Source organism: Streptomyces rishiriensis (assembly GCF_003112535.1).
GTDB classification, from domain to species: Bacteria; Actinomycetota; Actinomycetes; order Streptomycetales; family Streptomycetaceae; genus Streptomyces; species Streptomyces rishiriensis.
In genome coordinates this window covers 57,284-114,494 of record NZ_BEWA01000021.1, presented here as the reverse complement: position 1 = coordinate 114,494, position 57,211 = coordinate 57,284, and the positions used below count along the sequence as shown (strand labels likewise).

Genomic DNA, 57,211 nt, shown 5'->3' with positions numbered 1-57,211 from the left:
GAGCAGCCGGCCCCGCTCCAGGGGCAGTCCCAGCGACTTCACGAGCGGGCCCGGCCGTACGCCCACGCACCACACCAGCGTGCGGCTGTCGACGAACTCGCCGTCGGTCAGCAGCACGCCCTCGCGCGTGGACTCCTTCACGGAGGTCCCCAGGCGCACGTCGACGCCGCGTTCGGCGAGCGCCCGTTCTGCGGTGCGGGAGAGGCGTTCGTCCAGGTCGGGAAGGACGCGCTCGGCGGCGTCGAGCAGCAGCCAGCGCGGCCGCATGCCCCTGCGGGCGGGACGGCCGCGCACCAGCGCGTCGGTGAAGGCCTGTCCCTGCGCGGCGACTTCGGCGCCGGCGTAGCCCGCGCCGGCCACGACGAAGGTACAACGCGCCGCACGTTCGGCCGCGCTGTCGCCGGCCGCGGCCGCTTCCACCTGACGGATGAGGTGATCGCGCAGAACGAGCGCTTCGGGCAGACCGCGGAGCCCGTACGCGTGCTCGGCGATCCCGGGGACGGGCAGCAGCTCGTCGGCGCCGCCCGCGGCCAGCACGAGCCGGTCGTAGGCGAGGACGCCCGCGTCGCCCTCGGGGCCGGTGTAGCCAACGGTGCGCGCGTCGAGGTCCACGCGGCCGGCCTCGCCGAGCACCAGCCGCACGCCGCGCAGGGTGCGCGAGAGCGACCCGGCGATCCGGCGCGGGTCCAGGTCGCCGGCCGCCACCCGGGGCAGCAGGGGCAGGTACAGGAAGTGGTCGGCGGGGTTGAGCAGGGTGATGTCGGCCCGGCCGCGGGCCGTGCGCGCGAGGGTGCGAGCCGCCCGGAGTCCGGCGAAGCCCGCTCCGACGATCACGATGCGGGGTCGACTCAAGGCTGGCCTCCGGCGGGGTTCGGACCGTTGTCGTACGAGGGTTTCCGCGTCCCCCTGGCAGGGGCGGCCAAACGTGCGCCGGTTGCCCGCCCGGGCGTCGGGTACCCGGTGCGGGACCAGAGTCACCCAGTCGGAGGTACCCCCCATGCCCGAGTACGGCTACTTCCTGTCCTGCGAGGAGTTCGGCCCCGCGGACCTGATCGAACAGGCGCGCATGGCCGAGCAGGCGGGCTTCCAGGCGCTGTGGATCTCCGACCACTACCACCCCTGGAACGACGCGCAGGGCCAGAGCCCGTTCGTCTGGTCGGTGATCGGCGCGCTGTCGGAGGCGGTGTCGCTGCCCATCGAGACGGCCGTGACATGCCCGACCGTACGGATGCACCCCGCCGTGGTGGCCCAGGCCGCCGCCACGGCCGCCGTGATGACGAACGGCCGCTTCCGGCTCGGCGTCGGCTCGGGCGAGGCGCTGAACGAGCACATCCTCGGCGATGTGTGGCCGCCCGCGGACGTCCGGCTGGAGATGCTGGAGGAGGCCGTCCAGGTCATGCGCCGGCTGTTCACCGGCGAGGAGGTGAGCCACTACGGCACGCACTACAAGGTGGAGAACGCCCGTCTGTACACCGTGCCCGAGGAGCCGGTCCCGATCGACGTCTCCGGGTTCGGGCCCAAGGCGACGGCGCTGGCGTCGCGGGTGGGCGACGGCTACATCACGATGATGCCGGACGAACCGATGGTGGAGCAGTTCCGCAAGGGCGGCGGCGGCGCGAAGCCGGTCAGCGGCGGCACCAAGGTCTGTTACGGCGCCGACCGCGCCGAGGCCGTCCGTACGGTCCACCGGCTGTGGTCGAACCAGCTGCTGCCCGGCGAGATGGGCCAGATCCTGCCCACGCCGAGCCACTTCGAGCAGCTGGAGCCGTTGATCACCGAGGAGATGGTCGGTGAGAACACGGTCTGCGGCGACGACGTGGACGAGCACGTCGCCGCTCTCACCGCCTTCGCCGACGCGGGCTTCGACCGGGTCTACGTGAACCAGATCGGCCCGGACCAGCGCGGCTTCTTCGACTTCTACCGGACCAAGGTGCTGCCCCGCCTGCCGTGAGACCGGTCCTCCGCAGCGGGACCGGTCTTCCAGGGCAGTGAGACCGGTCTTCCCGGGCGCGGGCCCCACACGGGCGGGCCGGCCCCGCCGCATGCCGGGGCCCCGCGGCGATGTGCCGCGGGGCCCCGGTCGCTCGGACGCCGATGGCCTCGCCGGGCCCGGTTCGCTTCCCTCCGGGACCGGCGCCGTCGGAGGTCAGCCCCGCGGATGCGGGTCCCCGGGGTCGACGCCCCGCGCGCGAGGCGCCCCGCCCTGCTCCGGGAGACGGACGTCCGGCGCGACCGGCGGCATCGGCGGGTACTGCGGTCCGGGGGACCCGGCCGGCGCGGACGACGGCGCGCTCCCGGCGAGCCGCCCGTGCACCTCGCCCCGCGGGGCGGTGCGGGGCTTCGCCGCGTTGCGCGTCAGATACGCGGCCACGCCGAGGACCGCGGCGGTGATCAGCGCGGCGGCCCAGTGCGGAAGCCCGAGGCCGAGGGCCAGGCAGAGCGCGACCGCGACGGCGGCGCCGGCGTAGAGGGCGAGCGCGCCGGAGGCGGCGTACAGCATCGCCGTGCGACGCTGCTTGCGGGTCTGCTCGCGCAGTTCCTCCCGGATCGTCTCGCGCGCCACCTGCGCCAGTTCGTCGACGAGATGCCTGTCCAGATGCTCCATGCGGTCGATGCGCTCCATGGCCGTCGGGTACCCGCGGTCAGGAGGCCTCACGCCCGGCGCGGGGCGGGCCGGGTTCGCCGGCAGGTGGACGAAGGGAGGGATCGGGTGAAGGACCGTCCGGTCGCCGCCGCCCCAACTAGGCTCGTGCGCATGGACATTCTGGGAGCCACACTGCGTGTCTGCGTCGACGATCTGGATGCCTCGGTCGCCTTCTACGAGCGGCTGGCCGGCGTCTCCGCGCTGCGCTTCGAGCGGGGCGGGGTGCGGGTGGCCGCGGTCGGCTGCTTCCTTCTGATGAGCGGGCCGCCGGCCGAGCTGGAGGTGCTGCGCAAGGTGGCCGCGACGATCGCCGTCCGGGACGTCGACGAGGCCCTCAAGACGCTCACCGAACTGGGCGCGGACGTCATCGCGGGCCCGGTGCCGACGCCGGTCGGCCGCAATCTCATCGTCCGTCACCCGGACGGAGCGGTGTACGAGTACGCGGACCGCGGCGGGCGGTGAGCCGTCCGGCGCACGGCGAAAATCCCGGGCGCGCGCCGGCCGTCCGCACGTACAGTCGCTCCTTCGACGGCCGACGCGAAGGAGCGACAGTGAGTGAGCAGCACACCTACCGGGTGATCGTCCGCGGCACGTGGGACGGTCTCACCGAGGAGGCCCGTGCCCGGCTGCTCGCCGAGGCCGCCGAGCACGGCCTGACGAGCATGCGGTTCACCGAGGAGGGCACGCTGTCGTACCAGCCGTCGCCGCTGAAGCACTTCTCGATGCGCTTCGTGGTGGTCTCGGACGCGGCCGACGGCGAGGAGATGGCGGGCGCGCTCGCCGAGGAACGCGCCGAGACGACGCTGCGCGCGCTGGACTACGGCTTCACCGGGCTGAAGTCGACGGTCACGGACCTCGACACCATGAAGGTCAACCGGAAGCCCGCATCTCGGCGGTGATCGCCCAGCGCTCGTGGTCCCGCCACTCCCCGTCGATGTGGATCATCTTCGGGGAGAAACCCTCGCGCCGGAAGCCGCAGGCGCGGGCCAGGGCGATCGAGGCGGTGTTGCCGGGCTGTGCGTTGATCTCCAGCCGGTGCAGCCGCAGCGGCCCGAAGGCGTGGCCCACCGCCAGTCCGAGGGCCTCGCGCATCAGCCCGCGTCCGGCCGCGTGCGCGAAGACGCCGTAGCCGAGCGCACCGGACTGGAACGCGCCCTGGACGATGTTGTTGATGTTGACGAACCCGGCGAGCGCCCCGTCCTCCCGGGTGCACACGAGGAAGCCGACCTTCGACGGGTCCTCGATGAGACGGCTCGCGTAGGCCGTGTACGCGTCGGCGGAGGCCGGCGGGTACAGCCACGGACGGTGGAGGTCCTTGCTCTCGCGGACCCGGGCGGTGAACTCGGGCCCGTCCGCGTAGGTGAAGTGGCGCAGCCCGACGCGGGGCCCCTCGGCCAGGTAAGCAGATCCGGTGTGCGGCATCCGGACAGCGTACGACGAGGCTATCTCCGCCGGGTCCTGGTGTAGGCGAAGTACGCCCCGCACAGCGCGCCGATCAGGCCCGTGGCCAGCAGGGCCGTCCACAGGGGCATCGTCACCACGGGGACCAGCAGCCGGATCTTCGTGGCGCGGGTGTTGCCGAAGACGAAGACCAGGGCGAGGGCGGCCAGCACCAGGACGGCGATCCGGCCGGGCGTCGCCGCCGCGCCCAGGCCGCCGCTCTTCCCGCCGCTCTCGGCTGTCTTCGAAGTTTTGGGGCTCTTCGGGGTCCTGGGGGTCATACGACCAGCGTGGGCCGGGCGCCTCGCACCCGCTCGGTGGGACTGCCCTGCGGGTGACGCGGCCGCGAGGTCAGCGCAGCGCCGGGGCGTCGAGGGTGAGCGTGCCCTCGTCTGCGTCGAGTACCGCGCCCACGCCGAAGGGCACGGTCAGCGCCCCCTCGCAGTGGCCGAAGCCGAGCTCCTCGACCACGGGGACGCCGAGGCCGCCGAGCCGGTCGGCCAGGACCGGACGCAGTTCCTCGTAGGGGCCGCACCGATGCCAGGAGCCGAGCGCCACGCCCGCGACGCCGTCCAGCCAGCCGGTGCGCAGGAGCTGGGTCAGGGCCCGGTCGACGCTGTACGGCGGCTCGCCCACGTCCTCGAGGAGCAGCAGGCCGCCACGGGCGCCGGCCCGGGAGTGCGGGGTGCCGTAGCCGGTGGCGAGCAGCGTCAGACAGCCGCCCAGGGTGACGCCCCTCGCCCGTCCCGGCGCCAGGGGGACGCCGCCGGAGCGGAGCGTGCGGACGGTCTCGGGGGCGAACAGAGTGGCGCGGAGGTGTTCCTGTGCGCGGGCGTTCTTGACGAAGTCGATGCCCGCGGCCACCGGTCCGTAGAGCGTGGCCAGGCCCAGCCGCACGGCGAACGCCTCGTGCAGGGCGGTGCTGTCGCTGAACCCGATGAAGACCTTCGGCCCGGCCGCCCGCATGGCGTCCCAGTCGAGCAGGTCGACGAGGCGCTGGGCGCCGTAGCCGCCGCGTGCGCACAGCACGACGTCGACGGTCGGGTCGCACCAGGCGCTCTGCAGATCGGCCGCCCGGTCGGCGTCGGCGCCCGCGAGGTGGGGCAGGCTGCGGTGGCGGTCCAGCACATGGGGGGCGACGACCGGGTCGAGGTCCCAGCCGCGCAGCAGGTCGAGACCGGCCTGCAGCCGCTCCTCCACCACCGGTCCGCTGGGCGCGACGACCGCGACCCGGGCGCCGGGGGCCGGCCGCACCGGCCGTACGAGTTCCTTCACCGCACAAGCTCCAGGCTCGCCTCACCGGGCGGATTCAGCCCGAAGACCTGAGCGTACAGCGACAGCTAGGCCTCCAGGGCCCGGACCGTCGTCGAGGCCCGCCGGAAGCCGTGCCCCTCCCCCTCGAACGCGAGATACGCGTGCGGAACCGGCCGCCCGGCGAGCCGGGTCAGCCGGTCGAGGAACCGTTCGCACTGGCCGGGCGGGCAGATCACGTCGTCCAGGCCCTGAAGAAGCAGGAACGGCACGGTGATCCGCTCGGCGTGCTCGACGGGCGAGCGCTCCGCGTACCGGGCGGGCACCTCGGCGAGGGGTCCGACGAGACTGTCCGGGTAGCGCGACTCGAAGTCGTGGGTCTCCCCCGTCGCCCAGCCCGCCAGATCCAGCACGGGGTAGCGGATCGTGCCGCAGGCGTAGACGTCGGCGCCGGTCAGCGAGACGGCGGCGGTCCAGCCGCCCGCGCTGCCGCCGCGGATCGCCAGCCGCTCGCGGTCGGCGGCGCCCTCGTCGGCGAGGGCCAGGGCGACGGCCGCGCAGTCCTCGACGTCGACGACGCCCCACTGCTCGCGCAGCCGCTCCCGGTACTGCCTGCCGTAGCCGGTCGACCCGCCGTAGTCCACCTCGGCCACCCCGATGCCCCGCGAGGTGAAGTAGGCGATCTCCAGGTCCAGGACCAGCGGGGCGCGGTCGGTGGGGCCGCCGTGCGCCCACACGACGTAGGGCGGCAGCTCGTGGCCGGGGGCGACGACGGCGGGGTGGTGGGGCGGGTAGACGTGGGCGTGGACGTCGCGGCCGTCGGGCCCGGTGAAGGTGCGGATCCGGGGCTCGGGATAGTAGGCCGGGTCCACCGCGTCGTCGTGCGCGGCGCCGATGACCCGGGCCCGGCCGGTGCGGGCGTCCAGCTCCACCACCTCGTAGGCGCTGCGCGGGCTGGCCGCGACCGCGACGACGGCATCGCCGCGCGCCGCCAGGGTGGGCGCGAACTCGGTCCAGGGTCCGGCCGCGTCGACGAGTTCGCCGGTCTGCGGATCGAGGATGCCGAGCGCGGTGGCGCCCCGGCCGTGGACGACGGCGACCAGCCCGTTCTCCAGCGGGGCGAACCAGCGCCGGCCGAGCGTCCACAGGGCTCCGCCGAACTCCTCCGCGCGCGGGCACAGCGGGGTGTGGTCGCGGTACAGGTTCCACCAGCCGCTGCGGTCGCTCGTGTAGAGCAGGCCCTCGCCCGCCGCCCCGCCCGCCGGCCACCCCTCGCCGCCCGCCGGCCGGGTCCAGTCGACCTGTGCGATCGACTCCCCCGGCCCGCCGGCCACGACGCGTGCGTCGCCGAGGCGGCCGTCGGCGGTGACGTCGGCGACGACGACGTCCGTGCCCTCCCAGGGCATCAGCGGATGGTCCCAGGCCAGCCAGGCCGCCCGCCGGCCGTCAGGCGAGAGGCGGGCGCCGGTGACGAAACGGCGGCTGTCGTCGGTGAGTTCGCGTACCGCGGTGCGGTCGTGGGCGGCCGAGCCGTCCAGCGGCACGGCGGCCAGGACACGGCGCAGGTCGGTGGGTCCGTCGCCGGTGAACTCCTCCAGCACGCACCAGACTTCGCCCCGGCCGAGGAGCAACTGCGGCTCGGCCCAGCGCAGTCCGCCGCCCACCGGGGAGAGGGGGGTGAGCGGGCGCGGATCGCCGCCGCGGTCCGGCTCGTAGGCGTACAGCCGCTGGTCGGCGAAGTGCGCGAACACCACGAGGAGTCCGTCTGCCGCGTCCCCGCCGGCCCAGGGGTGGCCGCCGTACTCGACGACGCGGCTGCGGACGTTCCAGGGAGCGGGCAGGACCGACTCCTGCGTGCCGTCCGCGCGCCGCCGCACCAGGGTGCGACGCCCGTTCTCGGCGGGCCGGGGCGCGGTCCACCACACCTCGTCGCCGACGAAGCCGACGTGGTCGGGGCGCCCGTCGTGGGCGGCGGCCAGGGACGCCTCGATCGGCGACGGCCAGGAGCCGTAGGGCAGGACCCGCACGTCGTCCCCCGTCCGCCTAGGCCGTCCGCAGGAACCGGTCGAGGACGCGGACGCCGAAGTGCAGCGCCTCGACCGGGACCCGTTCGTCCACGCCGTGGAAGAGCGCCTGGTAGTCGAGGCCCTCGGGGAGCTTCAGCGGCGCGAAGCCGTAGCCGGTGATTCCGAGCCGCGAGAACTGCTTGGCGTCCGTGCCGCCCGACATGCAGTACGGCACCACATGCCCCTCGGGCGCGAACTCCTCGACGGCGGCGCGCATCCGGGCGTACAGCGGCGCGTCCACCGGTGCCTGGAGGGCGACTTCGCGGTGGTGGAACTCCCAGTCGACGTCGGGGCCGGTGAGTTCGTCGAGGGTGGCGCAGAACTCGTCCTCGGCGCCCACGAGATACCGGCCGTCCACGAAGGCGGCTGCCTCTCCCGGGATCACGTTGACCTTGTAACCGGCGTCCAGCATGGTCGGGTTGGCACTGTTGCGCACGGTCGCCTCGACCAGGGCTGCGGCCGGGCCCAGCTTGCCCAGCAGGGCGTCCACGTCGTCGAGGTCGGCGTCGACGCCGTACAGCGCGGCCAGTTCGGTGAGCGCGGCGGCGACGGTCGGCGTGAGCCGGGGCGGCCAGACGTGCTCGCCGATGCGGGCGACGGCCGCGGCCAGCCGCGTCACCGCGTTCTCGCGGTTGACCTTGGAGCCGTGCCCGGCGCGCCCTCGCGCGGTGAGCTTCAGCCAGCCGGTGCCGCGCTCGCCCGCCGCGATGGGGTAGATCTCGCGTCCGGCGCCGTCGTGGAAGGAGAACCCGCCCGATTCGCCGACGGCCTCGGTGCAGCCGTCGAACAGGTGCGGGTGACGGTCGGCGAGGAAGCCGGAACCGTCCTCGGCGCTGGCCTCCTCGTCGGCGGTGAAGGCGATGACGAGATCGCGCCGGGGCCGCACGCCCTCCCGGGCCCAGGCCCGCAGCACGGCCAGGATCATCGCGTCCATGTTCTTCATGTCGACCGCGCCGCGCCCCCACACGACCCCGTCGCGCACCTCCCCGGAGAAGGGGTGCACGCTCCAGTCGGCGGCCTCGGCGGGGACGACGTCCAGATGGCCGTGGAGCAGCAGCGCGTCTGCGGACGGGTCGGCGCCCTCGACGCGGGCGACGACGTTGGTGCGCCCCGGGGTGCGCTCCAGCAGGGTGGGCTCGATGCCCGCCTCGGCCAGCAGCGCCGCGGCGTACTCGGCGGCGGGCCGCTCACGGCAGTCCCCGCCGCCCCGGTTGGTGGTGTCGATGCGGATGAGGTCCGAGGTGAACCGGACGACCTCGTCCCGCGCCTGCGCGTCAGCCATGCCGCTCCTGCTCGTCTTCCCGCCGTCTTCCTGCTGCGCTCGCCGTTCCCGGCCGCTCAGCCATACTGCTCCTCGATCGCGGCCGAGGCGATCGTGGTGACCGCCTTGAACGTGCGGATCGCCTCGTACATGGTCGCGCCGGTGTACGCGGCCTTGCGTTCGCCGATGCGGGCGACGCCGGGCACCACGGTGGCCGCTGCCGCGAGGTGCTCGGCGTCGAACTCCACGGCCACGGTGAACGGCCCTGCCGAGACCGGTTCCTGACGGATCGCCAGCCCCGTCGCCGCCTTCGCCGCGGCCCGGATGTCGGCGGCGGTGCGGGCCGGTGTGCGGCACACGGCGGCGTAGCGCGAGACATGGTCCTTCACGGCGACCTTCAGCGCCTCGGGCGCGTAGCCGAGCGCGTCCTCGCAGGCGACGTCGTCGCCGGTGACCAGGACGACCGGCACGCCGTACTCGGCCACGAGATGGGCGTTGAGCAGCCCCTCGCTGGCGCGCACGTCGTTCAGCCAGACGCCGGTGATCGAGTTGGCGAGGTAGGTGTGGGCGAGCACGCCCTCGGCTCCGGCGCCCGCGTGGTAGCCGACGAACGCGATGCCGTCGACGTCGCCGTGCTGGACGCCCTCGACCATGGAGAGGGCCTTGTGCCGGCCGGTGAGCATCTCGACCCGTTCGTCGAGCTGTTCGAGGAGCAGGTTGCGCATGGTCCAGTGGGCCTCGTTGACCAGGACCTCGTCCGCCCCGCCGTCGAAGAAACCCACCGCGGCGGCGTTCACGTCCGAGGTGAACATCGACCGGCAGCGCTCCCACTGCGGGGTCCCGGGCAGCACGTCGGCGGGCCAGGTGACACCGGTGGCGCCCTCCATGTCGGCGCTGATGAGGATCTTCACGTCCGCCCCCTGCCGTCTCCGGGCCGCCGCCGGAGCGCCCGCTCCGGGTGGCCCGAGCCTAGCGGGCCGCCCCGCACGGGAAGACGTTGGCGCGGCCGACCGGGAGCGTGCTGTGATCTTCGCGCGCACCTCGGCACAGCGGCGACGCGGACGGGGACCCGGCTCGCTCGGCGAGGCGGAGGATGACGCCGTGCGGGAGACCTGGCTCCGGGCGGCGCGCGCGGACGTCGCGGCAGGGGACGACATCAGCGGCCGGCTGACCGCATCAGGGGCACGAACAGCCGGGCCGGCAGACGGGCCGGGCCGGCGGCGCGGAAGTGCGACAGGCGCCGCCGGCACGGTTTTCGCGTGAGGGCCGGTCACACCTCCCGGGCGGTCACGAACCATGTCGACGGCAGCTCGATCCGGGTGCCGTCCGGCGCCGACTCGGTCGTGACGAGGGGCAGGTCGCCGGACGCCAGGACCGTGAGCCCGGCGGTCCGCAGATAGCCGGGCACCGCGTCGTCGGCGACCTCGCCGGGGGCGATGCCGTGCCGGAAGATCGGCGCCAGCTTCGGCGGCGGACCGGCCGGGCTCTGTGCCAGAGCGCCGAGGACAGGCCGGGCGGCCTCCGACAGTTCCACGAGGAAGGCCCGGCCGCGCCGGCCCACCAGCGCGGCGATCCCGTCCATGAGCGGCTGCCGGTCGGCGGGCTCGCACTGGTGCAGGACGCCCCGCATGTAGACGTTGGCGTCCCCCACCTCGGCGTGCAGGGCCTCGGCCTCGCCCTTCGCCGCCGCGTCCAGCAGCCGGTAGGCGGCTCCGGGGGCGGGATCGGCGCGGCGGGCGTGGTCGAGGGCCGCGGCGGACAGGTCGGCGCCGACCACCTGTGCGAAGCGTTCCGCGAAGTACCGGGTCTGCGTGCCGTTCCCGCAGCCGAGGTCCACCAACGGCAGTTCGGCGTCGGTCAGATGGGGCTCGAAGAGGGCGAGGTGCAGGGCGGCCGTCACCTTCGGGTCCGCGTCCCAGAACACCCCGCCGGGCTCCTGGGGGGCCTCCCGCCAGAAGCCCTCCCACGCCGCCCGGTACCGACTCGCCACGCTCATGCCCAACTCCCCAGGACGCAAGGCCGATCCGCCGTAAGCGACGGGCGAGTACGGTCTACCGCTCCCCGGCCGTCGCGACAAGCGCGGGGCGCGTTCCTTCACGCGGCGTCCGGGATCCGCACGCGGGCGCACACCGGCCGGGCGGCCCGGCCACCGCGTTCAGCGGCGCGGCAGCGTCAGCTCGAACCACACCGACTTGCCCTCCGCCGTGCGGCTGGCACCCCACTCCCGGGCCAGCGCGCTCACCACGCGCAGCCCCCGCCCGGCCTCGTCGCCGGGTCCGGCGCTCAGCAGGTTCGGCAGTTCGTGATCGTCGTCCTCGACCTCGCACAGCAGGGTGTCGCCGCGGACGAGACGCAGCCCCACGGAGCGCCGGCGGGAGTGCCGTACGGCGTTGGTGACCAGCTCGCTCACCATGAGCTCGGCGGGCTCGGCGAGCGAGCCCAGCCCCCAGCCGTGGAGCTGCTCGCGGACCACGGCGCGGGCCCGGGCGACCTCGGCCGGGTCGAGGGCGAGGCGCCACTCGGCGACGTCGCCGGGTTCGATGCCGGCGAGCCTGGCCATGAGCAGGGCGACGTCGTCCTTGCGGTCGGCGTGGCCGGCCCGGGAGAAGGTCGCGGCGAGGGCGCGGACGATGGTGTCGCAGGCGTCGTCCATGGAGGCGGCCGGATGGGCCGCGGACTCGCACAGGGCCGCCAGGCCCACGCCGATGTCCTCGCCGCGCATCTCCACCAGCCCGTCGGTGCACATCACCAGCCGGTCCCCCGGTTCCACGCGGACGCGGACCGCCTCGAAGGGCACCCCGCCCACGCCGATGGGCGCGCCGGTGGGCAGGTCGAGCAGCTCGCTGCGGCCGTCGGCGGCGCGCACCAGCACCGGGGGGATGTGGCCCGCGTTGGCGAGCTGCAGCTCGCCCGCGATCGGGTCGTAGACGGCGTACAGACAGGTCGCGAGATAGGTGTCGCCCAGCCGTTGCGCCAGATCGTCGAGGTTGCGCAGGAGTTGGGCGGGCGGCAGATCGAGGGCGGCCATCGTCTGCACGGCCGTGCGCAACTGGCCCATCATGGCGGCGGAGTGGAGACCGTGTCCCATGACGTCGCCGACGACGAGCGCGGTGCGCGCGCCGGGCAGCTTCACCGAGTCGAACCAGTCCCCGCCGACCCGCCCGAGCAGCGTGCCCGGCAGATAGCGGGTGGCGAGGTCGCAGGCCGCCATGCGCGGCGGGATGTGCGGCAGCATGCTGTCCTGGAGGGTCTCCGCGACGCTCTCCTGGTGGGTGTACATGCGCGCGTTGTCGAGCACCAGGCCCGCGCGGGCGGCGAGTTCCGCGCCCGTGACCCGGTCCATGTCGTTGAAGAGGGAACGCTCGGGGTGGCGCAGCAGGATCATGAAGCCGAGGACGACGTCACGGGCCTTGAGCGGGACGACGAGCATGGAGCGGCCGGTGATCAGGGGCCGGATGTCCCGCTTCTCGAACTGCGAGGCGATGGCGTGGCCCATCTGCTCGCTGATCCGCGGCACCAGGACGGGCTCGCCGGTGGTCATGCACTGGAAGAACGGGGTGTGCGCGGGAAACGGCATGGCCTCGCCCACGGGCACGACGTCGTCCCAGCGGCCGGGCTCGTCGGTGTGCTCCAGGGCCACGCGGTGCCACAGGGTGGTGGTGTCCGGCACGCCGTCCGGGAACCCCTCGCCGGCGACGACCTGTTCCCGCAGATACGTGCCGGCGACGTCGGTGAAGCGCGGGACCACGGCCCGGCTGACCTCGACGATGGTGCGGGACAGGTCGAGGGAGGTACCGATCCTCCCGCTGACCTCGTTGAGGAACTCCAGCCGCTCGCGGACGGCGACGTACTCGAGGTCCTCGCCCTCGTCGGCCGGATCCTGCGCTACGGGCAGCCCTTCGGCGGCGGCGCGGGCGGCGCGCTCCCGGCGCGCCCGGCGTTCGACCCGCCGGGCAACGCCCCAGTCGGGGGTCACGGGCACCCGGTCGTTCTGGCTGAACTCCATGACGGGGTAGCCGAGTTCGAGGACCTGCGCGACGATGCGGGCGCTTTCGCCGACGCTCATGCTGGGCAGGATCTCGGGCAGCCGGCGGGCGAGCTCCTCGGCGCCGGGGAAGTCCGTGTGCAGGGCGAAGCCGGGGGCGATGCGTTCGACGGCCGACGGGGTCGCCGGTTCCTCCGGACGCAGGGCCGTCGCGTCGGCGGCCAGCACCAGCAGCCGTTCCGTCCCCGGTCCGACCAGCGGGTAGGCCCACCACAGCACGTCGACGCGCTCATGGCCGCCGTCCGGCGCGGGCACCGTCAGCCGGGCCCGTCCGGCGGCCGGGTACCCGAGCCCGCGGTCGAGGGAGGAGTCCAGGCCGGGGCCGAGGCCGTCGTAGGCGGCGTACTCGCCGTAGGCGTCTGCGGCGAAGTCGTCGTCGGGGTCGGGGAGCGCGCCGGAGACGGGGAGGAGGTCGATGGCCGGCTGCCCGATCGCCTCGTCCTTGGCGACGCCGAAGAGCCGGCGTGCGCCGGCGCTCCAGTGGGAGACGAGGCCCTCGCGGTCCACCACGACCACGGCCAGGGGGACGCGCCCGGCGTCGGCGGGCTCCTCGCCCTCAGGACGCGGCGACCCCCGTTCCGCCTCGCTCGTCGCCTCGGTCGTCGTCTCCCTCGCGGTTCCGCGGCGGGGAGGTGCGTCCCTCTCGGTGCCACGGTCCATGGTGCAGGCCCTCTCTCCCCAGAGCTGTGCAAGATCTGTCCCGCAGTGCCCACCGTACGGCGCACGCCGGTCGGTGCGGGCCGCAATCCTGGAATTGGTTTCACGTCGGTGCGCCGGGGTACGCCGTACGTTTGGGCTGTGCCCGCGCGGGGTCAGTCCTCGTGGCCGAGCTGCAGGTCGTGTTCCGTTCGCCCGCCTCCGGTCACCCGCAGGACGGAGGCGGCCGGCGGGTAGCCGGCGGCGATGACGGTGTACTCGCCGCACGACAGATCGATCGCCTGCACCCCGGTCAGCAGTCCGCCCGCGCCGACGCCCTGGACGGCGCGGAAGGCGATCAGCTGGTCCATGGTGCGGGCGCGCCCGGCGAGCGCGGAGACGACGATCGCGAACTGGAAGACGCCCTTGCGGCCGAGGAGGTTGCCGGGTTTGCCGTACACCGGGAGGGTGACGGTGGCGGTGAGCAGGCAGGCGGTGATCGCCCAGGACATCCGGTCCGGGCCGTGCAGTTCGCCGACGATCCTCGGCAGGGCGGTGGCGACGATCATCTGCTCCAGCGCCGCGAGGAGCAGCGCGAGCATGAGGGCGAAGAACACCAGCCGCACGCGGCGCCGGGCCGGTCCCGCCGCGTCGGCGGGCGACGGCGGCGGGGCCTTCGCGGGAGTCGCCGTGACCGGCTCGTCCTGCACCAGAGTGGTTGCGCCCATCAGCCGTTCCCCTCGTCGCACCCGCCACACAGTTGTCGCGTAAAGCGACAACTGTGAGCAAGTACGACGAGTTACGGGGCCGTCCCGATCACAAGGGAGAACCACTCGATCCGGTGACGGCGATCAACGCACCCGGGAACGCAGGGGCGTTGGCCTACTTCTCGACCTCGGCGGCGAGGTTGGCGAGGACGCCGTCGTAGATCCGGCCGAGGCCCTTGGGGGCGAAGGTCTTCTCGAAGAAGCCGCCGATGCCGCCGGCGCCGTTCCACGTGGTGGTGACGACGACGCGGGACCTGCCCTCGCCGGCCGGGGTGACGCGCCAGACGGTGACCATCGAGGAGTTGCGGTCCTTCTCCACGAGCTCGCCGTCGGTCGGTTCGGCGACCTCCAGGAGACAGTCGCGGACGCGCTTGCTGGTGGCCTGGAGCTTCCAGTGGACGAGGGTGCCCTCGCCGTCGCCGCCCTCGCGCACCTCGTACTCGCTGAAGTGCTCGGTCAGCAGATTCCCGCGCGTGCCGCTGTAGTCGGCGATCGTGTCGAACACCTTTTCCGGGTCCGCCGCGACGACCCGCTCGGTGGTGGCCTCGACCTGCGCCATGGGGTTCCTCCAGGTCCGTGTTGCTCAGGGTTGCTCAGGGGTGCCTCAGGTTCGGGGCAAGCCAACCACCCCGGTCCACGGCCGCCCAAATCGGGGTCGCCGAAGCGATCGTCCGCCGATCGGAAACCGGTCCCGAAAGAGTCCTCGCACGATCATGGGAACAGATGTTCTATTGTGTGGGCAGTGCTACCGAGGAGACGTCATGCGCTGGGAGAACCTCACCGTGGAGACCCGCCACGACCGGCCGGCGGACGCCGCGCTGTTCGGGGCGGCCGCGGTCACGACCAGGACGTTCGACACGCCCGAGTTCGCCGGCATCACCTTCCACGAGATCCGCGCCCGCTCGATCCTCAACCGGGTGCCGGGCGCCTCCCGGATGCCGTTCGAGTGGACGGTGAACCCCTACCGCGGCTGCACGCACGCGTGCGTCTACTGTTTCGCCCGCCGCACGCACAGCTATCTCGACCTCGACACCGGGATCGGCTTCGACACCCAGATCGTCGTCAAGGTGAACGCGCCGGAGCTGCTGCGCCGCCAGCTCGCCTCGCCCCGCTGGCAGGGCGAGCACGTCGCGATGGGCACCAACGTCGACTGCTACCAGCGCGCCGAGGGCCGCTACCGGCTGATGCCGGGCATCCTGTCCGCCCTGCGCGACCGGGCGAACCCCTTCTCCATCCTGACCAAGGGCACTCTGATCCTGCGCGACCTCGACCTGCTGCGGCAGTCCGCCGAGGTGACCGACGTCGGGGTCTCGGTCTCCGTGGGCTTCACCGACACCGAGCTGTGGCGCACCGTCGAGCCGGGCACCCCGGCCCCGCAGCGCCGCCTGGACGTGGTGCGGACCCTCACCGACCACGGCATCGGCTGCGGGGTGCTGATGGCGCCGGTGATCCCGTTCCTGGGCGACGATCCGGCTCAACTGCGCGCCACCGTCCGGGCGGTCGCGGCCGCCGGGGCCACCTCCGTCACCCCGCTCGCACTGCATCTGCGCCCCGGCGCCCGCGAGTGGTTCATGGCCTGGCTCGGGCAGCACCACCCCCACCTGGTGCGCCGCTACGAACGGCTCTACGCGGACGGCGCCTACGCCCCGAAGTGGTACCAGCGCCGGATCACCCGTCAGGTGCACGAACTCGCCGAGGAGTACGGCATCGGCCCCACGCGCGCGGGAACGCCCCGCCGGATCCGGCCGCCCGCCGCGGCCGAGGAGCCCGCCGCGGCCGGACCCACCCAGCTCACGCTGCTCTGAGCGCGTTAGAGCGCATCCGACTACACGAACGGGTCAATAAGCCTCAGAACAGGTATTTTCTGACGATCTTTCCGGGACGATCGGCAAGGGCCGTGACCTGCGCGGTCCGCCGTCGCCGGCCCCTTTCGTCCCGGGAGCAGTCCATGAACAAACGCGCAGCCGTGCTGTGCGCCGCCGCCGCAGTCGTGGCCGGGACGGTCACGGCCGTGCCCGCCGGCGCGAGCCCGTCGCACCCCGCGGCCCCCGCCTCCGCGGCGAAGCTCGCCTGGAAGAGCTGCGGCGTCGCCGACCGGCCGACGCTGCAGTGCGCGTCGCTGAAGGTGCCGCTCGACCACGCCCGGCCGGGCGGGAAGCAGATCACGCTGGCGCTGTCACGCGTCCAGCACACCGCGAAGACGTACCAGGGCCCCCTGCTGGTCAACCCCGGCGGGCCCGGCGGCCAGGGGCTGAGCCTCGCCGGGTTCGTCGCCTCGGCGCTGCCCAAGGCCGTCTCGGCGCAGTACGACGTGATCGGCTTCGACCCGCGGGGGGTGGGCAGGAGCACCCCCGCCCTGGACTGCAGGCCCGGCCACTTCGCCCCCGTCCGCCCCGACTCCGTGCCCCTCACCGAGGCGATCGAGCGGGCCGGCCTCGAACGCGCCCGGTCCTTCGCCGAGGCCTGCGGCAAGAAGTACGCCGACGTCCTGCCGTACATCGACACGGTCGACGCCGTACGGGACATGGACGCGATCCGCGCCGCGGTCGGCGCCGAGCGGCTGAACTACTTCGGCTACTCGTACGGCACCTACCTCGGCGCGGTGTACGCCAAGCTCTACCCGCAGCGGGTGCGGCGCCTGGTCCTGGACTCGATCGTCGACCCGACCGGCGTCTGGTACGAGGACAACCTCACCCAGGACCTCGCCTTCAACGACCGTCACCGCGCCCTGATGGCCTGGATCGCCCGGCACGACAAGACCTACAGGCTGGGCGCCGACCCGGAGCAGGTCGAGACGGAGTGGTACGCGATGCGGGCGGCCCTGGCGAAGAAGCCGGCCGGCGGCAAGGTGGGCGCCTCCGAACTGGAGGACACCTTCATGCCGGGCGGTTACTACAACGGTTACTGGCCCCACCTCGCCGAGGCGTTCGCGGCCTACGTGAACGCCTCGGACGTCGGCCCGCTGGTCGAGGCGTACGAGAACTTCGCCGCGGTCGACGCGGCGGGGGACAACGGCTACAGCGTCTACACCTCGGTGCAGTGCCGGGACTCCTCCTGGCCCCGCGACTGGGACCAGTGGCGCGCGGACAACTGGTCGGTGTACGCCAAGGCGCCCTTCATGACCTGGAACAACGCCTGGTACAACGCGCCGTGCGCCTTCTGGCCGACCCGGTCCCTGGCTCCACTGAACCTCGTCAACGGCGACCTGCCGCCGGTCCTGCTGTTCCAGGCGACGAACGACGCGGCCACCCCGTTCGAGGGCGGCGCGACGGTCCACGCCCTGCTGCGCGGCTCCAGCCTGGTGGTCGAGGAGGGCGGCCAGAACCACGGCATCACGCTGAGCGGGAACGCCTGCCTGGACAAGCACCTGGCGGCGTACCTGGCCGACGGCGTCGTGCCGCGCGGGAGCGGCGAGGCCGACGCGGTGTGCCCGGCGCAGCCCGACCCCGAGCCGCCGGCGTCGAAGGTCGCGCAGCCCTCGGCCCACGGCTCGACGCTGCACGGGCTGCTGGGCTTCCGCGGCTGAGCGGCGCGGCCGCCGTGCCGGGGGCGCGGAGGCCGCCGGGCACGTCGTCGGAGAGGCGGTCCACCATGGACGCATGAGCGAACCAGGACGACCGCCCCCGACGGCGTCGCCCCCGCGACCCAGTACGCGCATGTGGTGACGGCCACGGGCCGATTCGTGGCCGTGGCCGGCCAGTTGGCGATGGACGAGCACGGCGCGGTGGTCGGCGAGGGGGACCCGCGGGCGCAGGCCCGGCAGGTCTTCGAGAATCTGCGGCGCTGTCTGGCCGCCGTGGGCGCCACCTTCGACGACGTCGTCAAACTCACCTACTTCGTCACGGACATGGCCCATATGCCTGCCATCCGCGAGGCCCGGGCCGCGCACATGGCCGACGACCGCCTCCCCGCCGCCTCGGCGGTGCAGGTCGCGGCGCTGGTCCGCCCGGAGTTACTGATGGAGATCGAGGCGTTCGCGGTGGTGGGCGGGTGACTCGGCGGCGGCCCCGCCGGTACGGGAGATGGTGCTCGCGGACGTCGAGCGCGTCTCGGAGATCCGCGTGCGCGGCCGGCAGTGGGCCTATCGCGGGCTGATGCCGCAGGCGTACCCGGACGCGCTGAGCGTCGCCGAGGACGCCGAGCGCCGCAGGGCCGGTTTCGGGCAGGGCGGGCCCGGCGTGGTGAACCTGGTCGCGGAGCGGGCCGGGACGGTGGTGGGCCGGCCCGCCCACGGCCCTGACCGGGACGGCGAAGTCCCCACTGGCGAGGCCGAGTTGTGCGCGCTCTATGTGTCCGTCGAGCACATCGGCACCGGCCTCGGACGCGCGCTCCTGGAGGAGGCGGCACGGCGGGCCGAGGCCCTGGGGCACCCCGGCATGCGGCTCTGGGTGCTCAGGGACAACGCCCCGGCCCGCCGCTTCTACGCCCGTGCCGGGTTCCACGCGGACGGCGCCGAGGAGCCCTTCGAGGCGGCGGGAGTCGCCGTGCCCGAGGTGCGCCGTCGGGGACGCCTGCCCCTGACAGGCTCCTTCCGCGCGGCTCCTTGAGGGTGCGTCACCGCTGCCGGGGGATCCGCGCGAGGGCGTGCACGGCAGCCTGTGCGAGCACCGGGTGGGCCATGGCGTCGTTCAGCACCGGCCGGGCCCGGCCGTCGCCCAGCGCGCCCAGCCCCTCGACGCAGGCGAGGGCCACCCGCCGGTAGGGGTCGTGCGGCCGCAGCCGCCGCTGCAGCGTCGTGATCAGCGCGGGCACCGACTCGGGCGCGCGCAGTTCCACCAGCAGCCGGACGGGATGCAGGGCGTAGGCGACGCGCAGTTCGTTGGTGGCCAGGGCGGCCGCGGCGCGGGCGGTGCGGGGGTCGCCGAGGCGGGCGAGCGCGTGGGCGGCGGAGGCGCAGCGCGGGGGGTCCCGGTGGTTGAGCAGCAGGACGAGCGTCTCGAAGGCCCGTCGGTCGCCTGCGAGTCCGAGCCGGAACGCGGCCAGTTCCCTGGCCCACAGGGGCTGCCCCGGCTCGGTGAGCACGTCCGCCAGTTCGTCGGGGTCCGCGGCGCCCGCCAGCCGCTCGTACGCGGGCGTCGCGCCGGACTCGCGCCGTAAGCGCTCCGTGAGGGATCGCAACTCTTCGTCCATGTGCCGAGCCTAGGACAGGCTCCGGGGCCGTACGGCGCGCAGCGGCGCACGGGGGCACAACCGGGCGCATGACCCGTGCCTCGGTCGATGCCGGGAAGACCGCGCAAACGCACGCTTCGTCCCGCTCGGGACCGCTTGCGACCGGGCCGGGCCCACCGCGCCTCCGGCCGGTGACGTGCGGCGATGACGGGCGTCCGGGACGGCGGAGCCGGGCCCGGAGGGCACCTTCGATCAGCGGCGGTCAGGTTCGGCCGACCGGAGATCAAGTTTGTTCGCTATAGCGAATCCAACGGGCGGAAAGGGGTGGCTACGAGCATCAGTACTATCCCCGTTCAACAGTGCGGCGGGAACGTTGCTACTGATAAGTAACGCGTCGTCAGGTGGTGTCCGGGGCGCCCAGGAAAGGGTCCTGGGACACCCCCCTGATGATGTGACCCATCGATGCGAGCCGATGAGCTCCTGCACCGAGGCGCCGGCGGCGCCATCGTTTTGTCCGAAGGGCCCTGAACAAAATGAGTCCTACTTTGACACTCGACCCGTCCCACCACACGGAACTGATACGCAGCCTGTTCCACAAGGTGCAGTTCGACACGTTCGAGGCCTACGACGACCCTCGCTGCAACGTCACGGCCCTCACGCAGGAGGCGTTCGCCAGGACGCTGCCCCTGCTGCCCGCCGGGACCGGCGTGCAGGAGGCGTACGAGCGGCTGATGGACGTGAGCATGCAGCTCGCGGCCGACGACCTGAGGGTGCGTCAGAACTGCTGCGGCCCGTGCGAGATCCACCTCGTCCCGCTGGTCTCGCTCTACGGCTTCCGGTTCGGCGAGGTGGACGACGGGTTCCAGCCGTGGCTGGCCGCGGTCGACGCCCTCCCGCAGCCGGACCGGGCGGTCTACCGGCTCATCGCCTTCCACGGGTGGACCAACGCCAGGACCGCCGAGGTGCTGGGCCGCTCCCAGGGCTGGAGCAGCAAGGTCATGAGCCGGGCCAGGGCCCGTCTGACATCCGCCGGCGTCTGTGTGGAGGAGCTCCAGAGGGGCTTCTTCGACGTGGAGATCCACAGAAGGAAGGAGAAGCCATGACCCATCCGACGGCGTACCGCCGCAAGGCGCGTCTGATCGACCATGCCGCTCCGCCCACTCCCCAGGAGTGGCTGGAGCACGATGCCCGGTACCTGGAGGACATCACGGCCGAGATCGGCCGCAGGGCAGCCGGAGGCGATCCCGCCGCCGCTCCCTGGGCGTCGCCGCTCTACTTCGACGCGACCGCGCGCGCGCAGTCCGTCACGGGACGCGCCCTGCTCGCCCTGCGGCACCTGTCGGACGAGTCGATCGCCCGCCTGGTCCTGCTCGGCCGGGTGCTCCACGGGGAGCGCACCCGGCCCGCGGCCGCCCCGGCGGCGGACCGGCGGCCGGAGAGCGACAGAAGCGGCCAGGAGGGGCGCGTCCGACGCAAGGAGGGCGGCGTCGGCACGCCCGCCCGCGGCGGCCGGCCCATCGTCGCGCAGCTGGACGGCGCGGAGGCGCTGGCCGGCTGACGTGCTGAACAGCCGCCGCTCCCCCGGCTCCGGCCCGGGGTGCGGCGGCACCCGGCGCGCCGCCCCCCCACGCGCGCGCCCGCGGCCCGCGCTCCGGCGCACCCCCCGCTCGGCGAACCCCCCACCGCATCACCCCGCCCCCGCCCGAGAACGGACACAGCACGACGATGGCGACTCACGGCACCCCCGCGGAGAAGAACACCGCGCACGAGACACCCGACGGCCGGACGGAACGCCGTCGGCTCCTCGCCCTGCGGACGGTCATCCACGTCCTCGTCGCCTGCTGCCTCGCCGCGGTCGGCGTGGCCGTCTGGCAACTGCCCGCCCGTCCCGTCCTCGCGGGCGTGTACGTCGGGATGGCCTCGGTGTGCGTGGCGGGGCTCGGCGTCTGCGTGACGCTGTATCTGCACCTGCGCCCGCGCCGCGACGGCGCCCAGGGCGGCAACCGGGGCGGGGCCGCCCCGGCGCCCGACGCGTGGCCCGACGCGTGACCCGTGTGCGTGAACCGGTGCGGAACACGTCACAGAAACGGGGGCTGGCGCGCTCGTTACCCACCGGTTAAGCTCATACGAGCGAGTCACCCACTCGCAGCACCTCCTCGTGGCGGCCTGGTGACGCAGTCGCCGCGAGATGTCGGTTCGGTACCACGTGTACCGCTGTACGACCCGGCCACGGGACAGGGCCGGTCGGATCCGCCGTTCGTCTCCGGGCGTGTGCACGCCCACGGCGACGGCACCGGGCGTGTGCGCTCGCAGCCCGGCAACACCCGCACCCCTTTCCGTGCACCCGGTGCGCCCGGGCCTCGCAGAGGCCTCTCCGGCGCACCCGGGCGCGTTCCCAGTCGTCACCTCATTCCTGGAGTCCCGCGATGGCCGCTCCCCTGTCCGACACCCCTCTGTCCCCGCTCCGGACGATCGCCGTCATCGGCCTCGGCACCATGGGCACCGGCATCGCCGAGGTCCTCGCCAAGGCCGGCCGCACGGTGATCGGCGTCGACGTCAGCGAGGCCCAGGCCGCGCGGTCCCTCGCCGCGCTGGAGGCCTCCACCGCCCGCGCCGTGCAGCGCGGCCGGCTCACCGAGCAGGAGCGCACGGCCGTCCTGGCCCGCGTCCGCGTCTCCACCGACCTGGGCACGGCCGCCGACGCCGACCTGGTCATCGAGGTGGCCCCCGAGTCGTACGAGATCAAGCAGCAGATCTTCCGTGAGCTGGACTCGGTCGTGCGGCCCGAGACGATCCTGGCCACCGGCACCAACGCGCTCTCCGTCACCCGCCTCGCCGCCGAATCGGCCCGCCCGGAGCGGGTGTTGGGGCTGCACTTCTTCAACCCGGCGCCGGCCATGAAGCTGGTCGAGGTGGTCTCCTCGGTGCTGACCGCGCCCGCCGCCGTCGCCGCCGTCACCGAGCTGGCCCTCGACCTCGGCAAGGAGCCCGTCGCGGTGGGCGACCGGCCCGGCTTCGTCGCGGACGGCCTGCTGTTCGGCTATCTCAACCAGGCGGCCGCGATGTACGAGGCCCGCTATGCCTCCCGCGAGGACATCGACGCCGCGATGCGGCTGGGCTGCGGGCTGCCGATGGGCCCGCTCGCGCTGCTGGACCTGATCGGCGTGGACACCGCCCGCACGGTCCTGGAGGCCATGTACGCCGAGTCCCGCGACCGGCTGCACGCACCCGCCCCCATCCTCAAGCAGCTCAGCGAGGCCGGTCTGACGGGCCGTAAGTCGGGCCGCGGCTTCTACACCTACGACGCCCCCGGCAGCGCGACGGTCGTCCCGGACGCGCTGACGCCCCGGTCCGGCGGAGCCGGGACCGCGGGCCGCCCGGTCGCCTCGGTCGGGGTCGCGGGCTCGGGCACCATGGCCTCCGGCATCGCCGAGGTCTTCGCCAAGGCCGGCTACGACGTCGTCCTCGCCGCCCGCAGCGAGGAGAAGGCGCAGACCGCCAAGGCCCGGATCGGCACGTCGCTCGCCCGCTCGGTCGACAAGGGCAGGCTGACCGCGGAGGCCGCCGCCCAGATCCTGGACCGGATCACCCCGGCCGGCTCCTACGACGCGTTCGCCGACGTCGACCTCGCCCTGGAGGCGGTCGCCGAGGACCTGGAGGTCAAGCAGCAGCTGTTCGCCGCCCTGGACAAGGTCTGCAAGCCCGGCGCGGTCCTCGCCACGACGACCTCCTCGCTGCCGGTCGTCGCCTGCGCCCGCGCCACCTCGCGCCCGCAGGACGTGATCGGGATGCACTTCTTCAACCCCGCTCCGGCGATGAAGCTGGTCGAGGTGGTCCGCACGGTGCTGACGGCCGACGACGTCCACGCCACGGTCCGCGAGGTGTGCGCCCGGATCAAGAAGCACGCCGTCGACTGCGGGGACCGCGCCGGCTTCATCGTGAACGCGCTGCTCTTCCCGTACCTCAACAACGCGATCAAGATGGTGCAGGAGCACTACGCGACCCTCGACGACATCGACGCGGCGATGAAGCTGGGCGGCGGCTACCCGATGGGCCCCTTCGAGCTGCTGGACGTCGTCGGGCTCGACGTCTCGCTCGCCATCGAGAAGGTCCTGCACCGCGAGTTCCGCGACCCGGGACTGGCTCCGGCCCCGCTCCTGGAGCACCTGGTGGCCGCGGGCTGCCTCGGCCGCAAGACCGGCCGCGGCTTCCGCGAATATGCCCGCCGCTGACGGGCCCGGCGACCGGCGCCCGGCGCGCGGGGACTGGGGCGGGCTGCTCGGGCCCGCCGGCGGGCCCCCGCGCGCCGGGGGCCGGGCAGGACCCGGACCTGCGCACCGAGCTGCGCACATGCAGTACGTTCAGGTCATGTCCCAGCCCGCCAGGTCCTCACGCACACCCGTCACGTCCGACGCGCCCGAGAGCGCCGCGGGCAGCCGCGCGGCCGCCCAACGGCTCAAGATGCGCCGAGAACTGGCGGCCGCGGCCATGGAGCTGTTCTCGACCAAGGGATACGAGGCGACCACGGTCGACGAGATCGCGGCCGCGGCCGGGGTCGCCCGCCGCACCTTCTTCCGGCACTTCCGCTCCAAGGAAGAGGCGATCTTCCCCGACCACGACGACACCCTGATCCGGGCGGAGGCCGTCCTGAACGCGGCCCCCGCGCACGAGCATCCGCTCGACACGGTGTGCCGTGGCATCAAAGAGGTCATGAAGATGTACGCGGCCCGGCCGGAGATCTCGGTCGCCCGCTACAAGCTGACGCGCGAGGTGCCCACGCTGCGCGAGGCGGAGATCGCGTCGGTGGCCCGCTACGAGCGCCTCTTCACCCGCTACCTGCTCGGCCACTTCGACGAGCACGCGCACGACGACGACGCCAACGACGATCCGCTGCTGGCCGAGGTCGCCGCGTCCGCCGTGGTCACCGCCCACAACCACGTGCTGCGGCGCTGGCTCAGGGCGGGCGGGCAGGGTGACGTCGAGGCCCAGCTCGACCACGCCTTCGCGATCGTCCGCCGCACCTTCGGCACCGGCATCGGGGCCGGGCGCAGCGGCGCGGGCGCCTCGCGGCCGGCCCCGGCGGCGGTCTCCGCGCAGGGCGAGGTGCTGGTGACGGTCGCCCGGACCGACGCCTCGCTGGACGAGGTCATGCGCACCATCGAGCAGGCGCTCAAGGAGCGCTGAGACCCTCGGGTCCCGATCGGGTCCGCCTCCCGCTGTGATGACGGCCACCCCACGGGGTGGCCGTTTTGGCGTGTCGGAGCACCTTTTGGCGCAGATTTCAGAGGGCGTTCGATCGATCATCGCTCATGTGTTACGTAAAGATTTCATCTGAGTGGAAGTTCTGGCACTCAGTGCCTTGCGGGGTGACACGCGGTGTCATACGTTGAAGGTGTCCGGGCGGCCGGCGTGCAGCGACCACACGTACGCCGGCTGTCCCCGCAACCTCATGGATTGCGCGCCCGGACGCCTGCGTCACAGGCAACCTCCCGCGCCACAAAGCGCTGCCGAACAGCACACCGCCGAACCGACGGCACCTTCCACCACACCCTCAGCAGCACCGTCGTAACCCTCAGCGCCCCTCCCTCAGGGCGTTCACCGCCGGAGGCAACACCGTGACCATGCAGAAGATCCTGGACGCGATCCAGTCGCCGGAGTCCACCCCGGCCGACTTCGCCGCTCTGCCGCTCCCCGAGTCCTATCGTGCGATCACCGTGCACAAGGACGAGACGGAGATGTTCGCGGGCCTGGAGACCCGGGACAAGGACCCGCGCAAGTCGATCCACCTGGACGAGGTGGCCCTGCCCGAGCTCGGGCCGGGCGAGGCCCTGGTGGCCGTCATGGCCTCCTCGGTCAACTACAACTCCGTGTGGACCTCCATCTTCGAGCCGGTGTCGACGTTCTCCTTCCTGGAGCGCTACGGCAGGCTCAGCGAGCTCACCAAGCGGCACGACCTGCCGTACCACATCATCGGCTCCGACCTCGCGGGCGTGGTCCTGCGCACCGGTCCGGGCGTCAACGCCTGGCACCCCGGCGACGAGGTCGTCGCGCACTGTCTCTCCGTCGAGCTGGAGTCCTCGGACGGCCACAACGACACGATGCTCGACCCCGAGCAGCGCATCTGGGGCTTCGAGACCAACTTCGGCGGGCTCGCGGAGATCGCGCTGGTCAAGTCCAACCAGCTGATGCCCAAGCCGGACCACCTGAGCTGGGAGGAGGCGGCGGCCCCGGGCCTGGTCAACTCCACCGCCTACCGGCAGCTGGTCTCCCGCAACGGCGCCGGCATGAAGCAGGGCGACAACGTCCTGATCTGGGGCGCGAGCGGCGGCCTCGGCAGCTACGCCACGCAGTTCGCGCTGGCCGGCGGCGCCAACCCGATCTGCGTCGTCTCCTCGCCGCAGAAGGCGGACATCTGCCGGGCCATGGGCGCCGAGGCGATCATCGACCGCACCGCCGAGGACTACCGGTTCTGGAAGGACGAGCATCACCAGGACCCCAAGGAGTGGAAGCGCTTCGGCAAGCGCATCCGCGAGCTCACCGGCGGCGAGGACGTCGACATCGTCTTCGAGCACCCCGGCCGTGAGACCTTCGGTGCGTCCGTCTACGTCACGCGCAAGGGCGGCACCATCGTCACCTGCGCCTCGACCTCGGGCTACAACCACGAGTACGACAACCGCTACCTGTGGATGTCCCTGAAGCGGATCATCGGCTCGCACTTCGCCAACTACCGTGAGGCCTGGGAGGCCAACCGGCTGGTCGCGAAGGGCAAGATCCACCCGACGCTGTCGAAGGTCTACTCCCTGGAGGAGACCGGCCAGGCCGCCTACGACGTGCACCGCAACCTCCATCAGGGCAAGGTCGGCGTCCTCGCGCTGGCCCCCCAGGAGGGCCTGGGCGTGCGCGACGAGGACAAGCGCGCCCAGCACATCGACGCCATCAACCGCTTCCGCAACATCTGAGACACCCGAGGTCATAGATGACTGAGCGTCAGTTCGCCGAAGGAAAGCGGGAGAAGGACCGGCCGTGGCTCATGCGCACGTACGCCGGCCACTCCACGGCCGAGGCGTCCAACGAGCTGTACCGGCGCAACCTCACCAAGGGCCAGACGGGTCTGTCGGTCGCGTTCGACCTGCCCACCCAGACCGGCTACGACTCCGACCACGTCCTCGCCCGCGGCGAGGTCGGCCGGGTCGGCGTCCCGGTGGCCCATCTCGGCGACATGCGCAGGCTGTTCCAGGACATCCCCCTGGAGCAGATGAACACCTCGATGACGATCAACGCCACCGCCATGTGGCTGCTGGCGCTCTACCAGGTCGTCGCCGAGGAGCAGGGTGCGGACGTCACCCTGCTCCAGGGCACGACCCAGAACGACATCGTCAAGGAGTACCTGTCCCGGGGGACGCACGTCTTCCCCCCGGGGCCGAGCCTGCGTCTCACGACGGACATGATCGCCTACACGGTGTCCCACATGCCGAAGTGGAACCCGATCAACATCTGCAGCTACCACCTGCAGGAGGCCGGGGCCACGCCGGTGCAGGAGATCGCGTACGCGATGTCCACGGCGATCGCCGTGCTCGACGCCGTCCGTGACTCCGGCCAGGTGCCGGCCGACAAGTTCGGCGACGTCGTCGCCCGCATCTCCTTCTTCGTGAACGCGGGCGTGCGCTTCGTCGAGGAGATGTGCAAGATGCGCGCCTTCGGCCGCATCTGGGACCAGATCACCCGCGAGCGCTACGGCATCGAGAACCCCAAGCAGCGCCGCTTCCGCTACGGCGTCCAGGTCAACTCGCTGGGGCTCACCGAGGCGCAGCCGGAGAACAACGTCCAGCGGATCGTGCTGGAGATGCTCGCGGTGACGCTGTCGAAGGACGCCCGCGCGCGTGCCGTGCAGCTGCCGGCCTGGAACGAGGCGCTCGGACTGCCCCGGCCCTGGGACCAGCAGTGGTCGCTGCGCATCCAGCAGGTCCTCGCCCACGAGAGCGACCTGCTGGAGTACGAGGACATCTTCGAGGGCTCGCACGTCGTCGAGGCCAAGGTCGCCGAGCTGGTCGGGGCGTCCCTCGCGGAGATCGGGCGGATCCAGGAGATGGGCGGCGCGATGGCCGCCGTCGAGTCCGGCTATCTCAAGTCGCAGCTCGTCTCCTCGCACGCCGAGCGCAGGGCCCGGATCGAGTCCGGGCAGGAGAAGATCATCGGCGTCAACATCTTCGAGACGACCGAGCCCAACCCGCTGACCGCCGATCTCGACACCGCGATCCAGACGGTCGACCCGGCGGTCGAGGCCCGCGTCGTCGCCTCCCTGCAGCACTGGCGCGACACGCGGTACCAGCCGCCCTTCAACCACCCGCGCCCGTGCAAGGCGCTGGAGAAGCTGAAGGAAGCCGCGAAGGGCACCGCCAACCTCATGGAGGCGACCCTGGAGTGCGCCCGCGCCGGGGTCACGACCGGCGAGTGGGCCGGGGCGCTGCGCGAGGTGTTCGGCGAGTTCCGCGCACCGACGGGCGTGTCGTCGGCGCCGGTGGCGGTCCCGGCGGAGGAGGGCTCGGCCATGGCCGACGTCCGCCGCAGGGTCGACCTGACCGCGAAGGACATGGGCGTGGGCAAGCTGCGCTTCCTGGTCGGCAAGCCGGGCCTGGACGGGCACTCCAACGGCGCAGAGCAGATAGCCGTGCGCGCGCGTGACGCCGGGTTCGAGGTGGTCTACCAGGGCATCCGGCTGACGCCCGAGCAGATCGTGGACGCCGCGCTGGAGGAGGACGTCCACGCGGTGGGCCTGTCCATCCTCTCCGGCTCGCACGCCCAACTGGTGCCGGACGTCCTCGAACGGCTCCGTGTGGCCGGTGCCACAGACATCCCGGTGATCGCCGGTGGCATCATCCCGAATGGAGACGCCGAGCAGCTCAGGGCTGCGGGCGTGGCCGCGGTCTTCACCCCGAAGGACTTCGACATCACCGGAATCATCGGCCGCATCGTCGACGAGATCCGCAAAGCGAACAAGCTCGACCCCCTGGAGGTCCCCGCATGACTGTCAACCGTCTTCGTCCGCGGCGCTCCTGTCTCGCGGTCCCGGGCAGCAATCCCCGCTTCCTGGAGAAGGCGCAGGGTCTGCCGGCGGACCAGGTCTTCCTGGACCTCGAGGACGCGTGCGCGCCGCTGGCCAAGCCCGAGGCACGCCACACCATCGTCAAGTTCCTCAACGAGGGCGACTGGACGGGCAAGACGAGGGTCGTGCGCGTCAACGACTGGACGACCGAGTGGACGTACCGCGACGTCGTGACGGTGGTCGAGGGCGCCGGCCCCAACCTCGACTGCATCATGCTGCCGAAGGTGCAGAACGCCCAGCAGATCGTCGCCCTGGACCTGCTGCTGACGCAGATCGAGAAGACCATGGGCTTCGAGGTCGGCAAGATCGGCATCGAGGCGCAGATCGAGAACGCGCAGGGCCTGAACAACGTCAACGAGATCGCGCAGGCCTCGCCGCGCATCGAGACGATCATCTTCGGACCGGCCGACTTCATGGCGTCGATCAACATGAAGTCGCTGGTCGTGGGCGAGCAGCCGCCCGGCTACCCGGCGGACGCCTACCACTACATCCTGATGAAGATCCTGATGGCCGCCCGCGCCAACGACCTCCAGGCGATCGACGGCCCCTACCTGCAGATCCGCAACGTCGACGGCTATCGCGAGGTCGCCGGACGCGCCGCCGCCCTCGGCTTCGACGGCAAGTGGGTGCTGCACCCGGGCCAGGTCGAGGCGTCCAACGAGATCTTCTCGCCGTCGCAGGAGGACTACGACCACGCCGAGCTCATCCTGGACGCGTACGACTACTACACGTCCGAGGCGGGCGGCAAGAAGGGCTCGGCGATGCTCGGCGACGAGATGATCGACGAGGCCAGCCGCAAGATGGCGCTGGTCATCTCCGGCAAGGGACGGGCGGCCGGCATGCGGCGCACGTCGAAGTTCGAGACCCCCGACAACTAAGGAGCGCTGAGCGCGATGCAGTTCGGACGCACCTACGAGGAGTTCGAGGTCGGGGCGACGTACAAGCACTGGCCGGGCAAGACGGTCACCGAGTACGACGACCACCTGTTCTGTCTCCTCACCATGAACCACCACCCCCTCCACATGGACGCGAACTATGCGGAGCGGACGACCGACTTCGGCAAGAACGTCGTCGTGGGCAACTACGTCTACTCGCTCCTGCTCGGCATGTCCGTGCCGGACGTCTCCGGCAAGGCGATCGCCAACCTGGAGATCGAGTCGCTCAAGCACGTCGCGCCCACCTTCCACGGGGACACGATCTACGGGCAGACGACCGTGCTCGACAAGTGGCCCTCGAAGTCGAAGAACGACCGCGGGATCGTCTACGTCGAGACCAAGGGCTACAAGCAGGACGGCACGCTGGTGTGCGTGTTCCGCCGCAAGGTGATGGTGCCGACCGAGACGTACATCAAGGAGCGCGGCGGCGAGCAGCCCGGCCGCCCGGAACTTCAGGAAGGCTGACCGATGGCCCGCCTCGCCCAGACCGCCGGTCTGACCGACGTCCAGCAGGAGATCCTCTCCACCGTCCGCGACTTCGTGGACAAGGAGATCATCCCGGTCGCGACCGAGCTGGAGCACCGCGACGAGTACCCCCAGCAGATCGTCGACGGCCTGAAGGAGTTGGGCCTGTTCGGTCTGATGATCCCCGAGGAGTACGGCGGCCTGGGCGAGTCGCTCCTCACCTACGCCCTGTGCGTGGAGGAGATCGCCCGCGGCTGGATGTCCGTCTCGGGCATCATCAACACCCACTTCATCGTGGCGTACATGCTCAAGCAGCACGGCACGCAGGAGCAGAAGGACCACTATCTGCCGAGGATGGCGGCCGGCGACGTCCGCGGCGCGTTCTCCATGTCGGAGCCGGCCCTCGGCTCGGACGTGTCCGCGATCACGTCGAAGGCGGTGAAGGACGGCGACGAGTACGTCCTCAACGGCCAGAAGATGTGGCTGACGAACGGCGGGACCTCGTCCCTGGTGGCCGTTCTGGTGCGAAGTGACGAAGGACACCCCGAGGGGACGGCCCCCCACAAGTCGATGACGACCTTCCTGATCGAGAAGGAGCCCGGCTTCGGAGAGGTCCGCCCCGGCCTGACCATCCCGGGCAAGATCGACAAGATGGGCTACAAGGGCGTCGACACCACCGAGCTGATCATGGACGGCCTGCGCCTTTCCGCCGATCGGGTGCTCGGCGGGGTCACCGGCCGAGGTTTTTACCAAATGATGGACGGCGTCGAGGTTGGGCGCGTGAACGTCGCGGCGCGTGGCTGCGGCGTCGCTCAGCGTGCCTTCGAGCTCGGCGTGCGCTACGCCCAGCAGCGCCACACGTTCGGCAAGCCGATCTCCCAGCACCAGGCGATTCAGTTCAAGCTGGCCGAGATGGCTACCAAGGTCGAGGCCGCCCATGCCATGATGGTGAACGCCGCACGCAAAAAGGACTCGGGAGAACGAAACGACCTTGAGGCAGGGATGGCGAAGTACCTCGCCTCCGAGTACTGCAAGGAGGTCGTGGAGGACTCCTTCCGGATCCACGGCGGGTACGGCTTCTCCAAGGAGTACGAGATCGAGCGCCTCTACCGTGAGGCCCCGATGTTGCTGATCGGTGAAGGCACCGCCGAAATCCAGAAAATGATCATCGGGCGCAGATTGCTCGAGGAGTACCGGTTCCAGGGCTGATTGTCCGAGTTGGGGGTGTTTTCTTCGAGAAGAAGATCACACCCTGTCAACTTCCCCCAGCCGTCGACTCCGCTTCCTGGCTTACCCAGTTGTGGCCACGAACCGCTACGATCGCGGAAAGCCGCCGTCCCCCCGTCGAAGCGCGGCATCATCCGCTACGAAGGTCATCCATGCCCCACAGCCAAACCTCTGCACACCGCGACAGCCTGGTAGGCGCACGCCTCGCGCGCGGAGCATCGCCGTGGCTCCTGCCGACCGTCGCCACCGCGGCCGTCAGCCTGCTGCGCGCCCGCCGCTCGGGCGCCGCCAAGGCCGTCGCCGTGCCCGCCACCGCTCTCGCGGCGGGCATGCTGTGGTTCTTCCGCGACCCCGAGCGCGAGATCGCCCCGGGCCGGGTCATCTCCCCCGCCGACGGTGTGGTGCAGAGCATCATGCCGTGGAAGGACGGACGCACCCGGGTCGCGATCTTCATGAGCCCGCTGAACGTCCACGTCAACCGCGCGCCGCTGGCCGGCACCGTGACGTCGGTCGAGCACATCCCCGGCGGATTCGTGCCGGCGTTCAACAAGGAGAGCGAGAACAACGAGCGCGTCGTCTGGCACTTCGACACCGAACTCGGTGACATCGAGATGATCCAGATCGCCGGAGCCGTCGCGCGCCGCATCGTCCCCTACGTCCCCGAGGGCACGAAGGTCGAGCAGGGCGAGCGGATCGGCCTGATCCGTTTCGGCTCGCGCGTCGACGTCTACCTGCCCGAGGGCGTGGAGGTCGCGGTCGAGGTGGGGCAGAAGACCGTGGCAGGGGTGACTCGCATTGACCGTGATTGACCCGGAGACCCAGGCGGGCTGGGTGCCCGAGGCGGACGACGTGGACGACGAGGAGGAGATGCCCCTCTCTCTGCGGCTGTCGATAGCGGACACCCTCACCCTCGGCAACGCCACGTGCGGCTTCATGGCGGTGTACTTCACCACCACGGGGATCCTGATCCCGCACCTCACCGGCAGCCAGGAGTCCGGCATGGCCCGGCACAGCGCCGCCACCGCCGTCATCCTGATGCTCTGCGCGGCCGTCTTCGACCTCTTCGACGGCCTGGTCGCGCGCAAGCTCCGCTCCTCGCCGATGGGCGCCGAGCTGGACAACCTGTCGGACCTGATCAGCTTCGGCCTGGCCCCGGCGTACTTCGTCCTGGTCTACGGCATGGTCGCCGACGACGCGCACCAGCGGGTCGCGGCGGTCGGCGCGATCGTGGTGCTGCTCGCGGTGGTCCTGAGGCTCGCGAGATTCTCGTGCGTGACCGTCAAGGACGGCACCTTCCAGGGCATGCCGTCTCCGTTCGGCGCGCTCACGGTCGTCTCGATCGTGCTTCTGGAGCTGCCCTTCGCGGCGACGCTGATGGCCATCCTGGGCACCGCCTGGCTGATGGTGAGCCGGGTCGAGTACCCCAAGCCGCGGGGCCGCCTCGCCGGCGCGATGCTCGCCTGGATCGTCCTGTCGATGGGCCTCCTGGCGGCCTGGGCGTTCGACGCCCCGAGCGGGCAGCTGCTGCTGCAGACGGGCTGCGCGCTGCAGCTGGTCATGGGCGCGGTCATCCCGCTGTTCGCCACGGCCCGCCGGGTGAACAACTTCCGCGACAACCGGCGCGAGGCCCGTGCGGCGCAGCTGCCCTGATCCTCGTCCCAGCGTGAAACGGGTGTGGCCCGGGCCTTCACAGGCTCGGGCCACACCCGTTTGACGGGTCAACTACCTCTCCCCCACACCCATTTGCAGGGCACGACAAAGAAGAGGACCGTGGAACCAGGGGGATTCACAGGGATTCACTGGGATATGTCCCCCAGAGGTATGTCCCGTGTGATGGATCTCCGTCCCGCGCGATGGATCGGAGGACGGCCATGCCTGCACACACCCCCACGGACCACTTCGTCCCGCACGTCTCGACGATCCCGGCGAACGCGGGCCAGAGCGTGAAGCTGTTCGTCCGGGAATACGACGGCACCAAGCCGGGCCACACCGCCCAGCCCGTCCTGATGCTCCACGGCAGAAGCGTGCCGGCGACCGCCGGGTTCGACCTCGTGCTCCCCCCGGGGTCCGGCGGCGCGCCGACCCGGTACAGCTGGGCGCAGGACCTGGCCGCCGACGGCTACGACGTGTTCCTCATGGACCTGCAGGGCAGCGGACGCTCACCCCGCCCCCAGATGGACAACCCGTGCAACGCCAACCCCGCCCAGCAGCAGGACGTCCTGGTGCCCAACCCCCTGGCCGCGCCCTGCGCCCCCGCCTACCCCCACCAACTGGGCAACTCCGAGAGCGAGTGGGCGGAGCTGAAGACCGTCGTCGAGTTCATCCGGGCACTGCCCGGCAAAGACCATCCGATCGACTTCGTCGGCTGGTCCGCGGGCGCGTTCGTCATGGGCCCCTACACGCTCCAGCACCCCGGTGACGTCAAGAGCCTGCTCCTGCTCGCGCCGATCTTCCCGCCGCAGGGCCGCTGGTCCACGCACCCCGCAGACCCCTTCGGGCGCCCGCCGGATGCGACGACCCTGCCCCTGTCCCTGCCGGCCTTCACGTTCGGCTACCCGATGAACGTCGGCAGCAAGACCGGCTTCAAGAGCGGCTGGGACAAGGAGCAGATCGGCCCGACGCAGCGCGAACCCGACGTCGCGGACAAGGTGTGGGCCGCCTTCATGGAGAACGATCCCGTCGGCAGCCAGTGGGGTCCCGAACTGTCGCCGGGCGTGTTCGAGGGCGTCCTGCGGTACCGGAACTCCTACTGGTGGGGGTGGAACGAGCAGACCGTCCCGCACAAGGACCCCACAGGCGCCTTCGTCCTCGGCGACCGGGTGCCCGTGCTCATCCTCTACGGCGAGCAGGACACGCAGGCCAACACCTCGGCGGCCCTCCCCCCGGTCCTGCACTTCTCCGTCCCGGACCTCTACCGGGCCGTCCCCGGACCGGACAAGCTGATGTTCAAGCTGGCCGTCGCGGGGCATTCCGTGGTCTGGGAACGCAACGCCAAGGTCGTGCAGCGCTTCGCCCGGCAGTGGCTGGACAAGGGCAAGGTCGAGGGCCTCACCGGCGGCAGCTACTACCGGGACGAGTACGGCGAGCTGTTCCCCGTCGTCTAGCGGGCGCCGCCCTCAGGTGAGGAAGTCCCGCCCGATCCGCTCGGCGACCCGTTCCAGGAGGGGCCCCGCGTCCGCGACGCACGTGGCGATGTCCGGCTCGACGTCGGTCAGCGGGTACGCCCGCCGGATGCCGGCCCGCCCCAGCGCCTCGGGCGGGAGCCTCAGCCGCCCGCACACCGCGACGACGTCCTTGCCGGCCGCGCGGGCGGCCGCGGCGACGCCCGCGGGGGCCTTGCCGTGCAGGGTCTGCTCGTCGAGCGAGCCCTCCCCCGTGATCACCAGCTCGGCCGGTTCCAGCGCCGCCGCGAAGCCCAGCACGTCGAGCATGACCTCGATGCCGGCGCGGAAGCGCGCGCCGACCAGCAGCGCCCCGTAGCCGATGCCGCCCGCCGCCCCCGCGCCGGGCGCCGCGGCGTGCGCGGCCGCCCTGGGCCCCACCTCGGTCTCCAGGACCTTCGCGTAGTGGGCGAGCGCCGCGTCCAGCGTCTCGACGTCGTCCGGCGAGGCGCCCTTCTGCGGTCCGTAGACCGCCGGCGCGCCCTTCGGACCGGTCAGCGGGTTGTCGACGTCGCTCGCCAGGACCAGTTCCACGGCCGACAAGCGGGGGTCCAGCTCCGAGAGGTCCGCCCGCGCCAGACGAGCGAGGCCGCCGCCGCCCGGCGCCACCGGCTCGCCGTCCGCGTCGAGGAACCGCGCGCCGAGGGCGGTCAGCATGCCCACGCCGCCGTCGGTGGTCGCGCTGCCGCCGACGCCGAACACGATCGTGCGCACGCCCTCGTCCAGCGCGGCGCGCAGCAGTTCTCCCGAGCCGTACGTCGACGCCGTGAGCGGGGCGAGAACGCCGGCGGGGAGCCGTTGCAGCCCGCTCGCCTCGGCCATCTCCACGACCGCCGTGTCGCCGCGCACCGCGAACGCCGCCGCGACCTCCTGGCCGAGGGGCCCGGCGACGCGAACCTCCCGCCGCTCGAAGCCGGCCGCGACCGCCGCGGCCACGGTGCCGTCGCCGCCGTCGGCCACCGGCAGAGCCGTCACCTCGACGTCCGGCACGGCCCGGCGCAGCCCCGCCGTCACCCGCTCGGCGACCTCCACGGCCGTCAGCGAGCCCTTGAACTTGTCCGCGGCCACGAGCACCCGTCGGGTGCCCTGCGCTGCAGCGTCCGCCACCTTGCCATCCCCTTGCTCTCCGGGCCCCGAGCATGTCAGGGCCAGTCGCGCCGCTGCGACCTTAACCTCAGGACGCCCCCGCCGTCATGCGGCGCCCGCACCGCGGACCGGGTGCGGGCCGGGTGCGGACCGGGTGCGGGCCGAGGGAAGCCGGGCGTGACCCGCCGGAATCGGGTAGACCGGAGGAATGACTGCTGTGGGCGACGGACCGGAGCTCGCCGACCGCGTCCTCGGCGGCTGGCTGGGCCGGATCGCGGGCAACATGCTCGGCAAACCGGTCGAGCGGGGCGACGTGTGGACGCGCGAACGCATCGACCGCTACCTGCGGCGGGCCGACGCCCTGCCGCTCACCGACTACCTCCCCGAGCCGGCCGACGACGAGGACGCCCGGCTGCTGCGCCCGGAGTGGCGCAGATGTGTGCGCGGCCGCGTCCACGGCAGCTGCCGCGACGACGACGTGGACTACGCGATCCTCGGACTCGACCTGCTGGAGACGCACGGCTTCGGCTTCAGCACCGAGCAGGTCGGCGACCTGTGGCTGCTGCGGCTGCCCTATCTGCAGACGTTCACCGCGGAGCGGGCCGCCTACCGCAACCTCACCGCCGGTCTGAAGCCGCCGCTGACGGCGACGTACGACAACCCGTACCAGGAGTGGATCGGCGCCTTGATCCGCGCCGACGTGCACGGCTGGACCTGCCCGGGCCTGCCCCGCCGCGCCGCCTCCCTGGCCCGCCGGGACGCGGTGCTCTCGCACACCGGCAACGGCGTGTACGGCGCGATGTTCGCGGCGGCGCTGATCTCCGCGGCGTTCACCGCGCCGACCCTGCGCCACGCGCTGGACGAGGCGCTCGCCGTCGTCCCCGCCGGCAGCCGCCTGGCCCGTACCGTGCGCCGGGTCATCTCCCTCCACGCCACCCGCATGAGCTGGGAGGACACCCTCGCGACGATGACGCAGGAGACGGCCGGCCCGGGCTGGATCCACACCGTCCCGAACGTCGCCGTCCTCACCGCGGGGCTGCTGTACGGCGACGGCGACTTCACCCGGACGATCGCCCTCACCGTGCGCGGCGGTCTGGACACCGACTCCAACGGGGCGACGGCCGGTTCGGTGGCCGGCGTCCTCACCGGGGCTGCGGCGATCCCGCCTCAGTGGACGGAGCCGCTCCAGGACACCGTGCGCAGCGCGGTGTTCGGCTTCGACGGCGCCCGCATCAGCGATCTGGCGCGGCGGACCGTGCGGCTGGCCGGGGCGCACGGCCTTCGCGGGGAGGACGGCCCGGACGCGGGACCGGCCGGCGCACCGCCGTCTACCCTTCCCGGATGAGCACTTCCAGCAGCGACTTCGCCGCCTACGTCGCCTCCCTGCCCCGTGTCCTGGCCGGAGCGGCCGCGATCTTCCGTGACGCCGAAGGACGGGTCCTGCTCGTCGAGCCCAACTACCGGGCGGGCTGGGCCCTACCGGGCGGCACGATCGAGTCCGACGACGGCGAGAGCCCGCGCCGGGGAGCACGGCGCGAGACGCTGGAGGAGATCGGGCTGGACCGCGAGCTCGGACGGCTGCTCGCCGTGGACTGGGTGCTCGGTCCGGACCGTCCGCCGCTGGTGGCGTACGTGTACGACGGCGGCGTCCTGGACGAGGACGACCTCGGGGCGATCCGGCTGCAGGAGGCGGAACTGCTGTCCTGGCGGCTCGTTCCGCGCGAGGAGCTCACCGACTACCTGCTGGGCTCACTGGGCCGCCGGGTGCTGGCCGCGCTGGACGCCCTGGCCGACGGCTCCACCACCGCCGAGCTGGAGAACGGCCGCCCGGCGAGCTGAACGCCCGGCGCCCGGACGCGGGACGGACCGGGGGGCCGGAGGGGGCCGGGGGGCCGGGGGCGGAGCCCCGATATCCGCTCGCTCCCGGCAGGCGGGCGTCCTACCCTCGGCCCATGAACAGGCCCCTCGTCGCCCTCCTCAGCGGAGCCGGGATCTCCACCGACTCCGGCATCCCCGACTACCGCGGCCCCGACGGGTTGTGGCGGCGCGACCCCGAGGCCGAGAAGCTCGTCACGTACGCGTCCTACATGGGCGATCCCGAGATCCGCCGGCGGTCCTGGCAGATGCGCCGCCGTGTCGGGGCCCTGGCGGCCGAGCCCAACGCGGCGCACCGGGCGGTCGTCGAGCTGGAGCGCTCCGGGACGCCGGTGCGGGTGATCACGCAGAACGTGGACGGGCTGCACCAGCTGGCCGGGATGCCGGCCCGCAAGGTGTTCGAACTCCACGGAACGGCACGGGAGTTCGTGTGCACCCGATGCCCGGCGCGAGGACCGATGCAGGACGCCCTGGCCCGGCTCGACGCCGGCGAGGACGACCCGCCGTGCCTCGAGTGCGGCGCGATCCTGAAACCGGCGACCGTGATGTTCGGCGAGCACCTCGACCCGGTGGTGCTGGGCCGGGCCGCCGCCGTCGCCAAGGCGTGCCAGATCTTCCTCGCCGTCGGCAGCAGCCTGCAGGTGCATCCCGCCGCCGGGCTGGTCGGTGTCGCCGCCGACCACGGGGCCCGGCTGATCGTCGTCAACGCCGAGCCGACCCCGTACGACGGGATCGCCGACGAGGTCGTCCGGGAGCCGATCGGGACCTCGCTGCCCGGGCTGCTGCGCGGGCTCGCCGCTTCCGGCACGGTCTGAGGACCCGAGCGCCTGCGCCCGCCCAGAGGGCCTAGAACAGCGTCCCGCCGGGTGCGGCGCCCCTCTCGAAGTCCAGCAGGCGCTGCTTGCGGTCCAGGCCGCCGCCGTAGCCGGTGAGGCCGCCGCCCGCGCCGATCACGCGGTGGCAGGGCACGATGATGCCGATGGGGTTCCTGCCGTTGGCCAGGCCCACCGCGCGGGAGGCGGCGGGGCTGCCGAGGGCCTCGGCGAGTTCGCCGTAGCTCCGGGTCTCGCCGTAGGGGATCCGCCGCAGCCGGTCCCAGACGCCACGCTGGAACGGGGTTCCGTGCAGGCGTAGTTCGAGGGTGAACTCCTTGGACTCGCCGGCGAAGTAGGCGGTCAGCTGCTCCTCGGCCTCGTCGAAGAGGCTGTCGTCGCGCAGGCCGAAGTCCTCCTCGGGCGGGCGGTGGCGCTGTCCGGTCATGTAGAGGCCGCACAGGACGCCGTCGTCCGCGACGAGCGTGAGGTCGCCGTAGGGGCTGTCGATGACGGTGTGCTGTTTCACGGAACGTCCTTAGACGGGGAGGAAGTTGACGGGGTGGCTGTCGGTCGCCCACAGGTACTGGACGGCGTACGCCCGCCAGGGCCGCCAGGCGGCCGCGCGGGCGGTGAGCGCCGCGGGGGTGGAGGGCAGCCCCAGCTCCTGCGCGGCGCGCCGGATTCCGAGGTCGGTGGGAAGGAACGCGTCGGGGTCGCCGAGGGCGCGCATCGCGATGACGTCGACCGTCCAGGGCCCGAAGCCGGGCAGCGCGAGGAGCTGTTCGCGCGCCTGCGACCAGTCGCTCTCCACTCCGAGCTGCAGCGTGCCGCCGGCCAGTCGGCCGACCAGGTCGACGAAGGTGGCGCGCCGGGTGCGGGGCATCGCCAGGGAGGCGGGGTCGACGGCGGCGAGCGCTTGCGGGGTGGGGAAGAGATGAGTGAGGCCGCCTTCGGGATCGTCGACCGGATCGCCGTGGGCGGTGACCAGTCGGGCCGCGTGGGTACGGGCCGCGGCGGTGGAGACCTGCTGGCCCAGCACGGCGCGCACCGCGAACTCGGCCTCGTCGACCGTGCGCGGCACCCGGCGGCCGGGAGCCTTGTCCACCAGGGGGGCGAGCAGCGGGTCCGTGCGCAGCCGGTCGTCGACGGCGACCGGATCGGCGTCGAGGTCGAGCATGCGCCGGCAGCGGCTGATGGCCACGGTGAGGTCGCGCAGGTCGCTGAGGGTGAGGCGGCAGCCGATGTGGTCGGGGTTCGGGGTGAGCGCCACGACGCCGTGCCCGTACGGCAGCCGGAGCGTGCGCCGGAACGCGCCGTCCCGCCACTCCTCCACTCCCGGGACGCCGGTGGCGGCCAGGTGCCCGAACAGGTTGTCGGGGTTGAGGGGGGCGCGGAACGGGAGGCGCAGGGCGAGCGTGCCCGGGGCGGGCGCGGGGAGCGCGGGTGTCCGGTGCGGGACACGGGCGCGCAGGGCGCTCGGGGACAGCGCGAAGACCTCGAGGACGGTGTCGTTGAAGGTGCGCACGGAGGAGAAGCCGGCCGCGAACGCGACGTCCGCCATGGGCAGTTCGGTCGTCTCGACGAGGAGCCGGGCGGTCCGGGCGCGCTGGGCGCGGGCCAGCGCCAGGGGCCCGGCGCCGACTTCGGCGAGGAGCTGGCGTTCCACCTGGCGGCTGCTGTAGCCGAGGCGGGCGGCGAGGCCGGGCACGCCGTCGCGGTCGACGACGCCGTCGGCGATCAGCCGCATGGCGCGGGCGACCAGGTCGGCGCGCTGGTTCCACTCCGGTGAGCCGGGGCTGGCGTCGGGCCGGCAGCGCTTGCACGCGCGAAAGCCGGCCTGCTGGCAGGCGGCGGCGCTCGGCTGGAAGACCATGTTCTCCGGCTTGGGCGGCACGGCCGGGCAGCTGGGACGGCAGTAGATGCCGGTGGTCAGCACCGCCGTGAAGAACCAGCCGTCGAAGCGCGCGTCCCTGGACTGCACGGCGCGCACACAACGCTCTCGATCGGTGTACATCCCGTTCCGCATGCGTCCAGCATCGCCCCGTGGCCGCACCTCCGCTGGCGAGAATCCGACATCGACCTCGCATGGCCTGCAGAAGAGGGACGCGCAGTACGGGATGCCGGGGAAGGCCCTGACGCCGTCGGGCGATCCCGGGCCGCGGAGCGGAGCCGTCGTCGTGCGCGACTCCGCCTGCTCCGCCGCCCGTTCGCCCATGCGGCGCGAGCCTGCCGCACCCGGCGGCCCGCCCGTCCGGCGGCGGTGCGGGCGCCTGCGGCCGGCGCCTCAGGCCGCCCTCTCCGGCCACGCCACCAGGGACCGGATCACGAACACGTCGACCGCCATGACGGTGACCGACCAGAGCGGTGCGTACGGCAGGAACAGGAACTGGGCGACGAGGCTCAGGGCCGCGAGAAGGACGCCCGCGCGGCGGGCCCGGGCCACGCCCTTGAGCAGAGCCGCGCCGGTGGCGGCCGCGAGGACGCCGGCGACGAGGTGGATCCAGCCCCAGCCGGTCAGGCTGAGGCCGTAGACATAGGAGCCGACGCGCGCGTACACGTCGTCGCCGGCGACGGCCGCGATGCCCTGCAGCACGGCGAGAGCGCCGCCGCACAGCATCAGGACACCGGCGAAGACCACGCCGTCGAAGGCCACGCCGTCGCCGGGCCGGCCGCCGGGCGCAGGGGACCGCCGCGGCCCGCCGCGCGGGACGGACCAGGCGGTGCCGATCTCGCCGTGCGGGCCGCCCGCCGGGTCGCCGTTCGAGGAGGTCGGGCTCATCCGGCGCGCTCCCTCCTGTGCGGTCGGTCCTGTGCGGTCGGTCCGGTCGAGGTCAGCACATCCCGGACTCGCGGCGACGGCGAGGCGGCGGGCCCGTCCGGGTGAGCGGGCCCCGCCGGGGTGAGCGGCCCCGCCGGGCGCGGCGGCGCGGGAGCGGGCTACATGTTGATCATGTGGCCGGCCAGGCCGTGCACGGCCTCCTTGACGGCCTCGCCCAGGGTGGGGTGCGCATGCACGTTGCGGGCCACCTCGTGGACGGTGAGGTCCCACTGCTGGGCCAGGGTCAGCTCGGGCAGGAGCTCGGTGACGTCGGGGCCGATGAGGTGGCCGCCGAGGAGCTCGCCGTACCGGGCGTCGCTGATCAGCTTGACGAAGCCGGTGGCGTCGCCGAGGCCGTGCGCCTTGCCGTTCGCGGTGAACGGGAACTTGGCGACCTTGACGTCATGGCCGAGCTCGCGGGCCTGGGCCTCGGTGTAGCCGAAGCTGGCGATCTGGGGCTGGCAGTAGGTGGCACGCGGGATCATGACGTAGTCGAGCTCCATGGTCTCCGCGTCCGCGAGGGTCTCCGCGGCGATCACGCCCATGGCCTCGGCGGTGTGCGCGAGCATGAGCTTGGCGGTGACGTCGCCGATGGCGTAGATGTGCGGCACGGAGGTGCGGCAGCGCCCGTCGACGTCGATCGCGCCGCGCTCGGTGACCTTCACGCCGGTGTTCTCCAGCCCGTAACCGGTCACGTTCGGGGCGAAGCCGATCGCCTGCAGGACCTTGTCGGCCTCCAGGACCTGCTGGGCGCCGTCCTTGCCGGTGACGGTGACGCGCACCTGCGGACCGGACTCGTCGATGGACTCGACGCGGGTGGAGGTGAGCACGTCGATGCCCAGTTTCCGGTACTGCTTGGCGAGTTCGGCGGAGATCTCGGCGTCCTCCAGGGGCGCGACCCGGTCCAGGAACTCGACGATCGTGACCTTCACGCCGTAGTTGTGCAGGACGTAGGCGAACTCGATGCCGATGGCGCCGGCGCCCGCGATGACGATCGACCGCGGGAGGTCGTCGGAGAGGATCTGCTCCTCGTACGTCACCACGCGGTCGCTGCGCCGGGTGCCGGGGAGCAGCTTCGGGGTGGCTCCGGTGGCGATGACGCAATGGTCGAAGCCGATGGTGCGGGTCTCCCCGCCGGGGCCGGTCACCCGCAGGGTGCGGTCGTCGACGAACGCGCCGCGGCCGTCGAATTCGGTGATCTTGTTCTTCTTCATCAGGTAGTGGACGCCCTTGACCCGGCCGTCGGCGACCTTGCGGCTGCGGCTGTAGGCATCGCCGTAGTCGAAGGTGACCTGTCCTTCCGCCCTGATGCCGAAGGTCTTCGCCTCGCGGGTGAAGATATGGGCGAGTTCGGCGTTGCGCAGCAGTGCCTTCGTGGGGATGCAGCCCACGTTGAGGCAGACGCCGCCCCAGTACTTCTCCTCGACGACGGCGACGCGCTTGCCCAGCTGGGCGGCGCGGACCGCGGCGACATAACCGCCGGGTCCCGCGCCGAGCACCACGACGTCGAAGCGTTCGTCCTGCTCGGGCATGGAGTTTTCCTTTTCCGTGGAGACCTGGTGTACATGCCGACCCTACGAGATCCCGGCGCGGTCCGAGGACGGGGACGGCGCCGGGCGACGGGGGGCAGGGGGGAGGCAGGGCGGGGCGGGCACGGGCGGCGCTCGCCGGCGCCGACCGTGCCCCGATTCCCTGCTGAACGCGATTGCTACGACGTTGCCGTGGGCCGCCGGGAGTCCTTCGTCGCCTCGGCGAGGTCGGTCAACGGCCGCAGCCGGTACGTGTACGCGTAGTCGCGGTCCGCGAACAGCTTGTACTCGTCGTGAGTGTGCGCACCCCAGCTGTTGTCGCCGCCCACGCCCATCTGGCGGTGGTTCAGGCGCAGTACGACCTCCTGGCGCGGGGTGAGCTGGTAGTCGTGGCGGGCCCCGACCGACAGGTCCTCGGGGGTGAAGTGCGAGGCGTTGACCTCCAGGAGCGGCTCGCCGCTGACGAGCAGGCCGACGCCGTCGCCGTCGGTCAGCGCGGCCCAGCGGACGTCGGTCTTGTTGCCGCTCTCCTGCGGACGCAGATAGGAGGTCCGCTGTCCGGTGACGGTGCCGGAGTAGAGGCCCACGTCGGTTGCGTCGTTGCGGTCCCAGTGGTTCTCCTCGGGACCGCGCCCGTAGTAGTGCAGCTGCTCCAGGCGGGAGGGCAGGAACAGCAGCGTGCCCACCTCCGGGATGTAGGGGAGGTTCGGGGCGCCCGGGTGCAGCGTGTTGTCGACCTTGATCTCACCGTTGCCGAAGACGGTGTAGGTGGTGGTGTACGACGACGGCGTCGTCGTGGGCAGGGTGCCGGCCACCTTGATCTCGACGGCCCGGTCGCGCAGCGCCCGCACGCTCACGTCGGTCACCTGGCGGTGCGCGCCGGCGTCGCGCCAGGTCTGGTTGCGGGTGTGCTGGCCGTTGCCCCGGTCGTTGTCGGTGGGGGCGCGCCAGAAGTTCGGCGCGGGCCCGGAGGTCAGGAGGCGGACGCCGCCGGCCCGGTACGACGTGATGACGCCGGTCCGCTTGTCGACGGTGACCGAGAAGTCCCTGCCTGTGACGGTGACCGACGTCTCGCCGTCCCGGTGCCCGAGGGCCGGGACGGCGCCCAGAGGCACGGGGACGACGGCGGGAGCGCCGGCGTCGACGGCGAGCTGCTCCCGGGCCACCTCGTGTCCGGCCCTCGCCCACTTCGTGCTCTCCCGGGTGGTGAACGACAGCTGCAGGAAGTACTCCGCGCCCGGCGCGGGGTCGCGCGGCAGCCGGAACGGCACGGTGACGTCCTTGCTCGACAGCGGCGCGACGTCCAGCTGCGCGCGGCTCAGCCGTCCGCGCTGCACCGCCCTGCCGTCGGCGACGAGCTCCCACCGTCCGTCGAAGTCGCGGACGTTGGTGAAGAGGTACTCGTTGGTGAGAGTGACGGCCGCGCCGGGGGCGAGCGCGCGGCCCGCGGCGGGCGCGGCGCCGATCGCCTGGTAGACGCGCTTCACCTCGGCGGACTTGCCGGTCAGCCCGCGGTCGGCGGTGACGATGCCGTTGCCGCAGAAGGGCCCGTCGTTGGGGTTGTCGCCCCAGTCGCCGCCGTAGGCGTGGAACGTCCGCTCGCGGGGCCGCTTCTCGGTGAAGGCGACGGTGGCCGCGTCGAACCAGAACCGCACGCCGTCGTCGCCGGGAGCGCGGCCGGCGTCGGCCAGTTCGGCGGCGCTCAGCGCCCGGGCGTACACGCGCGCCCGCCGGACGGAGCCGCTGAACTCGCGGGTCGGGTTGTCGACGTCGGTGGCCAGCGACAGGGGCGCGGTGTTCACGGCGGGGCGCACCGTGGTGGTCCGGGTGGCCCGGACCGCGCCGTCGACGTGGAGGGTCAGGGTGCCCGCCGTCGCGTCGAAGACGCCCGCCACATGGTGTTCCGCGCCGGTCCAGCCGTCGGGCAGGGCCCAGCCGGCGGTGACCCACTGGCCGCTGCCGTAGATGAAGAACTCCAGCGTCCGGTCGCTCTGCTTGAGGGCGTACTGGGTGTCGCCCTTGGCGAGGATGGGCTGGTGGTAACCGGTTACGCCCGGGGTGACCCAGGCCTCCAGGGTCAGCGAGCCGGTGAGGTCGAGGCGCGCGTCCCGGGCGAAGACCGTGCCGCCCCGGACGCCCTTGTCACGGGTGAAGACGCCGCTGGGCGCGACGATCTCACCGCGCAGCGCGGCCGGTCCGGCCTCGGTGAACAGCTTGCGGGTCGGAGTGGGCCAGGCGAGGGCCTGGTCGACGAAGTCCCAGATCCAGCCGCCCTGGAGCACGTCGTAGCGGCGCACCAGATCCCAGTACTTCTTGAAGTTCCCGCTGGAGTTCCCCATGGCGTGGGAGTACTCGATCATGACGTACGGCCGGGTGTCGCTCGTGTCCTTGGCCCGTGCCTCGACGCGGGCGGGGCTGTCGTACATCTCGGAGCGGATGTCGCTGATCCCCGGGCGGTCGTCGCCCTCGTACTGGATGACACGCGTGGTGTCGTAGGAGCGGATCCAGTCGTGCATGGCGGTGAAGGTGCTGCCGCCGCCGGCCTCGTTGCCGAGGGACCAGATGACGACCGACGCGTGGTTCTTGTCGCGGTGGACCATGCTCTGGGCGCGCGCCACGCACGCGCTCGTCCACTCGGCGTGGTCGCCGGGGTACTCGCCCCGGATGCCGTGGGTCTCCAGGTTGGTCTCGTCCACGAGGTACAGGCCGTACTCGTCGGCGAGTTCGAGCCAGTGGGGGTTGTTGGGGTAGTGCGAGGTGCGGACGGTGTTGATGTTCAGCCGCTTGATGACGCCGATGTCCTCGACCAGGTCCGCCCGGGTGAGGGCCGAGCCGTGCTCGGGATGCATCTCGTGGCGGTTGGTCCCCCGCAGCGACACCGGCTTGCCGTTGATGCGCATCAGGCCGTCCCTGAGCGCGAACTCGCGCAGGCCGACCCGGTGGGAAAGGGTTTCGATCACTTTGCCGGCCTGGTCCCGCAGGCGCAGGACGGCGGTGTAGAGCTCGGGGTGTTCGGCCGACCACAGGCGCGGCGCGGGCACGGCCCTGGCGGCCCGGACGGTCGTCTCCTCGCCCGCGCCGAGTGCGACGGCCTGCTGCAGCGGCCGGGACCAGACCGGGTGCCCGCGGTCGTCGTAGAGCTGCGTCTCGACGGAGTACCGGCCCGCCCCCTGCCCTCCGTAGTCCCGCACGCTCGCCGTGACCGCAAGGTCGGCGGCCCGGTAGTCCTGGCTGAGCGGGGTCTCCAGCCGGAAGTCGCGCAGGTGCACGGCCGGCGTGGAGTACAGGTAGACCGAGCGGAAGATGCCGCTCAGCCGGATCATGTCCTGGTCCTCCAGCCAGTCGCCGTCGGAGTAGCGGTAGACCTCCACGGCGACCTGGTTGACGCCCGGCTTGAGGTGTTCGGTGATGTCGTACTCGGCGGGATCGTAGGAATCCTCGTGGTAACCGACCAGCTCGCCGTTGATCCACACGTAATGGGCCGATTTGACCCCTTCGAAGTGAAGGAACGTCCGGCGTCCCGTCCAACCGCGTGGAACGGTGAAGGTGCGGCGGTACTGGCCCACGGGGTTGTAGCGGGTGGGTGCGGCCGGTGGCTGCGCCTCCTCGCCGAGGCCGTTGGGGCCCCACCACGGGTAGGTGATGTTGACGTAGACCGGGCGGTCGTAACCGTGCAGCTGCCAGGCGGAGGGGACGGGGATGGTGCCCCAACCGCTGTCGTCGAGGTCGGTGCGGTGGAAGTCGACGTCGCGGTCACCGGGGCGCTCGGCGTGGGCGAACCTCCAGGGCCCGTCCAGGCTCAGCCGGTACGGGGAGCGGGTGCGGTCGGCGGCCAGGGCCTGGTCGAGGTCCGCGTACGGCATGAGGGTGGTGTGCGGGGCCTCGGCGCCGAGGCGGAACACGTCGACCCGGCCGTTCCACTCGGGGGCGGCGTCGGCCGCGACGGCGCGGTGGGCGGCGGAGGGCGCGGACAAGGCGAGCGCGCCGAGAACGGCGGCCGATCCTTCGAGCAGACGGCGGCGGCTGACCGCCGGCCGTGGGGTGCGGTGCGGCTCCGCCCACCGGGGGCGGTCCGGTCGGTCCATGGACGACTCGTGCGGGTGGGTCATGACCACGACCTTCCTCAAGGCGAACCGTGCGGCTCTGCACGGACGGAGGGTGCGTCAGATCTTGTCCACTCCTGTTGGATAAACGAACATAGACGCGCCGCGATGGCCGAATATCAACTCTCTTCGGCGTAACGCCACTTGGTGCACTCGGTCGCCCCGGTTCCTTTTTGGTGACTCCCGTCAATACACGTCACGCACGTACCGCTTGTCGGAGGCGAGTTGCTTCACATAGGCCGCCGCCTCCGCCTCGCCCAGGCCGCCGTGGACGACCGCGACGTCCCGCAGGGCCCGGTCCACGTCCTTCGCCATGCGGGAGGCGTCGCCGCAGACGTAGAAGTGGGCCCCGTCCTGGAGCCACGACCACAGATGGGAGCCGTGCTCGCGGATCCGGTCCTGGACATAGACCTTGGCCCGCTGATCGCGGGAGAAAGCGGTGTCGAGACGGGCGAGGGCGCCGTCGGCGAGCAGGGCGGTCAGCTCCTCCTCGTAGTAGAAGTCCGTCGCCCGGCGCTGCTCGCCGAAGAACAGCCAGTTGGGCCCCCGGTGCCCGCGGGCCCGGCGTTCCTCGAGGAATCCGACGAAGGGTGCGACGCCGGTGCCCGGCCCGACCATCACCATCGGGGTCGCCGGATCGGCGGGCGGCCGGAAGTGCGCGGAGCGCTGCACATGGACGGGGATCTCGGCGCCGGGCCCGGCGTCGGCGAGGAAGGGCGAGCAGACGCCCTGCCGGGACCGGCCGGCCAGGTTCTCGTACCGCACGACGGAGACGGTGAGCGAGACGAGACGGGGGTCGGTGAGCGGACTGGACGATATGGAGTACAGCCGCGGCTGCAGCCGCCCGAGCTGCTCGGCCCAGTCCTGGGCGTCGGCGCGGACGCCGAACTCGGCCGCCACGTCGACGGCTTGACGGCCCCACGACCACTTCGCCAGCTCGTCCTTGTTGTCGGGGCGCAGCAGCTTGCGCAGTTCGCGCGGGTCGCGGGTGCGGTCGGCGGTGAAGCGGAGCAGGGCGGGGGTGATCCGCGTGATGTCGAGATGGCGCAGCAGCGCCTCGCCGAGCGGCGCCTCGCCGACGCCGTCGAGCCGCACGCGGGTGTGGGCGTCCAGCCCGGTGACGGCCAGCCACTCCGCCACCAGGTCGGGCGAGTTGAGGGGTCGCACGCCGAGCGCGTCTCCGGCCTCGTAGACGAGCGGGGTCTCGCTGTCGCGGGTGTCGAAGGTGAAGCGCCGGACCTCCTTGCCGGAGCCCGGACGGCTCAGCAGGCGATTGCCGGTGAGCCGGGCGGTGACGGGCACGGGGCGCCTGGAGCGGGGCGGGACGGCGACGGGCGGGGCTGCGAGGGGCGTGTTGTTGGACGGTGACGTGTTGGGGGGTGACGTGATGGTGGATGCCGGGGTCGCGGTAACAGCGTGGGGAACCGCTTTCGCAACGGAGTCCGACTGCGCGGCGGAGGGCTCGACGGAGACGTCGGGCCGCGGCTCCGTGGCCTCCTTCAGGGCGGTGAGCACCTGGTCCAGCCAGGCTTCCGCCTCCGCCTCGTAGTCCGGCTCGCAGTCGGTGCGCGGGGCCAGCCGGAGCGCGCCGAGTTCGTCCATACGGCGGTCCAGCCGCCGGCCGTGCCCGCAGAAGTCGTCGTACGAGGAGTCCCCGAAGGCGAGGACGGCGTAGCGGCGGCCTTCCAGCCGGCCGGTGCCCAGCGCGGCGAGGCCGTCCCAGAAGCCGGCGCCGTTGTCGGGTGCGTCGCCGTCGCCGAAGGTGCTGGTGATCAGCAGCAGATCGGCGTCGGAGGGCAGGGCTGCGGGATCCGCCTCGTCCATGGCGACCAGGGAGGCCGCGTGTCCGCCCTCGGTGATCCGTGCGGCGGTGGCGGCGGCGAAGTCCTCCGCGGTGCCGGTCTGCGAGGCCCACAGAATCACGACCTGCCGCGCCGGCGCGGACGACGGGGCCGCGCCGGCGCGGGAGTACATGCCGGCCAACGTGCCGTTGACCCACGCGGCGTGTTCGGGGCTGAACGGCGCGTCCGGCGGCAGGACCGGGACCCCCGGCGCGCCGGCCGGGACGCCCGCGAGGAAGCCCACCAGGTAACGCCGTTCCAGCTCGGTCAGGACGGGCGGCGGGGCGGGTTCCAGACCGAAGACGGCGGCCGCCGAGGGCTGGACCGCCGTGGGAACGAGCGCCCCGCCGGCGAGCCGGTCCGGGAGCCCGCCGGGAACGGCATCCGTGACTGCGGCAGAGCCGAGAGCCGTGGCGGCCGTGGCAGGGGCCGGAACCGTGGCCGGGGCGCGGGTCGGTGCGCCGACGGGGGCGGCCGGCGTCGTGGCGACCGGCGCCTCGGCCGACGGAAACTGCACGGAAACCGGTGTCGACACCTTCGTCAGGGACACCGCGCACACCTTGAGTTCGGGCTGGAAGGACAGCGGGTCGACGGCGTCGCTGGTGACCGCGTTCACGCTGAGGTACTCGCCGAACAGGTCGTTCCAGTGGAACGGGGCGAAGCAGGACCCGGGCAGCACGCGGTCGGTGACGACGGCGGGCAGCACGGCCCGCCCGCGCCGCGAGGCGACCTCGACGGAGTCGCCGTCGGCGAGGCCGAGGGCGGCCGCGTCCTCGGGGTGCACCTCGACGAACGGGCCGGGATCGAGCTTGTTCAGCTTGGCCACCCGGGCGGTCTTGGTCAGGGTGTGCCACTGGTGCTGCAGACGGCCGGTGTTCAGGACGAACGGGTAGTCGTCGTCGGGCATCTCGGCCGGCGGGACGTGCGGACGCGGGTGGAACACGGCCCGGCCCGAGGGCGTGGGGAAGGTGAGCGAGCCGTCGGCGTTCACGTACCGGATCGGGTTGCGGTCGGGGCCGTCGGCGGTGGCGGCCGGCCACTGCACGGGGGCGGCGCGCAGCCGGTCGTACGTGACTCCGCGCAGGTCGTAACCGGTTCCCGGGTTGTGGGCCTGCTTGATCTCCTCGAAGATCTGCTCGGCGTTGTCGTAGGAGAAGCCGCTTTCGTAACCCATGGCGCAGGCGACGGCCGCGATGAGCCGCCAGTCCGCCATGGCCTCTCCCGGCGCGTCGGCGGCGGGCCGGGCGAGGGTGAGGTTGCGCTCGCTGTTGACGAGGACGCCCTCGGTCTCGGTCCACAGGGCGCCGGGCAGGACGACGTCGGCGTAGGCGTTGGTCTCGGTGTCGGCGAAGACGTCCTGCGTGACGACGAACTCGGCGGCTTCCAGCCCCTCGATGACCGTCCTGCGGTTGGCGACGGACGCGACCGGGTTGGTGCAGATGATCCAGCAGGCCTTGATGTCCTTGTCGGCCAGCTTGCGGAACATCTCGACGGTGCCCTTGCCGACGCCGTCCGCCCTGATCGTGCCCGGCTCGATCCCCCACAGGCGCTCGATGAAGGCACGGTCGGCGTCCACGAGGACGGAGCGCTGGCCGGGCAGCCCCGGACCCATGTAACCCATTTCCCGGCCGCCCATGGCGTTGGGCTGACCGGTGAGGGAGAAGGGCCCGCTGCCCGGGCGGCAGATCGCGCCCGTGGCGAGGTGGAGGTTGACGAGCGCGTTGGTGTTCCAGGTGCCGTGCGTGGACTGGTTGAGGCCCATGGTCCAGCAGCTGGTCCACTCCCCCGCCTCGCCGATCAGCCGGGCGGCCTCGCGCAGATCGGCCTCCGGGATGCCGGTGAGCTCCGCGACGACGGCGGGCGGGTAGTCCGCGAGGAACTCCGGCATCGCCTCCCAGCCCTCGGTGTGCGCGGCGACGAAGTCGGGGTCGGTGTGGCCGTTCTCGTGCAGCAGGTGCAGCAGGCCGTTGAGCAGCGCGAGGTCGGCGCCCGGCCTGACCTGCAGGAAGAGGTCGGCCTTGGCGGCGGTGGCGGTGCGGCGGGGGTCGACGACGATCAGTTTCGCACCCGCTTTCACCCGGTCCATCATCCGCAGGAAGAGGACGGGGTGGCAGTCGGCCATGTTGGAACCGATGACGAGGAAGACGTCCGCCCGGTCGAGGTCCTCGTAGGAGCCGGGCGGGCCGTCGGCGCCGAGAGACAGCTTGTAACCGGTTCCCGCGCTTGCCATGCACAGCCGGGAGTTCGACTCGATCTGGTTGGTGCGCAGGTAACCCTTTGCGAGCTTGTTCGCCAGGTACTGCGCTTCCAGGCTCATCTGGCCGGAGACGTAGAGGGCGACCGCGTCGGGGCCGTGCTCGTCGACGATCTTCCGCAGCCGTCGCGCCGTCTCGGCGACGGCCGTCTCCACGGGGGCGGGCTCCGCCTCCTCGCCACGGTCCGGGCGGACCAGGGCGGTGCTCAGGCGGCCGGGTGCGGCGAGCATGTCCGCGGTGGTCGCGCCCTTGGTGCACAGCCGGCCGAAGTTGGCCGGATGCCGCTTGTCGCCGGACGCCTTCAGCACCGTACGACGGCCGTCGGGCCCGAAGCCGATGTCGAGGACCATGCCGCAGCCGACACCGCAGTACGAGCAGACCGTGCGCACCTTCGTCTCGGTCGCGCAGTCGGTCCGCAGGTCCGGCGCGGCCACAGGCGCCCCTTTCTGTCTGATCTCTGTCTGATTTCTGTCTGCCGATCAGCCTGACGACAGCCTCTGCAAGCCTCTGCGACCGTACGAACCGTGCATTACACAGGTGTCTCCCGGACCGGCGGCCGGGGGTTAAGCCCGGCGCACAGCGAGCGGCGACCGGATGTGAGCGCCGGGGCAGCCCCTCAGGGTAGGCGGAGGCGGACGGGGACGAAGGAGTGCGGGAAGACCCTTTGCCGAGAGCGGATGGCATGATCGCGTCAAATCTGTCACGCTTCCGGCAGCCGTCGCGCGCACCGCCCTCCGGCACACCCACACCGTGAGGGACAGCAACCGAGCAGGCCGGAAACCCGGCCGCCGCAAAGGAGCCATGTGTGAGACCCACGCCCCGCAAGGCCCTCGCCGCGAGCGCACTCACCCTCGCCGCGCTGGCCGCCGTCTCGCTCCCCGCCACGCCCGTGGCAGCCGCACCGGCCGCCGCTCCGGCTGCCCCTCCGTCCGGGAAGGTCGCGTCCGCGTCATCCGTCACGCCCCCGGACGCCGGCCCGGCGGCGGCCGCCGCCTGCACGCCCGCCCAGGTCGTCGTCAACGGCGGCTTCGAGAGCGGCGCCTCGCCCTGGACGCAGTCCTCGACCAGCGTGATCACCAGCCGCACCGGCCAGACCGCTCACGGCGGCGCCGCCTTCGCCTGGCTGGACGGCGTCGGCAGCACCCACACCGACTCGCTCTCCCAGAGCGTCACGATCCCGTCCGGATGCGCGGCCGCCACTCTCACCTTCTGGCTGCACGTCGACACCGCCGAGACGACCTCGTCCACCGCGTACGACAAGCTGACCGCCAAGATCGGCACGACGACGCTGGCCACGTACTCGAACCTCGACAAGAACGCCGGCTACGTGCGCAAGTCGTTCGACGTGTCGGCCTTCGCGGGACAGACCGTCAGCCTCGCCTTCACCGGCACCGAGGACTCCAGCCTCCAGTCGAGCTTCGTCCTCGACGACATCGCGCTCGACACCTCCGGCGACACCGTGCCGCCGGCCGACTCCACCCGCACCCCGGCCGCCCCGTCGTACACCGTCAACCTGACCGGCAACACCGCCGGCACGGTCTGGACCGGCCACGAGAGCGCGACCTTCACCAACGCCTCCTCCACCCCGCTCAGCGAGGTGTACCTGCGGCTGTGGGACAACTACCACGGCACCTGCTCCGCGATGCCGATCACGGTCGGCAACGTCACCGGCGGCACCGCCGGCGCCCTCTCGGTCGCCTGCACGGCACTGCAGATCACCCTCGCCGCGCCCCTCGCCCAGGGGCAGAGCGCCACGATCGGCTTCGACCTCGGCATCACCGTGCCCAGCGGCGCCGACCGGTTCGGCCATGACGGGGCGTTCGCCTTCATCGGCAACGCGCTGCCCGTGCTGGCGGTCAAGGACGGGGCGGGCTGGCACCTGGACCCGTACACGAACAACGGCGAGTCCTTCTACTCGCTGGCCGCCGACTTCAAGGTCGTCCTCGACCACCCGACGAGCCTGCTGGTACCGGCCACCGGGACCTCGGTCGACGCCGCCGGCTCCAGCGGACGCACCGTCACCACGGCGACCGCCTCCAAGGTGCGTGACTTCGCCTGGGCGGCGGGCCCGTTCAGCAAGATCTCGGGGACCTCGGCCGCCGGGACGGCGGTCAACGTCTACTCCGTCTCCGGCATCAGCTCGGCCGACGCCCAGTCGATGCTCACCACCGCCAGGACCGCCGTGGACGCCCACGCGGCCCGCTTCGGCGCGTATCCGTACGGTGAGCTGGACGCGGTCATCGACAACAACTACTGGTTCGGCGGGATGGAGTACCCCGGCTTCGTCCTCGACCTGGTCAGCACCACGGCACTGACCCACGAGATCGGTCACCAGTGGTGGTACGGCATCGTCGGCGACGACGAGTACAACAGCCCCTGGCTGGACGAGGCTTTCACGGACTACTCCACCGACCTGGCGCAGGGCAAGACGGGCAGCGGTTGCTGGAGCAGCGTCTCGTGGGCCTCGTCGGCGGAGAAGATCACCGACTCGATGGCCTACTGGGACGCCCACTCCTCCCGGTACTCGACCGTGGTCTACGGGTACGGGAAGTGCGCCCTGCACGATCTGCGGCGGCTCATCGGCGACGCGGCGATGGCCAAGCTGCTGAAGGACTACGCCACTTCGCACTGGTACGGCGTCTCGACCACGGCCGAGTTCAAGGCCGCCGCCCAGGCCGCCACGACCACGGATCTGACGTCGTTCTGGACCACCCACCGCATCGACGGGTGATCCCGGACCGTCAGCCGACCTGCCGGGCGAACGCCTCGTAGGCCCGCTCGTCGAAGAGGACGAACCTGATCTCCTCGACGTCGGTCTGCGCGGCCCGGACCGTCTCCACGGCGATCCGGGCCGCGTCGTCCATCGGCCAGCCGTAGACGCCCGCCGAGACCGCCGGGAAGGCGACCGTACGGGCGCCGTTCTCGTCCGCCACCCGCAGCGACTCCCGGTAGCACGAGGCCAGCAGCTCCGAGCGGTCCTCGGCGGCGCTGTACACGGGGCCCACGGTGTGGATCACCCAGCGCGCGTCCAGCTCGCCCGCGGTCGTGGCGACCGCCCGGCCGGTGGCGAGCCCCTTGCCGTAGGAGGAGGCGCGCAGACGGCGACAGTCGGCGAGGATCTCCGGGCCGCCCCGGCGGTGGATCGCCCCGTCGACGCCACCACCGCCGAGCAGCGAGGAGTTGGCCGCGTTGACGATGGCGTCCACGCTCTGGCGGGTGATGTCGCCCTGGACGAGGGTGATCGTGGTCATGACCGTGTGTATACCAGCGGGAACCGCCGTCCGTTCACCGCTGCTGCCGCAGCCTGCGCCAGACGGCCTTCGCCGCGTTGTGGCCCGACATGCCGTGCACGCCCGGCCCGGGCGGAGTGGCCGAGGAGCAGATGAAGACGGCCGGGTGCGGGGTGGCGTACGGGTACGCGGTCAGCTTGGGGCGCAGCACGGCCTGGAGGCCGGAGACCGCCCCGGAGGCGATGTCACCGCCGACGTAGTTGGCGTTGCGGGCGAAGAGCTCGGCCGGGCCGGCCGTCGCCCGGGCGAGGACGCGGTCGCGGAACCCCGGGGCGAAGCGCTCCAGTTGGCGTTCCATGACGTCGGTGAGGTCGCCGGTCCAGCCGTTGGGCACATGCCCGTACGCCCAGAAGACGTGCTTGCCTGCCGGGGCGCGGGTGGGGTCGACCACGCTGGGCTGCACCGTGATCATGAAGGGCCGGTCGGGGGCCCGGCCCTCGCGCGAGGCGGCCCGCAGGGCGGCGCCGATCTCCGCGCTGTCCGCGCCGATCTGCACGGTGCCGGCGACCCGGGCCTCCTTCGCCGTCCACGGGACCGGCCCGTCGAGCGCATAGTCGATCTTGAAGACGCCGGGCCCGTACCTGTATCCCTCGTAGTGGTTGCCGAAGCCGGCGATGCGGGCGAGGGCGGTGGGCGAGGTGTCGAAGACGTAGGCGCGGGCCGGCGGCAGGTCGTCCAGGCGCTTGACCTCGTAGTCGGTGTGGATGCTGCCGCCGAGTTCCTCGAGGTAGGCGGCGAGCGCGTCCGAGAGGGCCTGGGATCCGCCGCGGGCCACCGGCCAGCCGCGGGCGTGCGCGGCGAGGGCGAAGACGAGGCCTACCGCGCCGGTGGCGAGGCCGGTCAACGGGGCCATGACATGGGCGACGAGCCCGGCGAAGAGGGTCTTGGCGGGCTCGTCGCGAAAGCGCCGGACGAGCCAGCTGGACGGAGGCAGGCCGACCAGGCCGAAGCGGGCCAGGGTGACCGGGTCGCGCGGGAGCGCGGTCAGCGGCAGCGACATGAAGTCGCGGGCCAGGGTGTCCCACTTGGTCAGGAAGGGTTCGACCAGGCGGCGGTACGCGCCCGCGTCACGTGGGCCGAAGGAGGCGGCCGTCTCGGCGACCGACCGGGACAGCACCGCGGCGCTTCCGTCGAGGAAGGGATGCGCCATGGGGAGCTCGGCGTGCAGCCACTCCAGGCCGTGGCGTTCCAGGGGCATGGCGCGGAAGGCGGGCGAGTTGACGCCCAGGGGGTGGGCGGCGGCGCACGGATCGTGCAGGAAGCCGGGCAGGGTGAGCTCCTCGGTGCGGGCTCCTCCGCCCACGGTGCCCCGCGCTTCGAACAGCGCCACGGAGAAGCCCCGCCTGGCCAGCTCCACCGCTGCGGTCAGCCCGTTGGGCCCCGCTCCCACCACGACCGCATCGAGCATCGACGGCACTTCGACCCCTTCGTCACCCGGTGGCCCCGTGGACCGGTGGCCCCCGCGGTCAGGATATGCCGGAGGTACGACGACACCTGCGGCGCGGGGGGACGAACCGGCCGGGGCGCCGAACGGCCACAGCGCGTCGGCGCGGGTGTCGCCCGCCTTCCGGGAGCGCCCGCCCGGGAAGCGCCCGGCCCGCGAGCGTCCCGCTCAGAGCGGGTCGCGCACGCAGCCGGTGGTCGCGCGCGGCCGGTGAGGCCGCTCAGGAGGCCTCTCGGAGGGACTCGGCGCCCGAGAGCAGTCCCGTGACGCGTCGGGCCGTCGCCGCGTCCCGGGCCGCCGTGAACGGCAGGGAGTTGCCGCCGGTGATGCGGAACGGCTCGCCGGTGAGGGTGAGATGGGCGCCGCCCGCCTCCTCGACCAGCAGCAGTCCGGCCGCGTGGTCCCAGGCCGCCTCCCAGGAGAACGCCGTGGCGTCCACCTCGCCCCTGGCGACGGCGAGGTACTCCAGCCCGGCCGACCCGCAGGGGCGCGGGGCGACGCCGTCCGTCCACAGCGGCAGCAGGGCGCGCTTCTGCTCGTCGGTCGTGTACAAGGGGTGCGAGGTGGCCACCGTCAGGGCGCGGCCGGGTGCGGGCGGACCGGCGACCAGCCGCTCGCCGTCCAGGAAGGCGCCGCCGCCGCGTACTGCCGTGGCCAGCTGGTCGCGGGCCGGGGCGTAGGTCCAGGAGGCGAGCAGGACGCCGTGCCGGACGAGCGCGACCAGGGTGCAGAAGCCGTCGTCGCCGTGCACGAACTGACGCGTTCCGTCGACGGGGTCGACGATCCACACCGGCGTGTCGCCCTGTATCGCCTCGTACGTGGCCGGGTCGGCGTGCACGGCTTCCTCGCCGACGACGACCGAGCCGGGCAGGAGGGCGCCCAGGGTGCGGGTGAGGAACAGCTCGGCGTTGCGGTCGGCGTCCGTCACCAGGTCGTGCGGGCCGGCCTTCTGGTCGATCTCGTGCGCCGCGAGCTGACGGAAGCGGGGCATGATCTCGGCCGCGGCGGCCTTGCGGACCGCCTCCTCCACGTCGGCCGAGTGGCGGGCGAGAAACTCGTCGATGGTTTCCGTGTCTTCGATCATGCCTCCATGAGAGCACGCCCCACTGACAATCCCCGCCCGTCCGGTGCATCCCGGGTGGAATCGGGATGAAGAACAGGGGCGCGGCCGGCCCGCGCGCGGGTCAGCGGCCGACCGCGTATCCCTGCATCCCGCGCGGGTTGGCGGCCGCCGACAGGATGCCGGTCGCCGGGTCGCGGGCGACCGCGCACAGCCGGCCCTCGGACCAGGGGTGGCCGACGGTGACGTCATGGCCGCGCCGGCGCAGCTCCTCCACCACCTCCGCCGGCATGCGGGATTCCACCGTGACGCTGCCCGGCCGCATCCCGCGCGGGTGGAAGGAGCCGGGGAAGCCGTCGTTGTGCCAGTTCGGGGCGTCGATCGCGCCCTGGAGGTCGAGGCCGCCGCGGACCCGCGCGCGCAGCGTGACGGCGAGCAGGAAGTGCAGCTGCCACTGGTCCTGCTGGTCGCCGCCGGGGGTGCCGAAGGCGAGCACCGGCACTCCGTCGCGCAGGGCGATCGAGGGGGTGAGGGTGGTGCGCGGGCGGCGGCCGGGGGTCAGCGAGTTCGGCAGCCCCTCCTCCAGCCAGGTCATCTGCAGCCGGGTGCCGAGCGGGAAGCCCAGTTCGGGCACGACCGGGTTGGACTGCAGCCAGCCGCCGCTGGGCGTGGCGGCGACCATGTTGCCCCAGCGGTCGACGACGTCCAGGTGGCAGGTGTCCCCTCGGGTGTCTCCCCACCCGGTGACCTGCGGCTCGCCCGGCACGGGGGACGCCCGGACCTGGGCGACCGTCGGCTCGCCGACGCCCATGGGGCTGAAGCCGGGGTCGTCGGCGGCCACCACGCCCGCGTGCCCGCTCAGTCGCGGGGTGCGCCCGCCGGGGCTGCCGGGCCGCAGTTCGTACGACGCCTTGTCGCCGATCAGCCGCCGTCGCCGCGCGTTGTACCCGGCGTCGAGCAGCTCGGCCAGCGGGACGTCGGCCGC

General features: G+C 72.6%; 45 protein-coding genes and 3 pseudogenes (2 of these 48 cut by a window edge). 24 read left to right on the top strand and 24 right to left on the bottom strand.

The genetic code is table 11. The features are described from left to right. Positions 1-852, bottom strand: partial view of an NAD(P)/FAD-dependent oxidoreductase gene (locus Sri02f_RS32525; RefSeq protein WP_109004909.1) — the beginning only. It extends 951 nt beyond the left edge of the window; only the first 852 of its 1,803 coding nucleotides appear in the window; it begins with the start codon at positions 850-852; its stop codon lies off the left edge, out of view. 145 nt (positions 853-997) lie between these two features. Between Sri02f_RS32525 and Sri02f_RS32520 the strand changes: the two genes are divergently transcribed. Then, the gene (locus Sri02f_RS32520) at positions 998-1,951 is read left to right on the top strand and encodes an LLM class F420-dependent oxidoreductase (RefSeq protein ID WP_109004908.1); all 954 of its coding nucleotides are present in this window, start codon (positions 998-1,000) and stop codon (positions 1,949-1,951) included. 195 nt (positions 1,952-2,146) lie between these two features. Here Sri02f_RS32520 and Sri02f_RS32515 read toward each other — a convergent pair whose 3' ends face one another. Beyond that, complete coding sequence (locus Sri02f_RS32515; protein WP_109004907.1) at positions 2,147-2,623, bottom strand: phage holin family protein; 477 nt, start codon at positions 2,621-2,623, stop codon at positions 2,147-2,149. A 132-nt stretch (positions 2,624-2,755) separates the two neighbouring features. Between Sri02f_RS32515 and Sri02f_RS32510 the strand changes: the two genes are divergently transcribed. Continuing rightward, the gene (locus Sri02f_RS32510; protein WP_109004944.1) at positions 2,756-3,106 is read left to right on the top strand and encodes a VOC family protein; all 351 of its coding nucleotides are present in this window, start codon (positions 2,756-2,758) and stop codon (positions 3,104-3,106) included. A gap of 89 nt (positions 3,107-3,195) precedes the next feature. Then, positions 3,196-3,543 (top strand): DUF6204 family protein, encoded by a 348-nt coding sequence (locus Sri02f_RS32505; RefSeq protein ID WP_109004906.1) that lies wholly within the window; start codon positions 3,196-3,198, stop codon positions 3,541-3,543. Here the strand turns inward: Sri02f_RS32505 and Sri02f_RS32500 are convergent. From Sri02f_RS32500 to Sri02f_RS32450, 10 genes and pseudogenes are all read right to left on the bottom strand, one after another. Continuing rightward, entirely contained in the window at positions 3,515-4,066 is a 552-nt protein-coding gene (locus tag Sri02f_RS32500; protein WP_109004905.1) for a GNAT family N-acetyltransferase, read from the bottom strand. The two genes, Sri02f_RS32505 and Sri02f_RS32500, sit on opposite strands and share 29 nt — an antisense overlap. A gap of 20 nt (positions 4,067-4,086) precedes the next feature. Further along, the gene (locus Sri02f_RS32495) at positions 4,087-4,365 is read right to left on the bottom strand and encodes a LapA family protein (RefSeq protein ID WP_167467666.1); all 279 of its coding nucleotides are present in this window, start codon (positions 4,363-4,365) and stop codon (positions 4,087-4,089) included. A gap of 70 nt (positions 4,366-4,435) precedes the next feature. After that, positions 4,436-5,359, bottom strand: a complete 924-nt coding sequence (locus Sri02f_RS32490; protein ID WP_109004904.1) for a S66 peptidase family protein — start codon at positions 5,357-5,359, stop codon at positions 4,436-4,438. Further along, a pseudogene (locus Sri02f_RS32485) lies at positions 5,356-7,362 on the bottom strand (S9 family peptidase). Before Sri02f_RS32485 ends, Sri02f_RS32490 begins: the two are co-directional and overlap by 4 nt. Before the next feature lie 16 nt (positions 7,363-7,378). Next, positions 7,379-8,683 (bottom strand): M20/M25/M40 family metallo-hydrolase, encoded by a 1,305-nt coding sequence (locus tag Sri02f_RS32480; protein ID WP_109004903.1) that lies wholly within the window; start codon positions 8,681-8,683, stop codon positions 7,379-7,381. Between the two features lie 56 nt (positions 8,684-8,739). After that, a complete protein-coding gene (locus tag Sri02f_RS32475; RefSeq protein WP_109004902.1) occupies positions 8,740-9,573 on the bottom strand; it encodes a M55 family metallopeptidase in 834 nt (277 codons plus the stop codon). A gap of 359 nt (positions 9,574-9,932) precedes the next feature. Beyond that, positions 9,933-10,658, bottom strand: a complete 726-nt coding sequence (locus Sri02f_RS32465; RefSeq protein ID WP_109004901.1) for a class I SAM-dependent methyltransferase — start codon at positions 10,656-10,658, stop codon at positions 9,933-9,935. Positions 10,659-10,817: 159 nt separating this feature from the next. Then, entirely contained in the window at positions 10,818-13,367 is a 2,550-nt protein-coding gene (locus Sri02f_RS32460) for an ATP-binding SpoIIE family protein phosphatase (RefSeq protein WP_109004900.1), read from the bottom strand. 272 nt (positions 13,368-13,639) lie between these two features. Continuing rightward, positions 13,640-14,071: pseudogene (locus Sri02f_RS32455) on the bottom strand (MFS transporter); the annotation flags it as partial. Positions 14,072-14,225: 154 nt separating this feature from the next. Next, positions 14,226-14,669, bottom strand: coding sequence for an SRPBCC family protein (locus Sri02f_RS32450; RefSeq protein ID WP_109004899.1), 444 nt, complete (start codon positions 14,667-14,669; stop codon positions 14,226-14,228). A gap of 202 nt (positions 14,670-14,871) precedes the next feature. Between Sri02f_RS32450 and Sri02f_RS32445 the strand changes: the two genes are divergently transcribed. The 4 genes and pseudogenes from Sri02f_RS32445 to Sri02f_RS32430 all read left to right on the top strand — a co-directional run bounded on the left by Sri02f_RS32445 (position 14,872) and on the right by Sri02f_RS32430 (position 18,657). Then, positions 14,872-15,915: an Rv2578c family radical SAM protein gene (locus tag Sri02f_RS32445; RefSeq protein ID WP_109004898.1), complete on the top strand. Its 1,044-nt coding sequence runs from the start codon at positions 14,872-14,874 to the stop codon at positions 15,913-15,915. 143 nt (positions 15,916-16,058) lie between these two features. Continuing rightward, positions 16,059-17,636, top strand: coding sequence for an alpha/beta hydrolase (locus Sri02f_RS32440; protein ID WP_109004897.1), 1,578 nt, complete (start codon positions 16,059-16,061; stop codon positions 17,634-17,636). Positions 17,637-17,711: 75 nt separating this feature from the next. Beyond that, positions 17,712-18,104: pseudogene (locus Sri02f_RS32435) on the top strand (RidA family protein); the annotation flags it as partial. A 28-nt stretch (positions 18,105-18,132) separates the two neighbouring features. Beyond that, positions 18,133-18,657, top strand: a complete 525-nt coding sequence (locus Sri02f_RS32430; RefSeq protein ID WP_109004895.1) for a GNAT family N-acetyltransferase — start codon at positions 18,133-18,135, stop codon at positions 18,655-18,657. 7 nt (positions 18,658-18,664) lie between these two features. Here Sri02f_RS32430 and Sri02f_RS32425 read toward each other — a convergent pair whose 3' ends face one another. Next, positions 18,665-19,240, bottom strand: coding sequence for an adenylosuccinate lyase (locus Sri02f_RS32425; RefSeq protein WP_109004894.1), 576 nt, complete (start codon positions 19,238-19,240; stop codon positions 18,665-18,667). A 524-nt stretch (positions 19,241-19,764) separates the two neighbouring features. Here Sri02f_RS32425 and Sri02f_RS32420 point away from each other — a divergent pair. The 13 genes from Sri02f_RS32420 to Sri02f_RS32360 all read left to right on the top strand — a co-directional run bounded on the left by Sri02f_RS32420 (position 19,765) and on the right by Sri02f_RS32360 (position 34,053). After that, the gene (locus Sri02f_RS32420; protein WP_159106808.1) at positions 19,765-20,322 is read left to right on the top strand and encodes an RNA polymerase sigma factor; all 558 of its coding nucleotides are present in this window, start codon (positions 19,765-19,767) and stop codon (positions 20,320-20,322) included. After that, entirely contained in the window at positions 20,319-20,777 is a 459-nt protein-coding gene (locus Sri02f_RS32415; protein ID WP_109004892.1) for a hypothetical protein, read from the top strand. Before Sri02f_RS32420 ends, Sri02f_RS32415 begins: the two co-directional genes overlap by 4 nt. A gap of 167 nt (positions 20,778-20,944) precedes the next feature. Then, positions 20,945-21,268 carry a hypothetical protein gene (locus Sri02f_RS32410; protein ID WP_109004891.1) on the top strand — a complete coding sequence of 108 codons (324 nt, stop codon included), beginning with the start codon at positions 20,945-20,947 and terminating at the stop codon, positions 21,266-21,268. A gap of 377 nt (positions 21,269-21,645) precedes the next feature. After that, entirely contained in the window at positions 21,646-23,451 is a 1,806-nt protein-coding gene (locus tag Sri02f_RS32405) for a 3-hydroxyacyl-CoA dehydrogenase family protein (protein WP_109004890.1), read from the top strand. A 136-nt stretch (positions 23,452-23,587) separates the two neighbouring features. Beyond that, positions 23,588-24,403 (top strand): TetR family transcriptional regulator, encoded by an 816-nt coding sequence (locus Sri02f_RS32400; protein ID WP_245970906.1) that lies wholly within the window; start codon positions 23,588-23,590, stop codon positions 24,401-24,403. Between the two features lie 437 nt (positions 24,404-24,840). Continuing rightward, entirely contained in the window at positions 24,841-26,178 is a 1,338-nt protein-coding gene (ccrA, locus tag Sri02f_RS32395; protein WP_167467668.1) for a crotonyl-CoA carboxylase/reductase, read from the top strand. 17 nt (positions 26,179-26,195) lie between these two features. After that, entirely contained in the window at positions 26,196-28,244 is a 2,049-nt protein-coding gene (locus tag Sri02f_RS32390) for an ethylmalonyl-CoA mutase (RefSeq protein ID WP_109004887.1), read from the top strand. Further along, positions 28,241-29,200 (top strand): HpcH/HpaI aldolase/citrate lyase family protein, encoded by a 960-nt coding sequence (locus Sri02f_RS32385; protein ID WP_109004886.1) that lies wholly within the window; start codon positions 28,241-28,243, stop codon positions 29,198-29,200. Before Sri02f_RS32390 ends, Sri02f_RS32385 begins: the two co-directional genes overlap by 4 nt. A 15-nt stretch (positions 29,201-29,215) precedes the next feature. Next, a complete protein-coding gene (locus Sri02f_RS32380) occupies positions 29,216-29,722 on the top strand; it encodes a MaoC family dehydratase (protein WP_109004885.1) in 507 nt (168 codons plus the stop codon). A gap of 3 nt (positions 29,723-29,725) precedes the next feature. Continuing rightward, entirely contained in the window at positions 29,726-30,931 is a 1,206-nt protein-coding gene (locus Sri02f_RS32375; protein ID WP_109004884.1) for an acyl-CoA dehydrogenase family protein, read from the top strand. A gap of 170 nt (positions 30,932-31,101) precedes the next feature. Next, the gene (locus Sri02f_RS32370) at positions 31,102-31,758 is read left to right on the top strand and encodes a phosphatidylserine decarboxylase (protein ID WP_069771733.1); all 657 of its coding nucleotides are present in this window, start codon (positions 31,102-31,104) and stop codon (positions 31,756-31,758) included. Between the two features lie 22 nt (positions 31,759-31,780). Continuing rightward, positions 31,781-32,599 (top strand): CDP-diacylglycerol--serine O-phosphatidyltransferase, encoded by an 819-nt coding sequence (gene pssA / locus Sri02f_RS32365; RefSeq protein ID WP_109004883.1) that lies wholly within the window; start codon positions 31,781-31,783, stop codon positions 32,597-32,599. A 221-nt stretch (positions 32,600-32,820) separates the two neighbouring features. After that, a complete protein-coding gene (locus tag Sri02f_RS32360) occupies positions 32,821-34,053 on the top strand; it encodes an alpha/beta hydrolase (protein ID WP_109004882.1) in 1,233 nt (410 codons plus the stop codon). Positions 34,054-34,065: 12 nt separating this feature from the next. On the opposite strand, the gene Sri02f_RS32355 is transcribed toward Sri02f_RS32360, so the two are convergent. After that, entirely contained in the window at positions 34,066-35,184 is a 1,119-nt protein-coding gene (locus Sri02f_RS32355) for a glycerate kinase (RefSeq protein ID WP_109004881.1), read from the bottom strand. 220 nt (positions 35,185-35,404) lie between these two features. Between Sri02f_RS32355 and Sri02f_RS32350 the strand changes: the two genes are divergently transcribed. The 3 genes from Sri02f_RS32350 (at position 35,405) to Sri02f_RS32340 (ending at position 37,886) form a co-directional block, all read left to right on the top strand. Next, positions 35,405-36,541 carry an ADP-ribosylglycohydrolase family protein gene (locus tag Sri02f_RS32350; RefSeq protein WP_245970905.1) on the top strand — a complete coding sequence of 379 codons (1,137 nt, stop codon included), beginning with the start codon at positions 35,405-35,407 and terminating at the stop codon, positions 36,539-36,541. Continuing rightward, the gene (locus Sri02f_RS32345) at positions 36,538-37,035 is read left to right on the top strand and encodes an NUDIX domain-containing protein (protein ID WP_109004880.1); all 498 of its coding nucleotides are present in this window, start codon (positions 36,538-36,540) and stop codon (positions 37,033-37,035) included. Before Sri02f_RS32350 ends, Sri02f_RS32345 begins: the two co-directional genes overlap by 4 nt. Positions 37,036-37,148: 113 nt before the next feature. Continuing rightward, positions 37,149-37,886, top strand: a complete 738-nt coding sequence (locus Sri02f_RS32340) for an SIR2 family NAD-dependent protein deacylase (RefSeq protein ID WP_109004879.1) — start codon at positions 37,149-37,151, stop codon at positions 37,884-37,886. Between the two features lie 31 nt (positions 37,887-37,917). Here the strand turns inward: Sri02f_RS32340 and Sri02f_RS32335 are convergent, their stop codons facing one another. The 6 genes from Sri02f_RS32335 to Sri02f_RS32310 all read right to left on the bottom strand — a co-directional run bounded on the left by Sri02f_RS32335 (position 37,918) and on the right by Sri02f_RS32310 (position 50,782). Continuing rightward, a complete protein-coding gene (locus Sri02f_RS32335; RefSeq protein ID WP_109004878.1) occupies positions 37,918-38,412 on the bottom strand; it encodes a methylated-DNA--[protein]-cysteine S-methyltransferase in 495 nt (164 codons plus the stop codon). Between the two features lie 9 nt (positions 38,413-38,421). Beyond that, positions 38,422-39,912, bottom strand: coding sequence for an AlkA N-terminal domain-containing protein (locus Sri02f_RS32330; RefSeq protein ID WP_281261910.1), 1,491 nt, complete (start codon positions 39,910-39,912; stop codon positions 38,422-38,424). A 258-nt stretch (positions 39,913-40,170) separates the two neighbouring features. Continuing rightward, on the bottom strand, positions 40,171-40,665 hold the full coding sequence (locus Sri02f_RS32325; protein WP_109004876.1) for a DUF7144 family membrane protein: 495 nt from the start codon (positions 40,663-40,665) through the stop codon (positions 40,171-40,173). 158 nt (positions 40,666-40,823) lie between these two features. Beyond that, positions 40,824-42,236 carry a dihydrolipoyl dehydrogenase gene (gene lpdA / locus Sri02f_RS32320; RefSeq protein WP_109004875.1) on the bottom strand — a complete coding sequence of 471 codons (1,413 nt, stop codon included), beginning with the start codon at positions 42,234-42,236 and terminating at the stop codon, positions 40,824-40,826. 176 nt (positions 42,237-42,412) lie between these two features. Continuing rightward, positions 42,413-46,318: a glycoside hydrolase family 2 TIM barrel-domain containing protein gene (locus Sri02f_RS32315; RefSeq protein WP_109004942.1), complete on the bottom strand. Its 3,906-nt coding sequence runs from the start codon at positions 46,316-46,318 to the stop codon at positions 42,413-42,415. Positions 46,319-46,522: 204 nt separating this feature from the next. Continuing rightward, entirely contained in the window at positions 46,523-50,782 is a 4,260-nt protein-coding gene (locus Sri02f_RS32310) for a bifunctional nitrate reductase/sulfite reductase flavoprotein subunit alpha (protein WP_245970914.1), read from the bottom strand. A gap of 455 nt (positions 50,783-51,237) precedes the next feature. On the opposite strand from Sri02f_RS32310, the gene Sri02f_RS32305 reads away from it, so the two are divergent. Beyond that, positions 51,238-53,163, top strand: a complete 1,926-nt coding sequence (locus Sri02f_RS32305) for a M1 family metallopeptidase (RefSeq protein ID WP_109004873.1) — start codon at positions 51,238-51,240, stop codon at positions 53,161-53,163. 10 nt (positions 53,164-53,173) lie between these two features. Here the strand turns inward: Sri02f_RS32305 and Sri02f_RS32300 are convergent, their stop codons facing one another. From Sri02f_RS32300 to Sri02f_RS32285, 4 genes are all read right to left on the bottom strand, one after another. Beyond that, entirely contained in the window at positions 53,174-53,683 is a 510-nt protein-coding gene (locus Sri02f_RS32300; protein ID WP_109004872.1) for an O-acetyl-ADP-ribose deacetylase, read from the bottom strand. A 34-nt stretch (positions 53,684-53,717) separates the two neighbouring features. Further along, a complete protein-coding gene (locus Sri02f_RS32295) occupies positions 53,718-55,130 on the bottom strand; it encodes a phytoene desaturase family protein (protein ID WP_167467665.1) in 1,413 nt (470 codons plus the stop codon). Between the two features lie 256 nt (positions 55,131-55,386). Then, entirely contained in the window at positions 55,387-56,250 is an 864-nt protein-coding gene (locus tag Sri02f_RS32290; protein WP_109004870.1) for an inositol monophosphatase family protein, read from the bottom strand. Between the two features lie 100 nt (positions 56,251-56,350). Then, positions 56,351-57,211, bottom strand: partial view of a gamma-glutamyltransferase family protein gene (locus Sri02f_RS32285; protein ID WP_109004869.1) — the 3' end only. The gene runs 969 nt beyond the window's last position; 861 of the gene's 1,830 nt are visible here — the last part of the coding sequence; its start codon lies beyond the right edge, outside the window; the stop codon is at positions 56,351-56,353.

What these genes read in the sequence shown, in the direction of transcription:
- Sri02f_RS32520 (WP_109004908.1), top strand. Translation starts at nt 998, where the DNA reads ATGCCCGAGTACGGCTACTTCCTGTCCTGCGAGGAGTTCGGCCCCGCG.
- Sri02f_RS32515 (WP_109004907.1), bottom strand. Translation starts at nt 2,623, where the DNA reads ATGGAGCGCATCGACCGCATGGAGCATCTGGACAGGCATCTCGTCGAC.
- Sri02f_RS32510 (WP_109004944.1), top strand. Translation starts at nt 2,756, where the DNA reads ATGGACATTCTGGGAGCCACACTGCGTGTCTGCGTCGACGATCTGGAT.
- Sri02f_RS32500 (WP_109004905.1), bottom strand. Translation starts at nt 4,066, where the DNA reads ATGCCGCACACCGGATCTGCTTACCTGGCCGAGGGGCCCCGCGTCGGG.
- Sri02f_RS32495 (WP_167467666.1), bottom strand. Translation starts at nt 4,365, where the DNA reads ATGACCCCCAGGACCCCGAAGAGCCCCAAAACTTCGAAGACAGCCGAG.
- Sri02f_RS32480 (WP_109004903.1), bottom strand. Translation starts at nt 8,683, where the DNA reads ATGGCTGACGCGCAGGCGCGGGACGAGGTCGTCCGGTTCACCTCGGAC.
- Sri02f_RS32465 (WP_109004901.1), bottom strand. Translation starts at nt 10,658, where the DNA reads ATGAGCGTGGCGAGTCGGTACCGGGCGGCGTGGGAGGGCTTCTGGCGG.
- Sri02f_RS32460 (WP_109004900.1), bottom strand. Translation starts at nt 13,367, where the DNA reads ATGGACCGTGGCACCGAGAGGGACGCACCTCCCCGCCGCGGAACCGCG.
- Sri02f_RS32450 (WP_109004899.1), bottom strand. Translation starts at nt 14,669, where the DNA reads ATGGCGCAGGTCGAGGCCACCACCGAGCGGGTCGTCGCGGCGGACCCG.
- Sri02f_RS32445 (WP_109004898.1), top strand. Translation starts at nt 14,872, where the DNA reads ATGCGCTGGGAGAACCTCACCGTGGAGACCCGCCACGACCGGCCGGCG.
- Sri02f_RS32440 (WP_109004897.1), top strand. Translation starts at nt 16,059, where the DNA reads ATGAACAAACGCGCAGCCGTGCTGTGCGCCGCCGCCGCAGTCGTGGCC.
- Sri02f_RS32430 (WP_109004895.1), top strand. Translation starts at nt 18,133, where the DNA reads ATGGTGCTCGCGGACGTCGAGCGCGTCTCGGAGATCCGCGTGCGCGGC.
- Sri02f_RS32425 (WP_109004894.1), bottom strand. Translation starts at nt 19,240, where the DNA reads ATGGACGAAGAGTTGCGATCCCTCACGGAGCGCTTACGGCGCGAGTCC.
- Sri02f_RS32415 (WP_109004892.1), top strand. Translation starts at nt 20,319, where the DNA reads ATGACCCATCCGACGGCGTACCGCCGCAAGGCGCGTCTGATCGACCAT.
- Sri02f_RS32410 (WP_109004891.1), top strand. Translation starts at nt 20,945, where the DNA reads ATGGCGACTCACGGCACCCCCGCGGAGAAGAACACCGCGCACGAGACA.
- Sri02f_RS32405 (WP_109004890.1), top strand. Translation starts at nt 21,646, where the DNA reads ATGGCCGCTCCCCTGTCCGACACCCCTCTGTCCCCGCTCCGGACGATC.
- Sri02f_RS32400 (WP_245970906.1), top strand. Translation starts at nt 23,588, where the DNA reads ATGTCCCAGCCCGCCAGGTCCTCACGCACACCCGTCACGTCCGACGCG.
- ccrA (WP_167467668.1), top strand. Translation starts at nt 24,841, where the DNA reads ATGCAGAAGATCCTGGACGCGATCCAGTCGCCGGAGTCCACCCCGGCC.
- Sri02f_RS32390 (WP_109004887.1), top strand. Translation starts at nt 26,196, where the DNA reads ATGACTGAGCGTCAGTTCGCCGAAGGAAAGCGGGAGAAGGACCGGCCG.
- Sri02f_RS32385 (WP_109004886.1), top strand. Translation starts at nt 28,241, where the DNA reads ATGACTGTCAACCGTCTTCGTCCGCGGCGCTCCTGTCTCGCGGTCCCG.
- Sri02f_RS32380 (WP_109004885.1), top strand. Translation starts at nt 29,216, where the DNA reads ATGCAGTTCGGACGCACCTACGAGGAGTTCGAGGTCGGGGCGACGTAC.
- Sri02f_RS32375 (WP_109004884.1), top strand. Translation starts at nt 29,726, where the DNA reads ATGGCCCGCCTCGCCCAGACCGCCGGTCTGACCGACGTCCAGCAGGAG.
- Sri02f_RS32370 (WP_069771733.1), top strand. Translation starts at nt 31,102, where the DNA reads ATGCCCCACAGCCAAACCTCTGCACACCGCGACAGCCTGGTAGGCGCA.
- Sri02f_RS32360 (WP_109004882.1), top strand. Translation starts at nt 32,821, where the DNA reads ATGCCTGCACACACCCCCACGGACCACTTCGTCCCGCACGTCTCGACG.
- Sri02f_RS32350 (WP_245970905.1), top strand. Translation starts at nt 35,405, where the DNA reads ATGACTGCTGTGGGCGACGGACCGGAGCTCGCCGACCGCGTCCTCGGC.
- Sri02f_RS32345 (WP_109004880.1), top strand. Translation starts at nt 36,538, where the DNA reads ATGAGCACTTCCAGCAGCGACTTCGCCGCCTACGTCGCCTCCCTGCCC.
- Sri02f_RS32340 (WP_109004879.1), top strand. Translation starts at nt 37,149, where the DNA reads ATGAACAGGCCCCTCGTCGCCCTCCTCAGCGGAGCCGGGATCTCCACC.
- Sri02f_RS32330 (WP_281261910.1), bottom strand. Translation starts at nt 39,912, where the DNA reads ATGCGGAACGGGATGTACACCGATCGAGAGCGTTGTGTGCGCGCCGTG.
- Sri02f_RS32325 (WP_109004876.1), bottom strand. Translation starts at nt 40,665, where the DNA reads ATGAGCCCGACCTCCTCGAACGGCGACCCGGCGGGCGGCCCGCACGGC.
- lpdA (WP_109004875.1), bottom strand. Translation starts at nt 42,236, where the DNA reads ATGCCCGAGCAGGACGAACGCTTCGACGTCGTGGTGCTCGGCGCGGGA.
- Sri02f_RS32315 (WP_109004942.1), bottom strand. Translation starts at nt 46,318, where the DNA reads ATGGACCGACCGGACCGCCCCCGGTGGGCGGAGCCGCACCGCACCCCA.
- Sri02f_RS32310 (WP_245970914.1), bottom strand. Translation starts at nt 50,782, where the DNA reads ATGGTCCTCGACATCGGCTTCGGGCCCGACGGCCGTCGTACGGTGCTG.
- Sri02f_RS32300 (WP_109004872.1), bottom strand. Translation starts at nt 53,683, where the DNA reads ATGACCACGATCACCCTCGTCCAGGGCGACATCACCCGCCAGAGCGTG.
- Sri02f_RS32295 (WP_167467665.1), bottom strand. Translation starts at nt 55,130, where the DNA reads ATGCTCGATGCGGTCGTGGTGGGAGCGGGGCCCAACGGGCTGACCGCA.
- Sri02f_RS32290 (WP_109004870.1), bottom strand. Translation starts at nt 56,250, where the DNA reads ATGATCGAAGACACGGAAACCATCGACGAGTTTCTCGCCCGCCACTCG.